The organism is Yersinia sp. Marseille-Q3913, from assembly GCF_963892745.1.
Taxonomy (GTDB): Bacteria; Pseudomonadota; Gammaproteobacteria; order Enterobacterales; family Enterobacteriaceae; genus Yersinia; species Yersinia bercovieri.
The window spans coordinates 1-57,671 of sequence record NZ_CAWQAF010000016.1 but is presented as its reverse complement, the minus strand read 5'-3'; the positions used below and the strand labels follow the sequence as shown (position 1 = coordinate 57,671).

The window sequence follows — 57,671 nt, the reverse complement described above, 5'->3', positions numbered from 1 at the left end:
AAAGAGAGAATGTGCCTATGTACCACTTGCGTGTGCCCATAACAGAACAAGAACTCAAAGATTATTATCAATTCCGTTGGGAGATGTTACGCAAGCCACTGCACCAACCGGTGGGATCAGAAAAAGACGCCTATGATGCTATGGCTCATCACCAGATGGTGGTGGATGAGCAGGGGAGGCCCGTCGCCATTGGTCGGCTGTATATCAATGCTGATAATGAGGCCGCTATTCGCTTTCTGGCCGTTGACCCCTCTGTCCGTGATAAAGGGCTAGGAACACTGGTGGCGATGACCTTAGAGTCGGTGGCGCGTCAGGAGGGGGTGAAGCGGGTCGTCTGTAGCGCCCGTGAAGATGCGGTCGATTTCTTTGCCAAACTGGGCTTTGTCAGCCAGGGGGAGATAACCGCCCCACAAACGACACCGGTACGCCACTTTTTGATGATAAAACCCGTCGCCACCATGGATGACATTTTGCATCGCCCCGATTGGTGTGGTCAGTTGCAGCAAGCATGGTATGACCATATCCCGCTCAGTGAAAAAATGGGCGTGCGCATCAGCCAATATACCGGCCAGCGTTTTGTCACCACTATGCCGGAGGCGGGCAATCAAAACCCGCACCACACCTTATTCGCGGGCAGTCTGTTCTCGCTGGCGACCCTGACGGGCTGGGGGTTGATTTGGTTATTGCTGCGCGAGCGCCATTTAGGCGGCACCATTATTCTCGCCGATGCACACATTCGCTACAGTGCGCCAGTGACCGGCAGGCCAAGAGCGGTTGCTGAACTTAGCTCCCTGAGTGGTGATTTGGACCGGCTGGCCCGTGGCCGCCGCGCCAGAGTGCAGTTAGACGTCAAATTATTTGGCGATGAAGATACAGGCTCCCTGTTTTCAGGCACTTATATGGTGCTGCCTGTTGCCGCCGGAGATGACGCCGTCCGCTAAACATCATCCTTAAGCCGCCCGTTCAATTGATAGCAGATTAACGGGTCGCTTTTTACCTCGCCTCCTTATTCGCCCCCGCTTTCCTGTGACCGCCCGCACTATTTCACCGAATTGTTCGCCGAGACATGTGCAATATTGAATAGATAACTTACAGTTATATATTGATGGATCTGATTTTTTCGCCATAACAGGCAGGGGCAACACCGCCTATTTGATGTGCAGAACACACGCCAATGCATTAAATTTTATTGATATTATTGAATAAAAACCACTAAGACACTCATTTTTCCCCATATTCTAATCACAGCAATCACCTCCAGATGGTTCGATTTTATTTCTCCATCCTTGGTGTCAAGGAGGGAGTCATGCCAGCATCTGAGGGTAATTCATCAATTAATGTTATCGGTTCGTCCCCGGCGTTTAATCAACTTTTACGCTTAGTTGAGCGGGTCGCGCCATCACAACAGAGCTTACTGATTTGCGGCCCCACCGGGTGCGGCAAAGAAGTGATTGCGCAATTGGTCCATCAGCGCAGTAAAAATCCCTCGGCCCCCTTTATTGATCTTAACTGCGGCGCGATCCCAGAGCATTTGGTTGAAGCGGAGCTATTTGGTCATGTCAAAGGCGCATTTACCGGGGCATCAGGTGATCGGCGTGGTCATTTGGAAATGGTTGGCAATGGCACTCTATTTTTAGATGAGATCGGTGAAATGCCCTTATCGGTGCAACCTAAGCTGCTGCGAGCATTAGAAACCCGCACTTTCCGCCCGATTGGCAGCAGTGATGTGCGCCATTTTAAAGGGCGAGTGGTGGCGGCGACCCACCGAAACCTGCTGACCCAAGTCAAAAGCGGTGTTTTCAGGGAGGATCTCTACTACCGCTTAGGGGTCATCACTCTGGATATTCCCGCCCTTAGCCAGCGCAGGGAAGATATCCCCGCCTTAATTGAACATTTCGCCTCACTGCAAACTCACCGATTAGTCTTCAACGCCCACGCGATGTCCCACTTACAGCAGTATCCCTGGCCGGGCAATGTGCGGGAGTTGCGCAATTTAGTCGACAGATTAGCGGCATTATCGGATACCCACTTAATCACTCGCGAGGTGCTGGACACTTTTATGCCAACCGCGCAGCTTGAGGTGAAGGTGTCATCAGATCTGCTGGCTGACGCCATGCTGGCACTACCGGGGGGCGATAAGTTGGTGGTGGTGGAACAGCTGTTGATCGAGCGAGCGCTACAGCGGACGACGGGCAATAAGACGGCAGCGGCTCAATTACTGGGTATCAGCCGCAAATCGGTGGAGCGGCGCATTCAAGGTCGGATGGATAAGCGGCCCATAGCGCTACAGCATTTGCAGGAGGGAATACGGCTGATGCAGTGCTCGGCCTACCACGAAGCTATTGCTGATCTGCAAAAAGGATTGCAACTGCTGGTGGGGATCACTTTAGATGAGGAGGTTCGGCAGCTTCATTACAACCTCTATCGCCAACTCAGTCTCAGCTACCAAATATTGCATGGTTGGTTAAGTCATGATGCCCTGAAATATCATAATGATGCGATCACCCTGGGTAAGAAAACCGGCGATGAGTCAGAGCTGGCAGAGCTCTGTTTCTGGCGCTGGTCAGCACAGCTAATGGTCCTTGATTTGCCGCAAGTCCGCACTCTGGCTCAGGAGTTACTGCAACGTGGCCAGACAGAAAAAACCGCGCAGATATGGCGTGAAGCCCATATCGCCCTAGCCAGTACCCTGTTTTGGCTTGGGGATAATCAGGAGGTTTTAACCTGCTTATTGCGCAGTAAATTGCTGAGTACACCTTGCGAATATAGTGATCAACAGGGTTTGGATTTGGTCGGCATGGCGCTGACATTGGAAGGGCTGGCGCTCTTGCAACTGGGCAAATTCAAACGGGCCAGAGAGATCGCCAAAAAATTGGAATTACGCGCCGCTGATAAAAACATTATTGCTTTTCATCGTGTTATTTCACTACGAGGGGCGGCATGGCTGGCCTGCCTATTCGAGGAGAGTGACAGTTTGGGTCGATTGACCCACGGGTTAGAAACAGTGACGCAGCAATATAGTTTTGCGTTTTATCGGGGGCTGGGAAAGCTGCTGAAAGGCTGCCATCTACTGATGCAGCATGATTATGCTCAGGCAGAGCTACATATGTTTGATGGCGATGAAACTGACCTATTTTGTCAGGGCGGCAAGCTATTTCACTCTTTTCAAGCATGGAAACGTGGCGAGTTATTACTGCTATCTGGGCAACCACAACAGTGCGACACCCTGATTTCATCGGCGCTGGAACTCGCCTTCAAGCACCAAGAGCGCGCCTATCTCAGTGAATTAATGGTCGTCAAAGCCCGCGCCAGAAGCGCACTGAATGATCTTATTGGCGCGGAACAAGGTTTTCGTTGCGCCATTGCGACCGCACAAACATTGGGGGTTATTCCTGCCCAACTGGTTGCGACCCACGAGCTGGCCAACTTGTTAGCCCAAACGCGGCGAAAACCGGAAGCCATTACCCTGCTGTCCAACATGCTGAAAAGCATCGATCCCCATGAGGCTCCCCCTTTTGTTAGCCGAGCGACTCAACTGCTGGCTGAGTGGCTTCAACCGGAATGAGTCGGCACCAGCGCCGATGGTCATTTTCGGCCAATGCTCTTTTTTCTCTGGACGGAATCGTCCATATTTGTGAATTTTCAGCTCACAAAAATTAAATTAATAGTTTTAAATCAAATAGTTAATTGATTGGCACGCAGGTTGCAATTTCTACTGTGGGTAGAGTATCAGATGTACTACCTAATGATGTTTCTCTCTTATCTATTAAGGAACACAATATGAGTACTCTCTATACAATTAACGTAATCAATAACAGCCCAACAGCGCAGGACTTCTTCTTCTTCCAAAAACCGGCGATTTATACCGGTGGCGCTAAAGTCTACTCCAACAGTATCTTTCAGGAAGTGTTGCAGCCCTATGCGAACTCAGGTTCCGTGCTGACCTTTGAGTGCTTAATGCAGTTCTATGCTGGCGCGCAAACTCAGCTACCGAATTTGAGTGTAGGGCAAGACTCAGGATACATCACCTCCAGCCAGGCGGTTGATTTAACCTCTGCGACAGCAGGGGTGCAAACGGCCAACACCACATTACTTTCTGTTGATCCTTCGCTAGGTTTGTCACCTGCCAGCTATACCGAGGGTGTCCAGCCCGGCGCTTATCGCATTATCACACCCGCGTTCAACCCGATTACGGAAGTATTGAATGCGGGGTTAGCGGTACAAAGCGCTAGCGGCGGCACGGTCTTATCGAGCTTTATCAATGCGGAACCGAGTAAAAACATCGATTGCCAGCCGGTGCTGAGCTTCTATGTCCAAACCGGGACTTACCAGCCGGGGACGGTGATTAATTTCTCCACCTCGTCGGTCGGTTCTGCAATATGCGATACCACTCAAGGGGTTACCGCGTTTAACGTGACCTACAACCCGCAAGGCACCTGGACGGTAACGTCGGCTTGATAAAAGCAGATCTGCACGGCCAGCTTGATTAACTCGCCGTGCCTCTTACGACAACTCATTTTTATTATCCAATTTTTATGAGGAGGCACTATGCCTAATCTGACAACTAGCATTCCACTCAATCTATTATTAGGCCAACTCGCTGATCCTGTGGGCCAATTGACTCAGCCACACCTCAGTAACGAGTGTGGTGCCTATGCCCTAACGGCCACATTGGCAGCCTTTGCGGACTGGCCGGAAAGTACCATTATCACCTATCTGGAAAACACGAATGTGATTTACCAAGTTGATGATTTTGTTACGGCTAAGACCAAAATCTATAGCCTGACGGGCATACTCAACCCCAATGGTGGAGCAAATGTTGCTAATGGGGGATATAACTCTCCGGCAGCAATGGCCGCCGTGGCAATGGATTTCACCCGCACGGCATCGGTGAGTATCACTACTGCGGGCTTATTTGCCTTAGGTATGTTGTACCCTCATGAACAGGTCGCTTGTGAGGTAGTTGTCGGCCAGCAAAATGTGCATACTGATGCCGTTTATGCCGACCCCAACGTCGGACAAGTCCAATTGATTTGTGTGGCCTCTGGCCCACAAGCGCTTCATATGCTTGCCCGTGGTTCCGACGGGCTTTATTACGACCCCGCCACTGGCATTCGCGATAATGATTGGGGCAATCCAACATTAGCGGAATTTCAGCAGCAAAGTGGTTATGAGTTTGCCGGTTTATGGTTAACCATCAGTTAGTGATCAAGCATTGTAAAATAGTGAACCGATAAACAGCGCCCGCATGGTTGCTTATCGGTTCACCCGCAACCTACATCTTTTCCTATCGCATCATTACGTCATAAATTTCAATTCGCCTTTCTTAAAAATCGCTATAATTAATATCCCAGCTATAGGATTGCTAAAGAATATATATCATTAAAAAGCGATATTTTTATTATCTGTTATTACAACGCGGTAGTTTTTAGCGTAACTCGAGTATGAATTGCACTGGACAGAAACCGATAATAGATATTTAATGATTTTGAAGTTACTGTTAATTACCATGTAAGACAGGTCAGGAGATTATTATTTATCTGCTTAGTGTTATATATCTGAAATTAATTAAGAGTTATCACATGATAAGTTAATAACAGATTAAGCAAGAGTAATTCATTATATTCCATTAGCATTATTTGGAGTGAATTAAAATGAACAAAGACTGGCATAAACAAGATATTTTAGCTGCAATCCGAAAAGAGAAAGGTTCTCTTGCCGAGTTATCAAGAGAGCATGGGTTATCCCCCTGCACACTCTCTAATGCACTCATGCGTCCTTGGCCAAAAGGTGAAATGATTATTGCCAATGCCATTGGTATATCACCTCAAGAGATATGGCCCAGCCGATTTATCGATTATAGAGGACATAAAATTATCAGAAGGATAAGAAAAAACTAAACATTAGAGGAGTATCTCATGAGGAAAATAGTAGAACAGTCTCTTAATATGTTAATCCGATTTTGGGAAAATAGCGCTGACCCTTGGAGTGTAAAAGATAATCAATCCAGATTTATTTATGCAAATCCCAGATTCAACAAAGTTATTAACTTACCTGTTAAATACAATGTAGAAGGTCGGTTAGATGGTGAGATGCCCTCATCTGTATCAGAATTTCAGGATCAATTTCAACATCAAGATCGTCAGGTAGAGTTATTACAAGACCGTATAACATCAGTTGAGATACATTTACTCGATGGGCTTACTTATTTCACACCTTATTTTTGTGATAAATATCCATTAATAGATGAGCAGGGGGTGTCACAAGGAGTTATCTGCCACGCCAGACCTGTGACGAATATTATGCTAACCTGCTTAAATAAGTTAAATACACCCATGTCATTGATGTTAACTCCGCCATTAGAGATATTTTCAAAAAGAGAGTGGGAGGTGCTATTCTATATTTTACATCCCTTCTCAAGTACAGAGATAGCTAAAAGACTCAGCTTGTCATCACGAGAAATTTGTAATGTCATCCAAAGTATCTATAAAAAAGCAGGTGTTTCCAATAAGCAACAGATTATAGAATATTGTCATGAAAATAAAATTGATAATTATGTCCCGCAAAGTTTCTTTGAAAACTCAGGATCTTTCTTATAAATGTAAATACAGTTAACCATAATGGGATAAATATAATGGAAAAAGAATTATTCGACTCACTTGAAATGTTAATAAGATTTTGGGATCAAAGTGCAGAACCATGGAGTGTAAAAGATAATTGTTCAAGATATGTTTATGCAAATCCTAGGTTTAATCAGTTTTTATACTTACCCGATGAATATTGTGTCGAAGGACGACTTGATAGTGAGCTTCCGACACCAATAGCAGAGTTTTCCGCTGAATTTGAACGACAAGATCGGCAGGCTGAAAAATTACAGGATCGCATTACATCAATTGAAATCCACTTACTTGATGGTTGTTCTTGTTACACGGCATATTTCTGTGATAAATATCCGCTAATTGATGAAAATGATATATCCCAAGGGGTGATCTGCCATATTAGACCTGTAAATAACATTATGCTCACCCGGCTAAATAAAATAAAAATGCCAACATCATTGGTATTAACCTCCCCGTTAGAGATATTTTCAAAAAGAGAGTGGGAAGTGCTATTTTACCTTTTACATAACTTATCAAGCATAGAGATTGCTAGAAAACTCAGCTTATCACCAAGTGAAGTGTGTGATGTTAGTGAAAGCATTTATAAAAAAGCAGGTGTTGCCAATAATAGACAGGTTATTGAGTATTGCTATGAAAATAAAATAAACAATTTTGTTCCTAGAAGTTTTTTCGAATATTCAGGGCCTTTTCCTTTAAAATAAATAGTGACTTAAGATAAGGAGGTTAATTAAATGGAGAAGAAACTATCTCAATTCACTGAATCATTAATTCGTTTTTGGGAACACAGTTCTGAACCTTGGGCAATAAAGGATAATCAATCCAGATATATTTATGCCAATCCCAGAGTCAACAAACTGTGGGCTTTATCGGCTAATTATTGTGTGGAGGGGCGGTTAGATGGCGAAATTCCAACACCGTCAGCAGAGTTTCAAGATGAATTTCAGAAGCAAGACCGTCGGGTCGAGTTATTACAGGAGCGTGCTACATCAGTTGATATACAGTTATATGATGGGCACTCTTATTTTACACCCTATCTCTGTGATAGATATCCATTAATCGATGAGGGCGGTGTATCCATAGGGGTTATTTTTCATTGTCGACCCGCGGCCGATATAATGTTAACTCGCTTAACTAAAATAAAAATCCCTACGTCACTTACATTTACCCCACCTTCTGATTTTTTTACCAAAAGAGAGTGGGAAGTACTGTTCTATCTTTTACATGTTTACTCCAGTCGCGAGATCGCTAAAAAGCTGTTCTTATCACCCAGGACAGTCTGTAATATTACTCAAAGTATCTATAAGAAAGCGGGTGTCACCAGCAAGCAGCAGATCATTGAGTATTGCTATGAGAATAAAATTAATAATTATGTTCCGCAGAGCTTCTTTGAGTATTCAGGCTCTTTCCCATTAACGTAAGGAAAAATTTAACATAAGAGGATAAATCATGGATAGAACACTATTAGCCTCACTTAAAATGTTAATCCCATTTTGGAAGAATAGTTCAGAAGCTTGGGGGGTGAAAGATAATCAATCAATATTTATCTATGCAAATGATAGATTTGGTAAGTTACTAGGTTTACCTAATAAGTTTAATGTTGAAGGGCGGTTAGATGGGGAATTACCTGCACCAACCGCTGCGTTTCAGACTGAGTTTCAGGCACATGATCGCCAGGCAATATTATCGCAAGAACGCGCAACAACCATTGAAATACATGCATTTGAACAACGCACCTATTTTCAGCCTTATTTTTGTGATAAGTATCCATTAATCGACGAGAATGGTGTCGCCCAAGGCCTTATTTTCCACGCAAGACCGGTACAAAATATAATATTAACACACTTAAATAAGATAAAAATTCCGACTTCACTTACATTTACACCACCATCAGAGAATTTCTCAAAAAGAGAGTGGGAGGTGCTGTTCTATCTTTTACATGCCTACTCCAGCCCAGAGATTGCTAAAAGATTATTTTTATCGGCCAGGACAGTCTGTAATATTACTCAAAGTATCTATAAGAAAGCGGGTGTCACCAGCAAGCAGCAGATCATTGAGTATTGCTATGAGAATAAAATTAATAATTATGTTCCGCAGAGCTTCTTTGAATCTTCAGGTTCTTTCCCATTATTGTAAGGATAAATTCAGCTTAGGAGGAGTAACTTAATGGAGAAAAAACTATCTCAATCACTGGAGATGCTAATTCGATTTTGGGAACATAGTTCAGAACCTTGGGGGGTAAAGGATAATCAATCCAGATTCATTTATACAAATCCTAGGTTACATAGGTTATATAATTTGCCTGCTGGCTTTACTATGGAAGGCCGATTAGATGGCGAGCTTCCTTCACCCGTTTCAGAATTTCAGGATGAGTGGCAGGCACATGATCGGCAGGTAGAATTATTACAAGATCGCATTACAACAGTTGAGATACACTTATTCGATGGGCGCTCCTATTTCCAACCTTATTTCTGCGATAAATACCCATTAATTGATGAAAATGGCTTATCGCAGGGGGTTATTTTTCATGGAAAACCGGTAACTGACACCATGTTAACCCGTCTAACTAAAATAAAAATTCCCACATCATTAGCATTCACCCCGCCCTCAGACTTATTTACCAAAAGAGAGTGGGAGGTGTTGTTCTATCTTTTACATGCTTACACCAGCCCCGAGATTGCTAAAAAGCTATTTTTATCACCCAGGACAGTTTGCAATATCACCCAAAGTATCTATAAGAAAGCGGGTGTCACCAGCAAGCGGCAGATCATTGAGTATTGCTATGAGAATAAAATTAATAATTATGTTCCGCAGAGCTTCTTTGAGTACTCAGGTTCTTTCCCATTAATGTAATGAAATTTATCATGTGATGAAGAGGGGGACGTAATGGATAAATCGCTAACTGACTCACTTGAGATGTTAATTCGATTTTGGGAACACAGTTCTGAACCTTGGGCAATAAAAGATAATCAATCCAAGTTTATTTATGCAAACCCCAGGTTCAACAAAGTAGTAAATTTGCCTGATAAATACAATGTAGAAGGACGGTTAGATGGTGAAATGCCCTCATCTGTATCAGAGTTTCAAGATGAATTTCAGAAACATGATCGTCAGGTGGAATTATCACAGGAACGCATCACATCAGTTGAGATACATTGTCATGATGGACTCCCCTATTTTAAGCCTTATTTTTGTGATAAATATCCATTAATCAATGAAGATGGAGTGTCCCAAGGTACTGTTTTTCATGGAAGGCCAGTGACTGACACCATATTAACCCGTTTAACTAAAATAAAAGTCCCCACTTCGCTTATATTTACCCCGCCTTCAGATTTTTTTACCAAAAGAGAGTGGGAGGTGTTGTTCTATCTTTTACATGCTTACACCAGCCCCGAGATTGCTAAAAAGCTATTTTTATCACCCAGGACAGTTTGCAATATCACCCAAAGTATCTATAAGAAAGCGGGTGTCACCAGCAAGCGGCAGATCATTGAGTATTGCTATGAGAATAAAATCAGTAATTATGTTCCGCAGAGCTTCTTTGAGTACTCTGGATCTTTCCCATTAATGTAAGGAAATTTATCATGTGATGAAGAGGAGGATGTAATGGATAAATCGCTAACTGACTCACTTGAGATGTTAATTCGATTTTGGGAACACAGTTCTGATCCTTGGGGTATAAGAGATAATCAGTCAAGATTCATTTATTCAAATGCCAGGCATCATAAATTATTAAGTTTACCTGATAAATATTGTCTTGAAGGGCGGTTAGATGGCGAGCTTCCTTCACCAACAGCAGATTTTCAATTTGAATTCCAGGCACATGACCGTCAAGTGGAGTTATTACACGACCGTATTACAACTGTTGAAATACATGCATGGGATGGACTTTCTTATTTAATGCCTAATTTTTGTGATAAGTACCCATTAATTGATAAAGAGGGTACAGTTCAGGGTACTATCTTTCATGTAAGATCGGTGCAAGATATAGTATTAAGGCATTTAAGTAAAATTAAGGCACCTACATCACTGACATTCACCCCACCTTCTGATTTTTTTACCAAAAGAGAGTGGGAAGTGCTGTTCTATCTTTTACATGCTTACACCAGCCCCGAGATTGCTAAAAAACTATTTTTATCACCTAGGACTGTCTGCAATATCACCCAAAGTATTTATAAGAAAGCGGGTGTCACCAGCAAGCGGCAGATCATTGAGTATTGCTATGAGAATAAAATTAGTAATTATGTTCCGCAGAGCTTCTTTGAGTACTCCGGATCTTTCCCATTAATGTAAGGAAATTTATTATGTGATGAAGAGGGGGATGTAATGGATAAATCGCTAACTGATTCACTTGAGATGTTAATTCGATTTTGGGAGCACAGTTCTGATCCTTGGGGAGTAAAAGATAATCAATCCAGATTTATTTATGCAAATCCTAGATATCATAAATTATTAGACTTACCGGATAAATATAGTATGGAAGGGCGCTTAGATGGCGAAACTCCTTCATCTACCGCAGAATTTCAGGATGAATTTCAGCGACAAGATCGGCAGGTGGAATTATTGCAGGATCGTATTACAATGGTTGATATACACCCATACGATGGGCGCTCCTATCTTCAACCTTATTTCTGCGATAAATATCCATTAATTGATGAAAATGGTCTATCGCAGGGAGTTATTTTTCATGGGAAACCGGTAACTGACACCATATTAACCCGCCTAACTAAAATAAAAATCCCTACATCATTAGCATTCACCCCGCCCTCAGATTTATTTACCAAAAGAGAGTGGGAGGTGCTGTTCTATCTTTTACATGCCTTCTCCAGCCCAGAGATTGCTAAAAAACTATTTTTATCACCCAGGACTGTCTGCAATATCACCCAAAGTATTTATAAGAAAGCGGGTGTCACCAGCAAGCGGCAGATAATTGAGTATTGCTATGAGAATAAAATTAGTAATTATGTTCCGCAGAGTTTCTTTGAGTACTCAGGTTCTTTCCCATTAATGTAAGGAAATTTATCATGTGATGAAGAGGGGGACGTAATGGATAAATCGCTAACTGACTCACTTGAGATGTTAATTCGATTTTGGGAACACAGTTCTGATCCTTGGGGAGTAAAAGATAATCAATCCAGATTTATTTATGCAAATCCTAGATATCATAAATTATTAGACTTACCGGATAAATATAGTATGGAAGGGCGATTAGATGGCGAAATCCCTTCACCCACTGCAGAGTTTCAGGATGAATTTCAGCGGCAAGATCGTCGGGTCGAGTTATTGCAGGATAGAACCACATCAGTAGAAATCCATCTACTTGATGGGTTTTACTATTTTACGCCCTATTTTTTTGATAAATATCCATTAATAGATAAAAATGGAATTTCTCAAGGCGTTATTTTACATGCCAAGCCAGTGACCGAAACTTTATTAACCCACCTAACTAAAATAAAAATCCCTACATCATTAGCATTCACCCCGCCCTCAGATTTATTTACCAAAAGAGAGTGGGAGGTGCTGTTCTATCTTTTACATGCCTTCTCCAGCCCAGAGATCGCTAAAAAGCTATTTTTATCATCCAGGACTGTCTGCAATATCACCCAAAGCATCTATAAGAAGGCGGGTGTCACCAGCAAGCGGCAGATCATTGAGTATTGCTATGAGAATAAAATTAGTAATTATGTTCCACAGAGCTTCTTTGAGTCTTCAGGTTCTTTCCCATTATTGTAATGGTCAGCCCAGCAGTTACCGATTACGTTCCCACTTTGACGTAATCGGAGAGTTTAAGCGAACCGAGCCGGTACTATTTTGCCGCTCGGTAAGCCCGCTTATTGACCCGCTGCGCTATGCACCTCGCCATGCTGCATGATTTGATTAACCTGCTGCCCATGGCTGTCAGTGGCCTGTAGGGAGCCATTAACAGTTGGTTTTAGCGCAGTATCTGCCGCCAAACTACCTTTTATCTGCAACTTCAAATTGCCCAGCCCTTGCAGTGGCAATGCTGGCCAGCCCCAGTTTTGCAGAATATCCAACTCAACAGAGCGGCCAGTTAGCCCCAGTGAAAAAGCTCTGGCAGGTGTTTGATCAATGCTGGCGGTGGCCTCCAGTAACCCCTCTTTGGTAAAGGCGCTTAAATCACTAAAGGTGATTTGTTGTTCATTGGCGCTGAGCGCTAGTGATGGGCGGCGAATGTCGTTTTTATTGAAGGTCGCGTTGCCGGCATTCAATATCAGTGACCCCGACCACAGGCCCCATTGATGATTTTTAGCTAACAGTAAGTCAGTACCAGCGGCATCCAGCGAGGTAATCTGGAATGGGAAGTTAGGGCTGATATCAATCAACAAGTTACGGCTGCCGCTTAGCTTGCCAATGTAGACCTCAGACAACCAGTTTGGCAGCGTTTGTTGCCATTGCTGCTTCCAATCGGCAGGGAGGGTATAGACCAGCGCCACCAGTGTCAGCTCATTCAGCTGCAAACGGCGGGTATCACGCACCCACTGCCCCTGTGTTCTTAGCAGCCCATCCTGCCAGCGGGTGGAGAACTGATTAATTGCCACGCCAGTAGGAGATAAAGCAAATGTGGCGATTGGGTCAATCAGATGAATATTACCTTTAATTATATCCCCCGCATTGAAGGAGAGTTCACCATCATCACTTTGCCAATCGCCCTGCTTAAAGGTGATATTTTTTAGCGTCAGATCTAAATCATTAAATGCCCAGTTATTCCCTTCGACCCGCGCATCAATTAAGTCAAAGCGTTTGAGTGTAATTGGCGGCAGTTTTAGGAAGGTATTCCAAATATCATCAACGGTCGCGGGGGTTTGCAGGCGAATATTACTTAGGCGCAGGCGATCAACCATCCAACTGCCATCGGCGGATTGGCTGGCACTACCGGTTAATTCCCCTTGCGCGATATCGGCACCGAAAGTGGTCAGTGTCAGCGCATTTTTCTGTATCGAGCCCTGCACATAGAGTTTTTGTGCCGCGATGCCATTGACCGCTAAAGAGCCGGCACTGAACTGAAATTGGGCATTTTCGCCCAAACTATTGCCCGCCAAGGGCTGCCAGGGTACTAACCCACCCGTGACTTGCTGGCCAGTCACTTTCCATTGGCCCGCTGAGTTTTTTGGCTCAATAGTGGTATTCAGCGCCATATTGGTTAATTGCAAGGTATCCGTCTGCAAAGGTAATGGCGCTGTGCTGTTGTTGAGGGTCAAACTGCCATTTTGCAAATTCAGACTGAGAAGATGGCGAGGCTCCGTCAGCTGCCGCCAGCTCAGGCCAATGATTCCCTGCTGGGTAATAAGGAAGGGCGGCTGATTGGCGCGTCCTAGCGTGACATCCTTAACACTGATTTGCCCAGGGGTGGACCATGAGTGATCTATTTTCCCCAGAGAGAGGCGATATTCGCTGTTATCACTGACCCAACGGCTCAGCCATCCGGCGGCCCAACTGGTTTGGAGCAATACGTAGCAGAGCACGACGGATAGCACCAAGAGCAGTAATAACGTTAGCAGCACTTTCCCGAGAAATTTCATCTGGTCAATTCACGCCTGTCGGTATACGGAACCCTGTTTATGCCGCAAATCTTCCATTAGCTCAATAGACAATCGGTTATCAAGGCATAAAAAATGGCCGGTATCGTTTACTACCGGCCATTTCAGTGACGTGTTAGTGCGAGGATTATTTTTCTTGTGGGAAGAGTAGGTTAAGGACGATGGCAGTAATACCACCGGCAGCAATCCCAGAAGAGAGCAGGGTTTTGATCCAATCAGGAGCAAATTGCAGGATCAATGGCTGTTGTGCCACACCCATACCAACCGCCAATGACAGCGCCATAATCATAATGGCGCGGCGGTTAAGGGTTTCGCGCGACACGATGCGCACGCCAGAGGCGGCAATGGTGCCGAACATCACCAGGGTCGCTCCCCCCAGCACTGGTTCAGGGATATGCTGCACAAACCCAGCAACGGCGGGGAACAAGCCCAGCACAATCAGCATCAGCGCCACCACAAAACCGACATAGCGGCTGGCAACACCGGTCAACTGAATCACCCCATTGTTCTGACCGAAACAGGAGTTAGGGAAGGTGTTGAACACGGCTGATAGCATGGAGTTCAAGCCATTCGCCAATACGCCGCCCTTTAGGCGCTTCATATACAGTGGGCCATGAACCGGTTGCTCTGAGACATCTGAGGTGGCCGTGATATCGCCGATGGTTTCCAGCGAGGTCACCATAAAGATCAGCATCAGCGGCACCAGCAAGTTCCAGTCAAAAGATAACCCATAATAGAGCGGTGTTGGAATGGTGATAAGCGCGGTGTCTACCACCGGACGGCTTTCCGGCAGCATACCCAGCGACCAGGCCAGCAGGTAGCCCACGGCCATAGCGATCACTAACGAGGCGACGCGCAGATAGGGGTTGCGCTGGCGGTTCAGCAGAATAATCACCACCAGGACGGCTCCCGCCAATAGCAGATTTTTCGGTGCGCCGAATGTATGGTCGCTCATCGCGCCATAACCGCCACCAATAGATGTCAGCCCAACTTGAATCAATGACAGGCCGATAATCATCACCACAATACCGGAGACCAGCGGAGTGATAATACGGCGTGCCAGATGCAGGAAGCGGGAGAGGATAATTTCGGTGCAGGAGGCCACCATCAGAGTGCCGAATAGTGCCGCCATCATGGTTGGGATATCCGCACCCCCATTTTTCAGCGCTAACCCACCCATGATCAGTGGAGAAACAAAGTTAAAACTGGTGCCTTGAATTGATAACAGGCCAGAGCCCACCGGCCCCCAGGTCTTAATTTGCAGCAGCGATGCCAGCCCGGACGCGAACAGGGACATGCTGATAATGCGCTGGGTATCTTCCGCCGGTAATCCGAGCGCCTGACAAATCAGCAGGCCAGGGGTAATTACCGCGACAAACATCGCCAATAAGTGCTGACAGGCGGCAAACAGTGTTTGTGCTAGTGGCGGGCGGTCTTCTAAACGATAAATCAATTCGCTAGGGCGAGTGGTGACTTGCTGTGGCGTATCAAGTTCGGCGGATTGCGTAGACATGGAGTGGGATACCCTGATCGGCAAAGAGGGCATTTTAATGATCCGCCTCACAAAAGCAATCGGTTGCGCTGCATTTTTTTAAATATTTATATCCGGCGTTACCCTGCATTTTTAACGACTAAAACTTGTAATTAGCGGTGTTTTTTTTTCTAATCCCTCCTTAACGGCTTTGGCGTTTATTAAGGAACTGTCTAACGTCATATTTTTATTCGATATTTTAATCGCATGGAGTACCAAGATGTTGCATCTCGATACCTATGGCACGCTAGTCGCGGCCTGTTTGGTTTTATTGTTAGGCCGTAAACTCGTACAAACTGTCCCTTTCCTGAAGAAATACACCATTCCTGAACCGGTCGCCGGTGGTTTGCTTGTGGCATTTATGATGTTGCTGATGCAAAAGACCCTTGGTTGGGAAATCAGTTTTGATATGTCGCTGAAAGATCCCTTGATGCTGGCATTCTTCGCAACTATCGGTCTGAACGCCAATTTGGCGAGCCTACGTGCTGGCGGCAAGGTCCTGAGTGTGTTTGTCTTTGTGGTTGTCGGTTTGCTGCTGGTGCAAAACGCCATTGGTGTTGCCCTCGCTAAGCTGATGGGGCTAGACCCCTTGATGGGGCTATTGGCGGGCTCCATTACCCTATCGGGCGGACATGGTACGGGTGCGGCGTGGAGTAAAGTGTTCGTTGAGCGCTATGGCTTTGAAAATGCAACTGAAGTTGCCATGGCTTGTGCGACTTTCGGCTTGGTGCTCGGTGGGCTGATTGGCGGGCCGGTTGCCCGTTATCTGGTAAAACACTCCTCTACGCCAGATGGCACACCAGAGGATAGCGAGGTGCCTTCCGCCTTCGAAAAACCTTCAGCTGGCCGCATGATTACCTCGCTGGTATTGGTCGAAACTATCGCCATGATTGCCATTTGCCTGATGGCGGGCCGCCTGATCTCTAGCTTGTTAGAGGGCACGATGTTTGAGCTGCCCACTTTCGTCTGCGTGTTATTTGTCGGGGTCATTCTCAGTAACACACTGTCGACGATAGGTTTTTATAAAGTTTTTGATCGCGCAGTATCGGTGCTGGGCAACGTCAGTTTGTCACTGTTTTTGGCGATGGCGTTGATGAGCCTAAAACTTTGGGAGCTGGCCTCATTGGCTCTGCCGATGTTGGTAATTCTGTCGGCGCAGGCATTGGCGATGGCGCTGTACGCTATCTTTGTCACTTATCGGGTGATGGGGAAAAACTATGATGCGGCAGTATTGGCGGCAGGGCATTGTGGTTTTGGTTTAGGCGCGACACCGACCGCGATTGCCAATATGCAGGCAATTACTGACCGCTTTGGCCCATCGCATTTAGCCTTCCTGGTAGTGCCGATGGTTGGCGCGTTCTTTATTGATATCGTTAATGTGATTGTGATTAAGCTCTATCTGTTACTGCCAATCTTCCCGGCGGCAATCGGATAGGGGGCTTGGGGGGCAGCTTTACCTGCCCCTGAGGTTAATGACAATGTGCCCGTGGCGGAGAGAACTGGCAGATCGTAAAGACGCCGTTAATCCATCCCTGGAGGCTCGAGCCGTGCCATCCCTGGCGCGGATGCTTTACTCTTCCGCCTGTCCTCACCATTCCCGATCGAGTCGTCGGGGTTTGTCAGCAGTCTAAAGGGGGGAATTTGTCTGCCCGGAATTATGCATTGGTATAACGCGTCCGCTCCGGCAACCACCGCTCAATCAATGCCCGCGCGTGTTCGGGATACTGCTGATGCAGATGGCGAGCGACCCGCTGTACTTCTGGGATCATCGCCTGATCACGCAGTAAATCAGCCACTTTAAACTCAGCACTCCCCGTCTGCCGTGTACCCAATAACTCGCCGGGGCCACGGATCTCTAAGTCTCGCTGAGCAATAACGAAGCCATCATTACTGTCGCGCAGCACTTGTAAACGCATCTGGGCGGTTTTGCTGAGTGGTGTTTTGTAGAGCAACACGCAGTGGGACGCGACAGCACCACGGCCGACGCGGCCACGTAACTGGTGTAATTGCGCTAACCCCAAACGCTCTGGGTTGTCGATGATCATCAGGCTAGCATTCGGCACATCCACCCCAACTTCAATGACCGTGGTAGCGACCAATAGCTGCAACTCACCCTGCTTAAATGCCAGCATAACCGCCTGTTTTTCTGGGCCTTTCATGCGCCCATGCACCAAGCCGACGTTAATCTCTGGCAGGGCAATTTTCAGCTCTTCACAGGTCACCTCAGCGGCCTGCGCCTCCAGCAACTCAGACTCTTCAATCAGAGTACAGACCCAGTAGGCTTGACGGCCCTCTCCCAGACAGGCATTTTTAACCCGCGAAATTACATCACTGCGGCGGGTATCAGGGATGGCGACAGTCGTGACCGGTGTCCTACCGGGAGGCAACTCATCAATCACTGAAGTATCAAGATCCGCATAGGCGGTCATCGCCAAGGTGCGCGGAATAGGGGTCGCCGTCATAATCAGCTGATGTGGGTGAAAGCCTTGCTCCTCGCCCTTTTCCCAGAGTGCGAGCCGCTGATGAACGCCGAAACGATGCTGTTCATCAATAATAACCAGCGCCAATCCAGAAAATTTCACCTGCTCCTGAAACATCGCGTGAGTGCCGACAACCATCGAAACCTGACCACTGGCGACAGCTGCTTGCTGCGCTAATCGCGCTTTGCCTTTTTGCTTCCCCGCCAGCCAACCCACCTCCAAACCCAATGGCTCCAGCCATTGGCGGAAGGTATTGGCATGTTGCTCTGCCAGTAATTCAGTGGGGGCCATCAATGCAACTTGTTTACCGTAAGCAATGGCGCGCAGCGCTGCCAGCGCGGCAACGACTGTTTTTCCCGAGCCAACATCCCCTTGAATCAGTCGCATCATCGGGAAATTGTGCGTCATATCTTGCTCTATTTCCGCCACCACCCGCTGTTGTGCGCGGGTTGGTGTGAACGGCAGCGCGGCCAGAAAACGTTGCTTAAGCTGCTCTTCCGGCAACAACGACAGTGCCCGATAACTTTGCGCCCCAGCTCTGACCGCCAACATGCTGAGATTATGGGCCAGTAGTTCCTCCATAATTAGCCGCCGCTGCGCGGGGTGTTTTCCCTTCTCTAAATCGGCCAGCTGAATATCCGCTGGTGGGCGATGCAGAGTATGAATGGCCTCCGGCAAGCTAATGAGCGAGCGGCTGAGTTCAATCGGCAATAATTCAGCAATAACACAGGTATCCAGCATCGCCAGCGCCTGATCGATAAGTTTGCGTAGTGTTGCCTGACGAATGCCCTCAGTGGTGGGATAAACTGGGGTCAGCGACTCCTGCAATTCAACGCCAATATTCTCGCCATGCACCCTATATTCAGGGTGAATGATTTCCGGGCCAGTAATCCCCCGTTTAGCTTCGCCATAGGCAATGACATGCTTGCCCGGCGACAGGCTGTTTTTCATCGCGGCATTGAAGTTAAAAAAGCGCAGGGTAAGAACACCGCTGCCGTCGCTGATTTGGCAGGTCATCATGCGGCGGCGGCCAAAAGTGATATCGGAACGCAGAACTTCACCTTCGACGGTCACCGAAAGACCGGGCAGTAGATCGCCAATACGGTACAGCTGAGTGCGATCTTCATAACGTAGCGGGAGGTGAAGCAGCAGGTCTTGGATGGTTTCCAGACCCATTTTAGCCAGTTTTCCAGCCTGACTTGCGCCAACACCGGAAAGTGTACTTAGGGGTACGGCATCCAGTAGGCGGCCTTTCATTTAAGACTCCGTGGATTGCATGGCAGACCACCATTGCGGATCAGCAATAATCTGGCCCTGCTCATCGATATGGGGCTGAGGAAGCCCTTTTCGCTTGGCAACTTGCGCCAACACTGGGTAACCACCCTCAAACAAAAGCCGCTGTTGCTCAGCCGGTGGCAGAACACTCTGCACCCGCTGATACATGCCCGCGTTTTGCCGCTGCCGTTGGGCTTCATATAAAATGAGTGCGGAAGCGACGGAAACGTTGAGAGATTGCACCATGCCAATCATCGGAATAATGATGTCTTGATCTGCTAGCGCCAACGCCTCTTCAGAGATACCGGTTTTCTCCTGTCCCATCAAGATACAGGTTGGGCGGGTATAGTCGATTTCGCGAAAATCTACTGCCTTATCAGATAAATGTGTCGCCAGTATTTGCATACCCTGCGATTTCAAATGGGCAATGGCATCAGTGATATGGGGATGTGTTTTGACCTGTACCCAGCTGTTGCTACCGGCGGCAGAAGAGAGCCGCGTATACATTTCGGTGGTGGGCCAAATGGCATGGACTTGATGGATACCGACAGCATCAGCTGTGCGAATGATAGCGGATACATTATGGGGCTTATGTACTTGCTCCAGACAGACCGTCAGATCCGGCTGTCTGGTCGCAAGCATTTCACAAATCCGCGCATAGCGTTGAGGATTCATCGGCGTTAATTACGGTTTCGGCTGACTTTAACCACATCCGGCATAATACGAATTTTACGCATAATGTTAGCCAGATGGACCCGGTCACGGGTGGTCAGGCGAATAAATGCGCTGTATACCCGACCATCTTTCTCTTCGGTATTTAGACTCTGAATATTTGATTCGGCTGCATTAATTGCCGCCGTGAGATTTGCCAGCGCACCTTGTTGGTTGAACATATCGACTTTAATTTCAGCGATAAACTCTTGCTCAGTCTCTTGATCCCACTCGACCGCCATAAACTTCTCAGGCTCTTTTTGGTAGCCACGGATGTTACGACAAGATTCGTGATGGATGACCAACCCCTTACCCGGACTAATATGGGCAATAATGGGGTCACCTGGAATTGGACGGCAGCACTTGGCGAAAGTGATCAATACGCCATCTGCGCCTTTGATGGCCAGATTGCGGGTGCCGGAGGTCGCCAGTGTGGATGGGTCACCCAACAGGTTTTTAGCCACCACCACACTCATCGCATTGCCAAGACCAATTTCAGCCAGCAAATCATCCAGCGTCGCCAGCTTCATGCGCTCTAGTTCACGTTTGATATTTTCTTCAGAAATATCAGCCAGTTTACGGCCATTGCCTAATGCATGATTCAGTAACCGACGGCCAAGGCTCACCGACTCATCGCGCTTCAGGTTTTTCAGTAACTGACGAATTTTGGCGCGCGCTTTTGAACTGACAACAAAATTCAGCCAGGCGGCATTTGGCCGCGCACCCGGCGCGGTAATGATCTCAACCGTTTGACCACTGCTTAGGGGTTGAGAAAGCGGGTAGGGCTGGCGGTCAACACGGGCACCGACGCAGGCATGACCGATATCGGTATGCACGGCATAGGCAAAGTCGACAGGTGTCGCACCGGCAGGTAGCTCAACAATGCGACCTTCCGGGGTGAAAACATAAATCTCATCAGGGAAGAGATCAGACTTCACGCTTTCAATAAATTCAAATGAGCTGCCCGCACTTTGCTGTAACTCCAGCAAACTCTGCATCCAGCGCTGAGCGCGGATTTGTGCGGTGGTGCCGGATTCGCCCTGCTCTTTATAAGCCCAGTGTGCAGCAACCCCCATTTCGGCCATCTGATCCATATCTTCAGTACGGATTTGCACCTCAACCGGCACTCCATGAGGACCGATTAATGAGGTATGCAGCGATTGATAGCCGTTAGCTTTAGGGATGGCAATATAGTCTTTTACTCGACCAGGGCGCGGTTTGTACAGGCTGTGAGCCTGACCCAGCACGCGGTAGCAAGTATCGACTTCTTTGACGATAACCCGGAACGCATAGATGTCCATGATGGAGTGAAAGCGCTGCTCTTTCAGGTTCATCTTGCAATAGATAGAATAGAGGTGCTTCTCACGGCCACTGACCCGGCAAGGAATTCCCGCCTCAGTCAGACGTCCTTCTATCTCCGCCAGGATTTTCTGAATCATCTCTTTGCGGTTACCGCGCGCGGCTTTCACCACTTCTTTGATGACGCGATAGCGATTCGGGTAGAGCGCTTCAAAACCCAGTTCTTCCAGCTCGGTTTTTAAATGGTGAATACCCAGCCGATGGGCCAGTGGGCTGTATATTTCAAGGGTTTCGCGGGCAATGCGGCGACGTTTATCTGGGCGTAATGAACCCAGCGTTCGCATGTTATGTGTGCGGTCAGCCAGTTTGATCAAAATGACGCGGATATCCTGCACCATCGCCATGATCATTTTGCGGAAGTTTTCCGCCTGGGCTTCTTTCTTATCACGAAAATTCAGCTTATCGAGTTTAGATACACCCTCGACCAGCTCGGCTACGCTTTTCCCAAACAACTGCTCCATATCTTGATATGTGGCAGGGGTGTCTTCAATGACGTCATGTAATAACGCCGCCATTAAGGTTTCGTAATCGAGCCGCATCTCCGCGAGAATACAGGCCACAGCAACCGGGTGAGTGATATAAGGCTCACCGCTGGAGCGTGTCTGACCCTCGTGAGCATCACGTGCAACAAGATATGCCTGTTTGAGGCGCTTAATCTGCTCCTCTGGCAGGTAACGTTGAATCAGCAGATTCAGGCTTTCAAACAGGTACAAGGCAGACTCGCAGTCTAATTAACGACGACCTTCAGCAATCGCGGTAACCGCTTGGATCTCTGCGGCTTCCTGCTCTTGCTGCTCTTGGCGTTCACGAACATCGAGAATCTGATTAGTAATCAGACCTTCTTCAATTTCGCGCAGCGCAATCACAGTAACTTTATCGTTCTCTTCTGGAACCAGTGCGTCTTTGCCGCCGGACTGGATTTGACGTGCCCGACGAGCAGCGACCAACACCAGGTCAAAACGGTTACCAATTTTCTCTACAGCGTCTTGAACAGTTACGCGTGCCATAATTCTGCTACTCCACAGGTGACGAAATGACTGGGCATGATACTGAAACTCTGTTCAGTCTGCCAATAATTTGCTGATTAAAGCGTCATGCCGCTGTTTCTGGCGGCCTAAACGCAGTCGTTCTGCGCGAATAATGGTTTTCAGATCAGATAATGCCAGATTGAAATCATCATTTACGATTAAATAATCATACTCTGCGTAATGGGCCATCTCGGCGACAGCTTGCGCCATACGCTTTGCAATAACCTCTTCGCTATCTTGCCCACGGCCACGTAAGCGGCGATCCAACTCTTCTTTAGAGGGAGGCAAAATAAAAATACTGCGCGCGGTTGGCATTTTTGCGCGAATTTGTTGCGCGCCTTGCCAGTCGATATCTAAAAATACATCAACCCCGGTTGCGAGAACCTGCTCAATCGCCAAACGTGAGGTGCCGTAGTAGTTTTCAAAAACCTTGGCATGCTCAAGAAAAGCGTCGTCATCAATCATCTGGCAAAACTCTTCTTCAGCGACGAAAAAGTAATGCTCACCGTGATTCTCACCCGGACGCTTAGCACGCGTGGTATGGGAAATAGAAACCTGCGTGTCGTACAACGGTTGTGTTTTTAACAAAGCCTGAATCAGGCTTGATTTCCCTGCGCCACTGGGCGCGGAAACAATATATAGCGTGCCTTGGACCATGATGACGTTTCAGTTGATTAGGTTGATATATAGAAAGCAGAAGTGTGAATCTCCGCACAGTATACACGGCTGCTACCCGTGATGCAGCGTTACAACGCATTTCACTCGAATGTTTTGTCTATAAACAGCCCGATTTTCTGATTTTGCGGGAAGGATAGCGTAATTTCGAGCTGTTACAGTAAATATAAAAGTATTGTTCGGCAGCCCGCGCATTTAACAATTTTGGCCTTCGACGAATAAGACATTTCAGGGTTTACTGCCTACCGCCAAGGAAAGGGGGGTTATGAATATGTCGAATATACAAATACTAAGCTTGCTGATGGTTGGCTTTATGAGCTGGGGGGCCTGTGCGGTATCTGGTTGCCCAGAGTGGTCAGTAGAAAGAGTGTCTATTGAGGTCAATTCCCTGCAAAAGCAGTTGGATAAATGGGATGCGGCATATCATCAACAGGGGGTTAGCCTGCTTGAGGATGATATTTACGATCAATTGCAGGTTAAATTACAGGGATGGCAGGCCTGCGGTGGCCAGTCTGACAGCACGGAAAGTAAAGGAGTACCGGGTCACGGGAAGTTTTCTCATCCTGTTGCTCATACCGGATTAAAAAAACTGAAAGGTGAAGCTGAGGTAGCTAACTGGATGTTGCGGCGAGAAAAACTCTGGGTACAACCCAAGGTTGATGGCGTTGCAGTGACGCTGGTTTACCAGAACGGAAAGCTGATACAACTTCTCAGCCGAGGAGATGGATTGAAGGGCCAAAACTGGAGCGACAAAGCCTCTTTTATTGCTGCCATTCCTCACTCTATTGCCTCTGCCCCCCCTTTACTAACGCTGCAAGGGGAGCTGTTTCTACAGATGGAAGGGCATAAACAAGCTCAGTTTGGCGGTGTGAATGCCCGCTCTTCAGTCGCGGGTGCGCTGATGCGCAAATCATCGTCCCCTTTACTGGCTCAACTCGGCATTTTTATTTGGGCGTGGCCTGATGGGCCGAAAAGCATGGTGGAAAAAAACATGCGATTGCAGGAAATGGGCTTCCCTTTGACCGCGGAATACAGCAAGCCTGTCACTTCAGCCAAGGATGTTGCCCAGTGGCGGGAGCGCTGGCATCAAACCCCTCTGCCTTTTGTGACTGATGGTATTGTTATCCGTCAGGAAGAGGAGCCAGCCGGACGCTATTGGCAGGCCGTTCCAGGGCCGTGGTCTGTGGCTTGGAAATACCCACAACAACAGCAAATGACGGAAATAAAAGATATACAATTTACGATTGGTCGCACCGGAAAAATCACCGTGGTTTTGCAGGTTTTGCCGGTAAAAATTGATGATAAATGGATTCGGCGAGTGAATATTGGTTCCATTGCGCGTTGGCGACAATGGGAGATCACTACAGGAGATCAAGTCACCATTACTCTAGCTGGACAGAGTATTCCAAGGTTGGATAGTGTTGTTTGGCGGGTCAGCCAGCGCCATAAATTCACCCCACCAGATGAAGATAAATTTCATCAATTAAGTTGTTTTCGTAATTTGCCGCACGAGTGCGAGCCACAATTCTTATCTCGCTTGATCTGGCTCAGTAGCCCGAAAGGGCTGAATATGCACAACATTAGTGGTGGGCTTTGGCGAGAGCTTATCCACCATGGACTTGTCAAAGATCTGGTCGGGTGGTTATCCCTAACGCCAGACCAACTTACTGATATTCCTGGGATAAGTCGTGAGCGAGCAGAGAGTATTTATCAACAATTTCAACGTACAACTCAGAAGCCATTTTCTCAGTGGTTACAGGCGTTGGGATTCCCACTGATGGCATTCAGTGATGGCCACTGGCACTCTTTACAGCGAAAAAGTATTGCTGAGTGGCGCTTAATGCCGGGTGTCGGGCCGGTGCGGGCGAAACAGATTAATCATTTCTTACACCACCCAGAGGTGCAAGAGATGGCTGATTTCTTATCGAAACAATCTGTTGTAGGGTTCCAGCCCGAAGAGTAAAGCCTTTGCGGCATTGACTCAGTGCTCTGAGTGCTCATATTTGAAGACGGGCAGACCAAGGCGGAATCTTAATGCCAACAATCGGGCACTTAGCCCAGTGATAAGGGTAATGATAATCACCCAGTTATGGGACAGCGGTGTGTATTGCAGGGCAATGTAGATCCAAGCAGCAGCAAAGGAGATACCGGCATAGATCTCTTTTTGAAACACCAATGGGATACAGTTACAAAACATGTCGCGTAGTACACCGCCAAAAACACCGGTAATCACCGCGGCAATGGCTGCAATAATTGTGCTGTGGCCCATATCAAGGGCAATTTGTGCACCAATAATGGAAAAAACAATCAGCCCAATAGCATCAAGCACGAGAAATAAGTGGCGCAAGTGTTTCATTAAAGGCGCCATCCAGGTTGTCACAATGGCGGCAACAGCGACAATCACAATGTATTCAGGGTGCTTAACCCAACCGAGTGGATAATGACCCAACAGCATATCTCTGACCGAACCGCCACCGATTGCCGTGGCAGAAGCAATGATAATGACGCCAAACATATCCATTTGACGACGGCCAGCAGCCAGCGCCCCAGTCATGGCTTCGGCTGTAATACCAATGATATAAAGAACACTAAGTAGCATAATGAGTCAAATTTCTTAAGGGCTGAAAAGGCCGCAGAATACTCACTCAGGTGGGTTGTCGCGACTGAGATTTTCTAAGCCATTTATTTATGATTACTTAATCTAATCATTTTTTTAATTATCTACCTAATATATATAGCTAAAAAATCATGTCGTTAGTTATTTAACATTAATATTTCTAGGGTAAAAGCTAGCTATTTAGGTTCTGCGCGGGAGCTGGTGAGCCGATTTTATAATCGCTAGGTCTGATTGCAGAGTTCTTTATCCGATGCTAGTTTTTATCTTTTATTTCAGTGAGATTTGTTCATGGATAAGCGTGTTAATCGGTTCCACTATCGGGCTGTATTGTTTACCGGCATGATTGCTGCCGGCGTATTACTGAGTGGTTGTGTTGATCGCGCTGTCCACAGCGACACAGTAACAGCGAAAGTTTCATCTCCGGTCTGTATTAAAGGTGAGCCGATGACACAAACGACACTCTATTTCGGTTTGAATCGCCCTCATGGCCCCGCTATTTCTACAGCTGAATGGCACTCTTTTGTGGATAATGATGTGACTAGTCGCTTTAAAGAGGATCTGACCGTCATTGATGCCAAAGGGCAATGGTTAGGAGATGATGGCCGTGTAGCCAACGAGAGTAGCAAGGCGTTGGTGCTTGTCCATAAAAATGATAAAGATGCTGACATTGAAGCTCTGCGCTCCAGCTATAAACAGCAGTTTGCACAAGAGTCTGTGATGCGTGTTGATACCAGTGTGTGCGTCGATTTTTAGTGGTGAATTTCTAACAGTGAAGCTCTGGCAGTGAAGTTCCCGTGCGAATGCTTGGCCTTTTATCTCTGATTTACCCATCCCATTAACTTTGGACAGCAACGTACCCACCACCCGGATGATGAGTGGTAATATGCGAAAATGCTGCAAAATACCAATCAATGCGGAAACGAAAATGATTGGGCAAAGAACATTCAAGAATATAAAGGCTAATCCTTGTTCATTCATGTTACCAAAAACAAAACTGGTGCCGACTGCGGTAAATTTCATCAATACTTCGAATAATCCAGCAAAATACGTGATCGCGCCCAAGCCACTTTCTGAGTGTAAAAAGAAATAAGCGAGTGCGATTTCTATAATCAGTAATTGAAAAATATAACGCAGTTTAATGCTTTTTCGGTCACGGCTAGCCAGTAATGCCAGTAATGCCAGTATTGCAATAGTCATCAATGCCAGAAGAAAATGCAGAATTTGCAACATAAGAAATCCGTTAGGGATAAAATTCAGTCAGCATTTTATCTGCAATAGCAGATTTTTTTCATCTGAAATTCAACCCTCCTGAAAATATATATTCTACGCATTGCATAGCTGTATCCCAAACATTCCGGTATTTGAAAATTTTACTACTTTTCCATCATTTATTCATTGAGTGGCTCACTATTTATCTGCCAGCTTAAATTGTCGCGATTGCGGCATGTTTAGCGCTTCCCCAAGGAGGCTCAGGCTCAAAAAGTACTCTTTGTGTTCAACTAACTCATTGGATGGAATATGAATATGATTAATCTGCCTAGCTGCCGCCCTTTTACCGAAGCCGGCCATTTATCTCAAATATCGGCTTATTATGAAGAAGAGCGCAATATCATGTGGATGTTGTTGCGTGCTCATCCGCGCCCCTGTTTTAACTTAGAGTTAATTGAAAATATTATGACGTTGGCGCAGGCCGCTAAAGAGTCAAAATTACCTTTTGATTTTTGGGTGACCGGCTCAGTTGTGCCCAATATGTTTAATGTGGGAGGTGATTTAAGCTTTTTTGCACAAATGATTCGCAGTCGTAAACGTGAAGCATTAATGGCCTATGCACGCGCTTGTGTAGATTGTGTTCATGCAGCTTCTCGCGGGTTTGATACTGGCGCAATATCTATTGCAATGATTGAGGGCAGTGCGTTAGGGGGGGGATTTGAAGCCGCACTGGCCCATCATTTTGTTCTAGCACAAACAACCGCCAGAATGGGCTTTCCGGAGATTGCCTTTAATCTATTTCCTGGGATGGGGGGCTATTCGCTTGTCGCGAGAAAAGCGGGAATGCGAGTGGCTGAACAGCTGATTTGGACCGGCGAACCCCATGCTGCTGAATGGTATGAGAGCCGTGGATTAGTGGATAAATTATTTCAACCGGGCGATGCGTATCTTGCGACTCGCACCTTTATAGACACGATAAGACCTAAGCTAAATGGTATGAGAGCCATGATTAGAGTCCGACAGCGTGTTTTGCAATTAACACGTTCTGAATTAATGGATATTACTGAGGATTGGGTTGATTCTGCATTCTCTATTGAGCCAAAAGATATTGCCTATATTGAACGTTTGGTTATGCTACAAGATCGCCATACCTCGACAATGCCAAAAGCAATATAGTTTTTGGCACCTAATCCAGTAAAAGGTGAGGGTGCTGTGTTACCAGCCAATGCTCCAGTTCATCTGCGGGCATTGGTTTAGCGTAAAGAAATCCCTGTTTTTCATCAATGCCAATAGAGTCCAAAAACTCCTCTTCTCCTGTCGTCTCTACCCCTTCGGCAATAACCCGCATTTTAAGGGCTTCGGCAACAACGATAATGGCCCGAACCAGAGATTGTGAAATAGGATTATTATCAATACCGCGCACAAAGCTTTGGTCAAGCTTAATGGCATCAATTGGGATACGCGCTAATTGAGAAAGTGAAGAGTAGCCTGTACCGAAATCATCCAAATGAACTTGAGCCCCTAAGTGGCGCAACTGCTTCATGATGTTAATAGCGGCATCTTCGTCATCTATTAAGCAACTTTCGGTGAGTTCCACATCAACTAAGCTAGATTCCAGTTCGCTGGCTTCAAGAGATTCAATAAAACTGGTTACGATCGCCTCGTCAATTAATTGCCGGGCAGAGACATTTACTGCCACCCGCAGATTAATTCCTCGACTCTTCCAATCAACTGCCTGCTGCATTGACGTTTGCAGAACCCATTTACCTAGTGGCCCTATTAGTCCAGACTCTTCTGCATATGAGATAAACTCTAGAGGCGCGATTACGCCGCGCTCAGGCGATAGCCATCGGACTAATGCTTCGACACTATGTACTTTACCGGTTTGCGTGGATATTTTGGGTTGGTAAAACACTTGTAGCTGATGCTGTTCTAAACCTTTACGCAAATTAGTATCTAGCCACACATATTCAGATACTTTTTTATTCATCTCTTGCGAAAATATTGAATAAGTTCGTTTGCCATGTTCTTTCGCGGTGTACATGGCAGTGTCCGCACTGCGGATAATATTTTCCAGCGTATCGCCATGCTCAGGGCATAATGCAATGCCAATAGAGCAGCCGGTATATACCTCGATCAATCCCACTCTAAAAGGTGATTTCATACGGTTAAGAATACGCTGTGTGGTTGCCTCCAGTTCATTCAGGCAGGAGTTCTCGACCAGCACAATAAACTCATCGCCGCCCAACCGGGCCAGCATTTCGTTTTCCTCTAAACAACTCAAAATCGCCAGCGAGACATCTTTGAGTAACCGGTCACCAAACATGTGGCCGTAATGGTCATTCACTTTTTTAAAGTTATCGAGATCGAGGTAAATAATTCCTACCGAGGTATCACCGCGAGTTTGGATCGCGCTATTAATCCGTTCATGAATCGCATGGCGATTAGGTAAGCCAGTAATCATGTCGGTATTAGCTAAAATCCTGAGGCGCTCTTGGGCGCGCCTCTCTTTGGTAATATCAGTACCAGAGCAGATGAGATAACGTTCATTTTTGCCACTGCCGCTGTGAACAAATTTATTGCGGAATAAAAAGAGGCGTTTCCCTTTTACCGTATTAACCCAACGTTCAACTTCATAAGATGCGCCACGTTGGAAGAAGCCTTCAATATTTTTCCGCGATGACGCCCCCTCTTTGGCCGTCATAAACAAGTCATACACATTTTTGCCAATAACATCTTGTTCTTTTTTGCCGGTATATTCTTCGCTGAGGTGATTAAAACGTTGGACGTAGCCATCTTTATCTAGAATAACGATAACTGAATTCGCTTCGGAAACGACCTGCTCTGCAAAGGAGAGTCCCATCACTAAATCGCGAGCGACAGATTCAGTATCAGCATAGGCAGAGGCTGTTCCTCCCCACTCTTTGTCATTAATTTTTCGGCCGACAAGGTGTAAATGGAGTGGGTGGCCATAAATCTCAATTTCTACATCTAAACTGGCAGTAACTCCGGTTAAACTGCGGATTTTCATTGTTTGAACTGAATTAAGGGGAATCGCAATATTGGTCGCCCCTTTAATCGCAGCTAACTCTAAAGCTTGGCTGTCAAAAGCAAGTCGCCAAAAAGGGCTATGAGTACCAAAATAGGTATTGAGGATCGATGTGTCTTGGTCTTCGAACATGCGTGATCCCCCAAAAAGTATCTATGTGTCTTTTAGTTACCTTAGCCAGTGGTTAAAAACAGTCCTATGCCTGGCTTGCTATATCATTGCGGTTTTCTTGGCCTCTATAGCACGACGCTATCGTGACCATTCAACTGATAAAGTATATGTGTAATTTCTTCATAGCAGATATTAGATAGTAGCGATAATCATATTAAATTTTCTTTCTACTCTCAGATTTTGAGATAGAACTAAAGTTAAGCATGAAAAAAATAAAAAAACACTCTATTTTTTATATTGTTATACTCATTTAAGTCAATTCCTAAAATTAATAAAATATAGAAGGTGCCGGTTTGTTTAAGTGAGCATGTCGAGAGAAGTGAAGTTTTAGTGGGTTAGTATCACTAAAGCATGAAAGTGGGGTGTAATCAGCATATTTCCTTTTAAAGGAAGTGGGAACTCAGGGGCAATCGCATTACCTTTACGTTGGTATTATTTTCGTCTATTGCAGGCCAGATTGATTACTGAAGGGTAAATTATTGAAAAATATTAGCAACGGCTTCTATTTATTCAAAATACACTAACACGGAAAAACAGGTCATAGTACTGCTGTTTATTCGGTCCCCCACCGCAGAATAAAAAAAACTCAATGTGGACGCGACTCTAGGCAGATCTACTGAAGGTTATCACGTTAAGGTAATGACTTAGAACACAATTCAAGCTAATAAAAAACGATGATTTTTAAGTAGTACTGATAATAAAACCATGTTCTTAAAAACAGTATTGACATCTCGTCTAGAACAAGTAGATTGGAATTCAACATCGGTGCAATTAGTAGCAAATCTTTTATTTAACCGGTGTCTATGTAGCAAGATTATAAATAATGCGATAAAGGTCACGAAATATTTTTGTATGTGAGATTCACAGTGGTTTTTTATAATTAACCTTTGTGATGAAGCTTTAAGGTTACGCAGTAAATCTTTACAATCGCATTTTGTGGACGATAACGCGATGAGTTAAGGCTTTGTTGTTAATAGTAATGTTCGCGATTTGTGTACACAAGTATGAGATCGAGGATATCGCGACGAAAGTAAAGCCACGTAACAAAGAGTATATATCGCGAGGGGATGTACTAATTTAGCTTGTCTTATCATTAGGATAGCTAAAATGAAATAAGCGGGAATTGTTACCATTCAGTTAATATATTGGAGGGAAGTTAGTAATAAACGAAAATATTCCTGTAGAAACATGTACATCGTTATAAACAGTATGAAGATAAGTATCACGTTATTAAGTTGATTAATGTTTAATTTTAAATTTGTAGTACCTTAAAAGCCCTGACTAACACAGTTGGGGCTTTTATCATTCTGGGAACGACTATTAGAGAAAACCTTTACCCATCGCCGCGCCGACGACCCGCTTTAGATGTATGAATACCACCTGCCATCTATAGATCTATAAATTATCCTACCCCTGTATGCACCCACCTTTATTTATTATTTTGGCACGATTTGTCGTGTGTATCGCTGATCGGATTTTTATCTCTGACTTATTTGCGAGAAATAGATCCATTTTTTGATTCCAACTGAGGGGCGAGATAATGAATCAGGTGATGTCGCGCACTCAAATCAGCTGCGAGGTATCGCGCATGTAGCATGTCGCAATGTAAAATTTGTGTAAATTATATGTGACTCCGTGCGCAAAAATAGACCAATTTTATGCTGATTTTATAGAGAAAAACACGTCAAAAATCCTTTTACTCTACCGTGGTTCAGAATAGAGTTAACGATAACTAATTAATTTTAAAGATTATTAACGTAATTGTTTTTTGTGCCCTTGACGGAATATTGCAGTTTTTCCTGAGCTTGATTGTACTTGTCTATACGAGTATATGTTAATAAATGCTCAAGAGAAGTAATGTCGTTGATACCTGAAAAACTGGTTGAAGGAAATTGCCGTGACTGCCCAAAACAGATTCCGTGATAATGAGATTCGAGCCGCACGTGGTACAAAACTTACTGCCAAAAGTTGGCTGACCGAAGCCCCGCTGCGCATGTTAATGAATAATCTTGATCCTGAAGTGGCTGAGAATCCAAAAGAGTTAGTGGTTTACGGCGGTATTGGCCGCGCAGCTCGTAACTGGGAGTGCTACGACCAAATTGTAGCAAGCCTGACGCAGTTAAATGATGATGAGACCTTACTGATTCAGTCTGGTAAACCTGTCGGCGTCTTCAAAACTCACAGTAATGCACCTAGGGTATTGATTGCCAACTCAAATTTGGTTCCTCACTGGGCTAATTGGGAACATTTTAATGAACTGGATGCCAAAGGGTTGGCCATGTACGGCCAAATGACGGCGGGCAGTTGGATCTATATAGGTAGCCAAGGCATTGTGCAGGGCACCTATGAAACCTTCGTCGAGGCGGGGCGGCAACATTTTGGCGGTAGCTTAAAAGGGCGCTGGGTATTAACCGCGGGGCTAGGTGGTATGGGCGGCGCACAACCACTAGCAGCAACCTTAGCCGGTGCCTGCTCCCTGAATATTGAGTGCCAGCAGAGCCGTATCGATTTTCGTCTGAAAACCCGTTACGTGGATGAGCAAGCTACAGATCTGGATGATGCATTAGCGCGAATCAAAAAATACACCACTGCGGGTGAAGCGGTCTCTATCGCCTTGTGCGGTAATGCGGCTGAGATTTTACCTGAACTGGTGCGCCGTGGTGTTCGCCCGGATATGGTGACCGATCAAACCAGTGCGCATGACCCGTTGAATGGTTATCTGCCGAGAGGCTGGAGCTGGGAAGAGTATCGTCAACGCGCCCAAAGTGAGCCAGTGTTGGTGGTGAATGCAGCTAAGGCTTCGATGGCTGAACATGTTGAAGCGATGCTGGCCTTCCACAATATGGGCATCCCAACATTTGATTACGGTAATAATATTCGCCAGATGGCACAGGATATGGGTGTGACTCACGCCTTTGATTTCCCTGGTTTTGTCCCCGCTTATATTCGGCCGTTATTCTGCCGTGGTATTGGCCCGTTCCGCTGGGTCGCGCTCTCTGGTAACGCCGACGACATTTATAAAACAGATGCGAAGGTTAAAGAACTCATCCCTGATGATGAACATTTGCACCATTGGTTGGATATGGCTCGCGAGCGTATCAGCTTCCAGGGGCTGCCGGCGCGTATTTGCTGGGTCGGCCTGGGTCAGCGCGCTAAATTAGGTTTAGCCTTTAACGAAATGGTACGTAGTGGTGAACTGTCGGCTCCGATTGTCATTGGTCGCGACCATCTTGACTCCGGTTCGGTCTCCAGCCCTAATCGTGAAACCGAAGCTATGCAAGACGGTTCTGATGCGGTCTCTGACTGGCCGCTGCTCAATGCATTGCTGAATACTGCGAGTGGCGCGACTTGGGTGTCGCTGCATCATGGTGGTGGTGTGGGCATGGGCTTCTCTCAGCACTCTGGCATGGTGGTGGTTTGTGATGGTAGCGACGAAGCCGCCGAACGTATCGCCAGGGTACTACATAATGATCCTGCGACTGGTGTGATGCGTCATGCCGATGCGGGCTATGATATCGCCATTCAATGTGCACAAGAGCAGGGGTTGAATCTGCCAATGGTTGCCGCGACTCAGGGGAAACCTTCATGAAAACAAGCATTAAAACAACAATGGAAACAATGACACTGTGCCCAGGGCAGATGACGTTGGCTGATTTGCGGCATATTTATCAACATCCGGTACATATCATGCTGGATGATAGTGCTTACGCCCCCATTCAACAAAGTGTGGATTGTGTGCAAGCCATATTGGCAGAGAAGCGCACCGCTTATGGTATCAATACCGGATTCGGTCTATTGGCATCTACCCGTATTGCCACGGAAGATCTGGAAAATCTACAGCGCTCGATTGTTCTTTCCCACGCTGCGGGTGTTGGCGAACCCAATGATGATGCCATTGTGCGCCTGATTATGGTGTTGAAAATCAACAGTTTGGCTCGTGGTTTTTCGGGCATTCGGCTAGAGGTTATTCAGGCGCTGATAACATTGGTTAATGCCGAAGTTTACCCTCATATTCCACTAAAAGGCTCTGTAGGTGCTTCTGGCGATCTGGCACCCTTGGCCCATATGAGCTTGCTGTTGCTCGGTGAAGGCAAGGCTCGTTATCGAGGGGAGTGGCTGGATGCGCGTACTGCGCTGACCAAAGCTGGTTTGCAACCACTCACGCTGGCAGCAAAAGAGGGGCTGGCGCTGCTTAATGGTACTCAGGTTTCTACCGCTTATGCGCTACGCGGCCTATTTGAGGCAGAAGACCTCTATGCTGCGGCTTCTGTCTTCGGCAGCTTGACGGTTGAAGCGGCATTAGGCTCCCGCAACCCATTTGATGCCCGTATCCATGCGGCACGAGGCCAGCGCGGGCAGATTGATGCTGCCAGCACTTACCGCCATCTGTTAGGTGACCGTAGCGAAGTATCAGAGTCCCACCGTAATTGTGACAAAGTACAAGATCCGTACTCTCTGCGTTGTCAGCCGCAGGTGATGGGGGCTTGTTTAACTCAAATGCGTCAGGCCGCTGAAGTGTTAGCTATCGAATCTAATGCGGTATCGGATAACCCACTGGTCTTTGCTGAGCAAGGCGACGTGTTATCTGGTGGCAACTTCCATGCTGAACCAGTGGCGATGGCGGCAGATAATTTGGCATTGGCACTGGCAGAAATAGGTTCATTATCAGAGCGCCGTATTTCGCTACTCATGGATAAACATATGTCGCCGTTACCGCCATTTTTGGTGGAGAACGGCGGCGTAAACTCTGGCTTTATGATTGCGCAGGTTACTGCTGCGGCTCTCACCAGTGAGAATAAAGGGCTGGCATTCCCTTCCAGCGTCGACAGTATTCCTACCTCGGCGAATCAGGAGGATCATGTTTCTATGGCTCCCCGCGCAGGTAAACGCTTGTGGGAAATGGCTGAAAACGTACGAGGTATTTTGGCCGTGGAGTGGCTGGCCTCGTGTCAGGGGCTGGATTTGCGTAAAGGCTTGAAAACGTCAAATGCGCTGGAGCCAGCTCGTCAGCTATTGCGCCAGCATGTGGCTTACTACGAAAAAGATCGTTTCTTTGCCCCCGATATTGAAGCTGCCAGTCAGCTCATTGCACAGCGTCATATGAATGAACTGATGCCACCGCATCTTCTACCCAGCCTCTAATAAATAAAAAATAGTCATCACTTTTGCCTATAGGTGATCCCAGCTAACGGGATCACTCTCTGAACCCCTGCCTGAAAGGGCACAAATTTTGCGAGAATGTACCATGAAGAATGATTCATCCACGCTGAAACGCGGTCTCAGTGCGCGACATATCCGGTTTATGGCGTTAGGTTCCGCCATTGGTACCGGCTTATTTTATGGTTCTGCCGAGGCGATTCGTCTGGCGGGGCCAGCCGTTTTACTCGCTTACCTGATTGGTGGTGCTGCCGTGTTTATGGTGATGCGCGCACTGGGTGAGATGGCGGTGCATGATCCAGTTGCCGGTTCGTTTGGGCACTATGCCAGCCGTTATCTTGGGCCATTAGCGGGTTTTCTGACCGGTTGGACCTATACCTTTGAGATGATTATCGTGGCGCTGGCTGATGTCACCGCATTCGGCATCTATATGGGGCTGTGGTTCCCTGATGCCCCGCAGTGGGTTTGGGTGCTAAGTATTATTTTCTTTATTGGTGCGCTAAATCTCTGTTCAGTCAAAGTCTTTGGTGAGATGGAGTTCTGGTTATCTCTGCTAAAAGTGACGGCGATTATTGCCATGATTGCCGCAGGTTTGGGCATTATGATGTTTGGTTTTGGCGCGGGTCATGAGAATACTGGCGTCAGTAACTTATGGTCTCACCAAGGGTTTATGCCAAATGGTATCACGGGGGTGATTGCCTCATTTGCGGTAGTGATGTTTGCTTTTGGTGGTATTGAAATTATTGGGGTGACGGCCAGTGAGGCGAAGAACCCGGAAAAAGTATTACCCCGCGCCATTAATACCGTGCCAGTGCGTATTCTGCTGTTCTATGTTTTGACACTATTTGTCCTGATGGCTATCTATCCGTGGAATAGTATTGGGCAGAATGGCAGTCCATTTGTCGAAATTTTCAGCAGATTAGGTATAAGCTCTGCCGCTAATATTCTCAATCTGGTGGTGATCACCGCCGCTATTTCGGCGATTAACAGTGATATCTACGGGGCTGGCCGCATGATGTATGGCATGGCGCAAGAAGGGCTGGCACCTAAGTGCTTTAGCCGCCTGACACGAAATGGCGTGCCTTGGATGACTATTTTGGTGATGGCAATTGCGCTGTTATGTGGTGTGGTGCTGAACTATCTGATTCCGAAAAATATATTCCTGATTATCGCCTCGATCGCGACCTTCGCCACAGTTTGGGTGTGGTTGATGATTCTGATATCGCAAGTGGCAATGCGCCGTTCAATGAGTAAAGAAAATGTCGCCAGATTGGCCTTTCCTGTGCCGTTTTGGCCGCTGGCACCGATTCTGACCATTATCTTTATGGCATTCATTATTGCGGTTCTGGGGTATTTCCCTGATACCCGCATTGCCATGTATGTTGGCTTGGCGTGGGTTGCCTTAATGACTCTTGCCTGGTGGATTTGGTTGCGTAAGTCTCCATCGCGTACCCTTCAGGCGCAGGTAGAAAGCCCCGGAGCATAATGGGATTAGGGTAATGATTGGCTGCTGGTAGAGGATCCAGCGGCCAAACTTAAGTTGTTAAGAGTGAGCCGCTAACCTCGCATAAATTAATTCCCTAGCTGGGCCTAATATCAAAAATGCTAATGGTAACCTAAGTCATTATTTTATGGGGCAGCATGATCAACTCGATATTGCACCGGCACAAGATTAAATCAGATACTTTAAATTTTACGGGCATATTTAATGTCACTTTGAGATTCAAGAGATATCGGATAATTAGCCTGTTTGTCGAGATTCATTTGACAGCAATAACGGCATGCTGATTTATTTATATCGCATTATATACCAAGAGAATATTTTGCGTTTAATGTAGCGGCGTGGCCAGATGGTGATAAACTGACCTCAATTGTGAAAAATTATAGACCTACGGAGTAACGGCCCATGCTTGGCATAGCCATTAAGCGGTGGATTAAACGGATTATACTGGTCTTGGTGGTAATGTCCGTAACCATACTGGCAATACGTATTTACGATACACAACGTGGTCCGAAGCTTGAGCTTTGGCACACTTTCGTTCCCCATGAAATGCACGCGGCTGAGATTGATAAAGCCAGTTGGGCGGATTACATAAAAACTGAAAATAACATTTTCGATGAAGTTCGGATAAATGTTACCGAAAAATTGGAACCAAGAACTCAGGTTCCACTAAACCGCTATTATTCTGGTAGTTCGATCTACCCGCCACATTTTAAAAATGACTGGAATCGTTCTTATATTCTGCAACCTGATGGGCAACCGAAAGGTGCTGTGGTATTGCTGCATGGTTTGACCGATACCCCTTATAGCTTGCGCCATATCGCTGAAAATTATCGTCAGCGTGGTTATGTTGCCATCGGTATCCGTTTGCCAGCCCATGGATCTGTACCCGCAGCCCTGACAGATGTTGAATGGCAGGATTGGTTAGCCGCAACTCGTCTGGCAGTGCGTGAGGCCAAAGCGCTTAGTGGTCCAGATTTACCCTTGCATGTCGTTGGCTTCTCCAATGGCGGTGCGCTAGCAATGAAGTACACACTGGACTCAATGGATGACCACAAACTGGCGAAACCTGCGCGGGTGATATTGATCTCTCCAATGATTGGCGTGACTAGTTTTGCGCGTTTTGCCGGTGTTGCTGGCTGGCCAGCTATCTTCCCCGCCTTTGCCAAAGCGGCTTGGTTGGGGATAGTGCCTGAGTTTAATCCTTTCAAATACAACTCGTTCCCGGTCAATGCCGCGCGTCAGTCCTATTTGCTCACTTCTGTGTTGCAGCAGCAAATTGCGCGTGATGCCAGAAACAATAAGATGGATGAGTTGCCGCCAATTCTGACTTTCCAGTCATTAATGGACTCAACGGTTAGTACCCGTGCTGTGGTAACTGCGCTCTACAATCACCTGCCGAAAAATGGCAGCGAAGTGGTGCTGTTTGATTTGAACCGCGCAGCCAGCTTCGGCCCGCTACTGAGAACATCTTCTTATACCGCGCTGGCTCGCTTATTGCCGCCGCCGCCACGTAATTACAGTGCCACTGTGATCACCAATGTTTCGCCGCAAAGTAATGAAACATTGGCGATAACCACACTGGCAGGTGAAACCAACGAGACTTCAGTGCCAACTGGCTTGGTCTATCCGCCGGATATCTTCTCGTTGTCTCACGTCGCATTGCCATTCCCAATGAGTGATTCATTGTATGGCCGCTACCCTGATCCGCGTGACCAATACGGTATCAGTTTGGGGACCTTTGCCGCGCGTGGTGAACGTGCGGTGCTGGTGGTTGGATTGGATTCATTGATGCGCATTTCGTCCAATCCGTTCTATCCGTATATGTTGCAGCGGATAGACGACAAGATAGATACCCCTGCTCAGTAAGATTGCTTTGAAGCCCCCAAAATTGGGGGCTTTTTCATAATGAGTGCCATACTTTTAAGTTGAACTGATTCTTCATATTTATTGACCCTGAAAGGAGAGCACTATGTCTATCGAAAAAGTCGTATACCGCGCTAAAGCTAAAGCCACCGGTGGTCGTGACGGGCGGGCAACATCCTCTGATGGCGTATTAGATGTGAAATTAGGTGTACCTAAAGAGATGGGTGGTGCGGGTGGCGCGGTGACTAATCCAGAGCAATTGTTTGCTGCGGGTTACTCGGCCTGCTTCCTTGGCGCACTGAAATTCGTTGCATCAAAAGAGAAGGTCAAAATCCCTGACGATGCCAGCATTGAGGGCACTGTCGGTATTGGTGCCATTCCGACCGGCTTTGGCATTGAAGTTCAACTGGATATTAGCTTGCCGGGGATTGAGCGCAGTGCCGCCGAAGATTTAGTGAAAAAGGCGCATGTTGTCTGTCCATACTCCAATGCAACTCGTGGCAATATTGATGTTACTTTGAATATTAAATAAGCCACCTCTCTCCTCAGAAGCCCATGGGAATTCTCTTGTGGGCTGTATCTTCCTACTTTTTCCCCTAAGTCTCTTTTGTGCTGTTTTTGAGCAAATCTACCAATATGGTCTACATAGAGTTTGCGTTAGCTCGCGGACTGGTCCACTAATAGCCGCTAAGATAATTCTCGCAGCAAGATTCAATAGCCTGCTTATTGATATCACACTGAACCTGAAAGGAGGTTCACTGTCTGATTGATTCAAGCCGCAAATAGTGTCTTTGGAGACCTGGCGTTTTATGGACAGAGTGAAATCTTTATCGCAGCAAAGTATTTCTTTGTTGTTGGCTGTTTATATTGGAATTTTCCTGAATATCTCTGTCTTTTATCGTCGTTTTGACTCCTTCAGCCAAGGTATCCAAGGCATAAAAGTATTGACTGCTATCATCGAAGTGATGGCAATCATCCTCTTTACCTTTTTTGTTATGCGGGTGATATCACTCGGTGGCCGATGGTTTTATCGTGTGGTCGCGAGTTTATTGGTGCTAATTTCTGTTGCCGCCAGCTATTACATGACTTTTTTCAATGTCGTGATTGGCTATGGCATCGTGATTTCTGTATTAACCACGGATACCGACCTTTCGAAAGAGGTCATCGGGCTGCATTTTGTGGTCTGGATGGTACTGGTCAGTGCGTTGCCGCTGCTACTTATCTGGAAAAACTCCTTACGATTCACTCTGCTTGAGCAATTTAAGACCCCCGGTCAGCGCATTAGGCCCATTTTATTGATGATGGCTGCGGTAGCGCTGGTTTGGCTGCCACTTCGCTATCTGGATAATGTGCAAACCACTAATGAGCAGTTGAGAACCGTGGATTTACCGAGTTATGGCGGCGTGGTTGCTCACTCCTATTTGCCCTCTAACTGGTTGGCAGCACTGGGTTTATACGCCTATACGCAATACAACGAAAAGTATGATGCAGTCACACTGTATAACCCAACTGAGCATCATACTTATGTCGCACCCGCCGGTATTGATGAAACCTATGTGGTGTTTATTATTGGTGAGACGACCCGCTGGGATCATATGGGGTTGCTAGGCTATGCACGTGATACCACCCCTCGTTTAAGTAAAGAGAAGAATCTGGTCGCTTTCCGTGGCACATCCTGCGATACCTCCACCAAACTCTCGCTGCGCTGTATGTTTGTGCGCGAAGGTGGTGCGGAAGATAATCCGCAGCGCACACTGAAAGAGCAAAATGTATTCGCCGTCATGAAATCATTGGGGTTCACTTCTGAGCTGTTCGCCATGCAGAGCGAGATGTGGTTCTACAATAATGCGAACACTGATAACTATTCGTTCCGAGAATTAATTGCCTCGGAGAAACGTAACGACGATAAACCGGTAGATGACATGCTACTGGTTGATGAGTTGAAAGAGTCACTTGGGCGCTATCCGGAAGGTAAGCATTTGGTGATCCTGCATACCAAAGGTTCACACTATCTATACTCCCAACGCTACCCCCGCAGCTATGCCCGCTATCAGCCAGAATGTATGGGTGTGGATGATTTTTGCAGCAAACAACAACTGGTAAATTCCTTTGATAACAGCGTGTTGTACACCGATTCGTTTATCGCCAATGTAATTGACCAAATGCGCGATAAGAAAGCATTGGTGTTCTATGCTGCTGATCATGGTGAGTCCATTGACGATAACTCTCACTTCCACGGCACCCCACGAGAAATGGCCCCGCCAGAACAATTCCGCGTGCCATTAATGGTTTGGGCTTCAGACAAATTTTTGTCACAACCTGAGCACCTCGCTGCTTTTGAGCAACTGCAAGCAGAGCAGCGGGTGGGCAAAACACACCGCCATGTTGAACTGTTTGATTCAATTTTGGGCTGTTTAGGCTACACCTCACCGGATGGTGGGATTAATGAACAAAATAACTGGTGTCAGGCTCCTGCCAGACATTATCAGCCGATAATATAATCAATTAGCACGGTTATAATTAGTTCTGGCTCGATTTTTGACGCCAATCTCCCTTGGCGCAATAAGCTTGCGGTATACTACAGGCTCAGACCATCACTGGTTGGAGTTCTTGATGACTTACCGTGTTGTTTTTATTGATGATCATGACATTGTGCGCTCAGGGTTTGCTCAGCTACTTTCTCTGGAAGAGGATATTCAGGTGGTGGGGGAGTTTAATTCGGCAAAGCAGGCTCGCGCCGGGCTACCGAGTTTACAGGCCAATATTTGTATTTGTGATATCTCCATGCCCGATGAGAGTGGCTTAGATTTATTGCAGGATCTTCCGTCAGGGCTAGGGGTCATTATGCTGTCGATGCATGACAGCCCGGCGCTGGTCGAGATGGCGTTAGAGCGCGGCGCGCGCGGGTTTCTCTCCAAACGTTGTAAACCGGAAGATCTGGTTTCAGCCGTGCGAACCGTGGGTAGTGGCGGTGTCTATTTGATGCCAGAAATTGCTCAACAACTGGCTCGTATTGCCGTCGACCCCTTGACCCGCCGTGAGCGTGAGGTGGCGGTGTTACTGGCGCAGGGGATGGAAGTACGCGAAATTGCAGAGTCGCTCGGCCTGTCACCTAAAACCGTCCATGTGCATCGCGCTAACCTATTTGCCAAGTTGGGTGTCAGCAATAATGTGGAGCTGGCGAAGCAGGTTCTGAACCTATGATGCAGCGTTTGATCATGTCAGTCGCGTTGTTTTTTATCTATACCACTGCAACTTTCTGCTTATGGTCAATCGGCACTCAACTGGTTGATCGGCCCTTACAGGCACTGCTGTTATTCCCCTTTGGCCTGCGAATGGGCATTTTATTGCAAAGCCCACGTCAGTACTGGCCGGGTATTCTGCTGGGTGACGCACTACTGTGGTGGCTGCTAACCGATCAGTTTGGTTACGTCGATCTATTGTGGTACGCGCTCCCCCTCCTGTTGGCGACTACCCTATTGGCCGTTTTTGCTTCCCCCTGGTTATTGCGCCATCAGAAAAACAGCAGCGAATGGCAATGGCCGTTGATGCAAGGCGCGGTGATCCTGGCTGCCGCCTTGATACAGGCCGTGGGATGGCAAATCGCGAGTCAACAGGGGGCGATGGCATTATTGCTGGGGCTGGTGGGAGGCTTTACTATCGCGCCTACCTGCTTGTTATTGTGGCACTATTTTGCACGCCAGATTTGGTTACCCTTAGAGCCGGGGCTGATTCATAAGCCGATTAATCTGCGTTTGCAGCATATCATGTGGTATCTGCTGCTATTCGCGCTGAGTATCTGGTTGCAGTATCAAGTCACCGAAACGGATTTGCACCTGTTTGCGCCATTCTGCCTGGCTATTCCGATTGTCTTTATGTCTTACCGCTATGGCTGGCAAGGGGGCGCGGTGGCGACACTGCTGAATGGCGTGGTGCTATTGATCAATACGCCGACGCAATTGGACTCCCATCGCGACCTGCTACTGTCACTGCTTGCGCAGAGTTTGACCGGCTTATTGCTGGGGGCGGGCATTCAGCGTCAGCGGGAATTGAATCAACAACTGCAAATCCGCTTGAATGAAAATCGTGAGTTAGCGAAAGCATTAGTGGTGGCGGAAGAGCACGCCCGTCGTGATGTGGCACGAGAGCTGCATGATGAGGTAGGGCAGACAGTGACCGTGATCCGTACTCAAGCCAGTATTATCAGGCGCTTGACCGCCGAGCCGCCAGTGCTGACCAGCGCCGAGATGATAGAGACGCTGGCACTGCGGGTCTATGATGGCGTCCATGATGTGTTAGCTAAATTGTGGCCAGCAGCATTGAATAACTTGCCGTTATCGGCGGCAGTTGCGGCATTGATGCGCGAACTGATCCCGCAAGACCAATCCGTCGTGGGCGTATTGAATTGGCAGTTGGATGATCATCCGATAGACGAGACGCTGAAAATCACGCTATACCGTATCTGTCAGGAGGGCGTGACCAATGCCTATCGCCATGGGGCCGCCAGCCGGATTGAGATTAATGCACGGCAGGATAAACAGAAAATATATCTGACGATCCGTGATAACGGAAAAGGTATAGATTTGGCCACATTAACACCGGGGTATGGGCTGCGTGGTATGCAATCTCGAGTCAGCGCGCTAGGGGGCAGCTTTAGCCTGAGTGTCGATCAGGGCACCTGCTTAAATGTGATCCTTCCCGCAGTTTCATCGCCAGCTAATGAAAACTAAGAAATATTCTCGGATGCGGCGGGAATTTCTCTGATGGGGTTCGCGCGCGCGCGCATCATGATGATGGCACTTGTAAAAATATCCTGAGGTTCAACATGTGGTCTTTCCTCAAAAGCCGCGATAACGTACCGCCAGTAACGAATCAAACACAAATTGATTCCTCTTATAAATATTGGCGCATTCAATTAATGTGGACGATGTATATCGGCTACGCGGCATTCTATTTTACCCGCAAAAGTTTCACCTTCATTATGCCCGCCATGCTTAGTGATTTAGGCCTGACGATGTCAGATGTTGGGATCTTAGGCACACTGTTTTATATCACCTACGGCTGCTCTAAATTTATCTCTGGCATGATCAGTGACCGCTCAAACCCGCGCTACTTTATGGGAATTGGGCTGGTCATGACCGGGATTATCAATATCCTGTTTGGCATGAGCTCGTCACTCTTGGTATTTGGTACGCTGTGGATTCTTAATGCGTTCTTCCAGGGCTGGGGTTGGCCGCCATGCTCCAAAATCTTAACCAGCTGGTATTCACGCTCAGAGCGCGGTGGTTGGTGGGCGGTCTGGAATACCTCCCATAATTTTGGCGGGGCATTAATCCCACTGTTAGTCGGTTTTATCTCTCTACATTTTAGCTGGCGCTACGGCATGATTATTCCCGGTATTATCGGTGTAGTGATTGGTTTGCTGATGTGTTGGCGCTTGCGCGATAAGCCAAGCACCATGGGGTTGCCGAGTGTCGGTAAGTGGCGCAATGATGCCATGGAGCTGGTGCAGGAGTCAGAGGGCCAAGGGTTATCGAATAAAGAGATAGTGAAGCGCTATGTGTTAACCAATAAATATATCTGGTTGCTGGCGGTATCCTATGTACTGGTTTATATCGTTCGTACTGCAATTAATGACTGGGGAAATCTCTATTTAACGCAAGAGAAAGGCTACTCATTGATGACCGCCAACTCAGCAATTTCATTATTTGAAGTGGGCGGGTTTATTGGCTCGCTGGTGGCGGGCTGGGGATCTGATAAGTGGTTTCGCGGTAATCGTGGGCCAATGAACCTGATTTTCGCCATTGGTATTTTCCTCTCTGTCGCGTCGTTGTGGATTATGCCGGGGGTCAGTTATGTCTTGCAGGCGGGCTGCTTCTTCGCCATTGGTTTCTTTATTTTTGGCCCGCAGATGCTGATTGGTATGGCTGCTGCTGAATGCTCACATAAAGACGCAGCAGGTGCTGCCACCGGCTTTGTTGGGTTGTTTGCCTACTTAGGTGCGGCTTTATCTGGCTACCCTATTGCTCGTGTGATGGAGATTTGGCACTGGAATGGTTTCTTTGTGGTGATTTCCGTTGCCGCCTGCTTATCTGCTTTCTTCTTGCTGCCATTCCTGCGGGCGCAGTCGCCGCAGCTAAAACCTGTGGAAGCTTGATTTAAGCTCGAAGTGATGCTGTTTTGACCGCGGGTGATGATATAAGCAACAGTCGCCAGCGGGGTGTTAAAAAGTGATTGACGCTCTAGGATCGTAGCAGTAAGATGCGCCCCAATTCGGCGAGTAGCGCAGCTTGGTAGCGCAACTGGTTTGGGACCAGTGGGTCGGAGGTTCGAATCCTCTCTCGCCGACCAAATTTAAGAACCCTGACAGAAATGTCAGGGTTTTTTTGTTTTTATTGCACGTTATTTTCAACCCATTACTGAATAAAAATTATAATATCGTCACCGTTTTATCGCCTGCATAATAGCAACTTGCCGTTATATATCTTGGGAAGTGATAATTGTTGGTTAGGATTAATCTCTCGCAAAAATCATCTGTTTATAATTTCTTAAAACGAATAGGCTTACTAAAATATCACTTAAATAAGATAATAGCATAGTCTGAAATTCGCTATTTAAGGCCAATGTTGTTACAGGTCTTTATTTCTATAATAAAGGTTGTTTTAATTATGAATGTAATAAGAAACAATGGAGTAATGGAACGTGTAATATTATATTTTGTACCAATAGTCGTGCTGATTTTTTCCATTGAAATTAAGGCCAATTTAGTCAGGCAAGATCAGCCGATAATAGATACTCTATTTCCTATTGAGGAGGAGTGTTTTGCTATTAACTCTGTTGAGTTAACGGGGGTGAATAAATTTTCTAATGAGACGAAGCTAAAAAAAATAGCGCAGGATGCATATGGGCACTGTTTAGGTGAGCAGGGCCTTAGTATTTTAACCAACCAATTAAAGAATCAGCTCATTGCTGATGGCTATATCACCTCAACGTTAGTCATACCGGAACAACGCCTTGATGGCGGAACCTTATATATCACACTGACTCCGGGGCTGATTAATAATATTGTGTATGAAGCAACCAATGACAATTATGCACAGTTAAATACTATTTTTCCCAGTAAATCTGGGGATTTGCTTAATTTACGCCATCTTGAACAAGGATTGGATAATTTACAGCGTTTGCCTACGGTAAACGCCACGATGGATGTAGCGATAAATCGTGATGACTTAAGCAGTGATATTATTATTAAGCGTCAACAATCTCGCTTTTTCCGTATTAATACTTTTCTGGATGATGCAGGGAATGATATTTTTGGCCGTTATCGCGTCGGTGGAACGTTATTTCTTGATAATCCATTCTCATTAAGTGATCTGGCTTATTTCTCTACCAGTCGAGATTTTGATTACCACCATGATAAAGGCCATAATTATTTTTCACTGCATTATTCGTTACCTTACGGTAATTGGTTACTGAGTATGACTGGTAGTCGGGGGAGTCGCTACCAATCTTTGTTATTGGCAGAAACTGCTTTTAAATATCAAACACGCTGGCACTCCTTAGATATGCAAACTCAACGATTAGTGATGCGAGGCTATAATTATAAGGCTGTAGCTAATGCAGGGGTATTGATTCGTAATACCAACCGCTTTTTGGGTGATATTGAGATCGGTGTTCAACGGCTTAATACCATAGACTGGCAACTGGGATTGCAATATTTATATTATTCCCATTGGGGTACGTTCAATGGGGGAGTGACTTACCAGCAAGGTACTAATTGGTTTAGCGCGCGCCCAGCACCAGGGCTTACTGGGGGGGTAGCGGCAAGGTTGATTAACGTCAACGCTTCACTGGATATTCCGTTTCAACTGGGCGAGCAACGTTTTCATTATCAACCGATTTTCAGCCAACAATATACCCGCTCAAATCTCACGATACAGGATAATTTTCTAATTGGTGGCCGAGGTTCAGTGCGTGGGTTTAATGAGGGGAGTGCGTTGGCTGATTCTGGTGGGTGGTTCTTAAGAAATGAAGTGGCCTGGTATAGCCCAGTAGCTGGTCTGCAACTGTATGCCGGTATTGATTACGGCCAAGTCGTTGAAGAAAATAAGCCTCTACTTTCCGGTAATGCTCTCGCAGGTGCTGCAAGTGGTTTTCGTGGGAGATATCACCAGATTGGTTATGATTTTTATTTTGCTATTCCTTTAATTAAACCCGCGAATTTCTCTACCGACTCTTTAGTGTCTGGCTTCGCTATTAGCTGGCAATATTAACTTATTTTATATATAGCCGTTTACTTTTCAACTTGTGATTGTTTTTCTCTTGCCGGCTATTGTGACTTATATCCCAGTTAAATGAGGATTTTTAATGACTAAAGTAAATGTGAGTTTACATGACATATGCTATGGAATTCTTCTTTTGTCTTATGCGCCTCCATTCTTATATGCTGAGGTTGTTGTTGATCGAACAGCGCCCAAGAATAATCAACCTGACTTATATTATCACATCGAAGAAAAGAAAATGTGCAAAATGCAAAATGCTTATTGTCAGGGGGGTAAATATACTGTCATTGATATTCAGACACCAAACTCGGAAGGGATATCTCATAATAAATACGTAAAGTTTAATGCAGAGAAAGGCAAAGGTTATAATAAGATAATATTTAATAATATTGTGGCATCAGAAAAGAACGGGAATTCAAACTTAATCAATGGTGAGGCAGTCGTAATATTAAATGAAGTCACTTCAATGAGTAAAAGTCAGCTTGATAGTCTTTTGATCGTTGCCGGGCAATCTGCCGATATCATTATTGCTAACCCGGCAGGAATAAGTTGTAACGGTTGTCGTTTCAGAAATACAGATTATGTGACGTTAACGACCGGAGTTCCTGCATTCAAAGGTGATAAGCTCGCTGGTTTCAATGTTTATCAAGGTAATATATATATCGGGAAAGAAGGTTTGCAACATAATGAATATATGGATAACTATTTGGACTTGTTTTCTGAATCATTGAAAGTTGATGGCAAAATAGAAACAACCGATCTATTGTCCATCAGTGGAAAAAATGCAATTAGCTTTAAAAGCGACAATAAATTATGGCTAAGGTCATTGGCGGGGTTTTCCTATAATTCTAAGAGTGAAATTGGTACAGATGTCAGTCAACTTGGTGGGATGTATGCCAATAAGATTTTTATTGTATCGAAAAGAAGTGGAAGTAGTAATCAAGGAGAAATTATTGCTGATGACATCGTCAGTATAAATTCTGATTTTTTTATTAGTAATGTATCAGGAAAAATAGAGAGTCATAAGATAAAATTAAAAAGTACCGGGTTAATAGATAATAGTAAAGGTAGAATAAAAAGTGAAAGACAAGGAGCAAATTACAATCAAAAAGAAAAATTTGGCGTCAGAATCAAAGGGGGATTAATTAAAAATCACGAGGGCAGTATTTATGCTAATAGTGGTTATGTTTCTATGGAAGCAAAAAATGCATTTTATAATAATAATGGTGATATTAGAACATTAGGCAGCTCAGGTCCGGCAGATATAAAGATTAAAGCTAAGAGTATGAATAACCTTAATGGTAGTGTCATTAGTTCAGATAATATCAAGGTCAATGCGAATGTTTTTCAAAATAATCATGGTAGAGTCATCAGTGCTTTTGACCAAGTTGATCTGCACTATAAAATATTAAGTAATAAAAAGGGAGTTATAAGAGGTGGTTTAGGGGTAAGTAAAAATATTAAGCCTTAATGGTTGATTTAGTTACACACCCTAATTATTTACCGGGCTATCGGTGTTGAACAGCGATGCTACTGGGTAGCTTAAATCATCTTTTTGATAAGGCACTGGCGCGATTAGGAGTCTGGCACTGATTTGGGGCACTCTTGTGGTGCGCTACTCGTCGAGCTGATATTGATCGTTACCCGCGTAATAGCACTGTGCGGGATTGCTCTTTTTTAACGACACGCAAGATGTGTACGATTATGGCTGTATGTGACAAGGTTCGCGTCACTTATCGGCTGCCATAGCAGCATTTCCTCCTGTTTTCTGTCGAAATAACAAAAAAATCTGAACGGATATGCATCATTTAGCAACAAAGTTTTTCGGTTTGTCTCTGGGTATTACCACTGCTTTATTTTAATTGCCCAGTTAATCCCGCTGGCAAAGTGCTGCTAGCATAAATTTTCATGCTATGAATGTTAACGGGAAGTTTTTTTTATGTTTGCATGCTGTTTCTCATTGTCCTGATAAATCCTTTCAAACCGTATTGACGTTGCCACCAAGTGTTGCCAAATTGGTACCCTCAGGGGGAGTAATCGAGTGCAGTTTGGGTCATTCCACGCGTCCAAAATTGCTGTTGCGATGATATTTATCCAACATCTCAATCCCGCATCCCTGCGGCTAATGGGCCAAAACGGTACAGACCACGGACGAAAAAATTATAGGGTCTGGCCGTACACACAACACACATCACCATAATGGAGCACAAGCGATGACGATTTCCTTGGGAAAAACAGGGATACTGAAATTCGGTATTGGGCTGATTGCACTGACCGTGGCGGCCAGTGTACAAGCGAAAACATTAGTATATTGTTCTGAGGGTTCTCCGGAAGGTTTCAACCCGCAGCTATTTACTTCGGGTACGACGTATGACGCAAGCTCTGTTCCTATCTACAACCGTCTGGTTGAATTCAAACTCGGTACAACCGAAATTGAACCCGGTCTGGCTGAGAAGTGGGAAGTCAGTGAAGATGGTAAGAGCTACACCTTCCACCTGCGCAAAGGCGTGAAATGGCAAGATAACAAAGAGTTCAAACCGACTCGCGATTTCAACGCTGATGATGTGATCTACTCCTTCATGCGTCAGAAAGATGATAAGCATCCGTACCATAAAGTCTCTGGTGGTAGCTATGAGTACTTCCAGGGTATGGGTATGGGTGATTTGATCACCAATATCGTTAAAGTTGATGACAACACTGTTCGCTTCGAACTGGCCCGTCCGGAATCCCCATTCCTGGCTGACCTGGCGATGGATTTTGCGTCAATTCTGTCTGCCGAATATGCGAACAACATGCTGAAAGCCGGCACACCGGAAAAAGTCGATTTGAATCCAATCGGCACCGGTCCGTTCCAGTTGCAGCAGTACCAAAAAGACTCCCGTATCCTGTACAAAGCCTTTGATGGCTACTGGGGTACTAAGCCAAAAATTGATCGTCTGGTCTTCTCTATTACGCCAGATGCGTCAGTTCGCTACGCTAAATTGCAGAAAAATGAGTGTCAGGTTATGCCGTACCCTAACCCGGCAGACATCGCTCGCATGAAAGAAGACAAAACCATCAACCTGATGGAGCAACCGGGCCTGAACGTCGGTTACCTCTCCTTCAACGTTGAGAAAAAACCACTGGATAACGTTAAGGTTCGCCAGGCGTTGACCATGGCGGTTAACAAACAAGCCATTATCGATGCGGTTTATCAGGGTGCAGGCCAGGCGGCCAAGAACCTGATCCCACCAACTATGTGGGGCTACAACGATGAGGTGAAAGATTACGCTTACGATCCTGCTAAAGCGAAAGAGCTACTGAAAGAAGCCGGTCTACCAGATGGTTTCGCCATTGACCTGTGGGCAATGCCAGTTCAACGCCCGTACAACCCGAATGCGCGTCGTATGGCTGAAATGATCCAGTCTGACTGGGCGAAAGTGGGCGTGAAAGCCAAGATTGTGACCTATGAGTGGGGCGAATACCTCAAGCGTGCTAAAGATGGCGAGCATGAAACTGTGATGATGGGTTGGACCGGGGACAATGGGGACCCAGACAACTTCTTCGCCACCCTGTTCAGCTGTGATGCGGCAAAACAAGGTTCCAACTACTCCAAGTGGTGCTATAAGCCGTTTGAAGAGGTGATCCAGCCAGCTCGTGCTGAGTCTGACCATGACAAACGTGTCGCGCTTTACAAACAAGCTCAGGTTGTGATGCATGATCAAGCGCCAGCGCTGATTGTTGCTCACTCAACCGTGTACGAGCCAGTGCGTAAAGAAGTGAAAGGTTATGTTGTCGATCCGTTGGGTAAACACCATTTCGAGAACGTATCCCTGGATTAATTTTAACCTGCTAGACGACCGGTGAATGTGCAAACTGCATGTTCACCGGTTTCTTTGTTTAGGTTAAGACAGATACAGATGTGAGCCATATAACCTTCCCCAATATGTGTCATTGTCGCAGAAATTTTGAGCATGGACAGCGCACAAGCACCGGAGCGTACACGCAGTACGTGACGGTGGTGAGCACTGCCCTAGGTCAAAATGGCAAGTAAAATAGCTTATTGGGAAGGTTTAATAAGCGGGGTTGCCCACGAGCAGCCTGGCATTCTACACAGAGAGTTCGGGATATGTTGCAGTTCATACTCCGACGTTTGGGGTTAGTTATCCCAACGTTTATCGGCATTACTTTGCTGACCTTTGCTTTTGTTCATATGATCCCGGGCGACCCGGTGACCATCATGGCCGGGGAACGCGGTATCTCCACCGAGCGTCATGCTCAAATCATGGCAGAAATGGGGCTGGACAAGCCTCTCTATCAACAATACTTCCACTATGTGAATGGCGTATTACATGGCGACCTCGGCATCTCGCTAAAAAGCCGTATTGCCGTCTGGGAAGAGTTTGTCCCACGCTTTAAAGCCACGCTGGAACTTGGGATCTGCGCGATGCTGTTTGCTATCGCCGTGGGGATACCGGTTGGAGTGCTGGCGGCAGTCAAACGCGGCTCAATATTCGATCATACCGCAGTTGGGATCTCTCTCACCGGCTACTCGATGCCTATCTTTTGGTGGGGCATCATGCTGATCATGCTGGTTTCGGTGCAATGGAACCTCACCCCGGTCTCCGGGCGAGTCAGCGATACGGTGTTCCTGGATGACAGCTTGCCACTCACCGGTTTTATGCTGATTGACACCTTAATCTGGGGTGAACCGGGTGATTTCAAAGATGCGGTGATGCATATGATTTTACCGGCCATCGTCCTGGGTACCATCCCTCTGGCGGTTATCGTGCGCATGACCCGCTCCTCCATGCTGGAAGTGTTGGGCGAGGATTATATCCGCACAGCACGGGCCAAGGGCCTGAGCCGGATGCGCGTAATTGTGGTTCATGCATTGCGCAATGCCTTGCTGCCTGTGGTGACGGTGATCGGTCTGCAGGTCGGCACGATGCTGGCTGGGGCGATTCTGACGGAAACCATCTTCTCCTGGCCGGGATTGGGCCGCTGGTTGATGGATGCACTGCAACGCCGTGACTACCCGGTAGTACAGGGCGGGGTGTTGCTGGTCGCGATCATGATTATTTTAGTTAACTTGCTGGTAGATGTGCTCTATGGCGTAGTTAACCCGCGTATTCGTCACAAGAAATAAGGGGCGCAGAATGTCTCAACTTACTGAGTCGACAGTAAAAAGTGCGCCGAAGCCAATGACTCCCTTGCAGGAGTTTTGGCACTATTTCAAGCGCAACAAAGGGGCCGTGATTGGCCTGTTTTACATCATTATTATGCTGGTGATTGCCGCCGGTGCCACCTGGCTTGCCCCACACGGGCCAGCAGAGCAGTTCCGCGACGCATTACTGAAACCTCCGGTTTGGGAAGAGGGTGGCAGTTGGAAATTCCTGCTGGGCACCGATGATGTGGGCCGCGATGTCCTGTCCCGCCTGATGTATGGCGCACGACTCTCATTGTTAGTCGGCTGTCTGGTAGTTGTGCTGTCACTGGTGATGGGGGTCGTTTTCGGATTACTGGCCGGTTACTTTGGCGGCATCGTCGATGCCATCATCATGCGGGTTGTCGATATCATGCTGGCCCTGCCAAGTCTGTTACTGGCGCTCGTTTTGGTGGCGGTGTTTGGGCCTTCCATTGTGAATGCCTCGTTGGCGCTCACCTTTGTCGCTCTACCGCATTATGTGCGCTTAACGCGCGCAGCGGTGCTGGTTGAGGTCAACCGCGACTACGTGACGGCCTCACGCGTGGCCGGTGCGGGTGCGATACGCCAAATGTTTATCAATATTTTGCCAAACTGCCTCGCGCCATTAATCGTGCAGGCCTCTCTCGGCTTCTCTAACGCCATTCTGGATATGGCGGCTCTCGGCTTCCTCGGCATGGGTGCGCAACCACCAACACCGGAATGGGGCACCATGCTCTCTGACGTGTTGCAGTTCGCCCAAAGCGCCTGGTGGGTCGTGACCTTCCCCGGTGTGGCGATCCTGCTAACGGTTCTGGCGTTTAACCTGATGGGGGACGGCCTGCGTGATGCTCTCGACCCCAAACTCAAGCAGTAACAGAGGTAGAGAGAGATGGCACTTTTAAATGTAGATAAATTGTCGGTGCACTTCGGCGACGAAGGCGCGCCGTTCAAGGCCGTAGACCGTATCAGTTACAGCATTGAGCAAGGGCAGGTGGTCGGGATTGTTGGTGAATCTGGCTCCGGTAAATCAGTCAGCTCACTGGCTATCATGGGGCTGATTGATTACCCCGGCAAAGTGATGGCCGAAAAGCTGGAATTTAACGGCCGCGACCTGACCAAGATTTCTGAAAAAGAGCGGCGTCAGTTGGTGGGGTCGGAAGTTGCGATGATCTTCCAAGACCCAATGACCAGCCTTAACCCATGCTACACCGTCGGTTTCCAGATTATGGAAGCGCTGAAGGTGCATCAGGGCGGTAACCGTAAAACGCGTTTTCAGCGGGCGGTGGATCTGCTCACACTGGTGGGCATTCCTGATCCCGCTTCACGTTTGGATGTCTACCCGCACCAGCTCTCCGGTGGGATGAGCCAGCGCGTGATGATTGCCATGGCGATTGCCTGTCGACCCAAGCTACTGATTGCCGATGAGCCGACAACCGCGCTGGACGTAACCATTCAGGCGCAAATTATTGAGCTGCTACTGGAGTTACAGCAGCGTGAAAATATGGCGCTGTTGCTGATTACCCATGATCTGGCACTGGTGGCCGAGGCGGCACACCACATTATTGTGATGTATGCCGGTCAGGTGGTAGAAACCGGTAAATCATCGGAAATCTTCCGCGCACCGCGCCACCCATACACGCAGGCGTTGTTGCGCGCCTTACCGGAGTTTGCTCAGGATAAAGCGCGTCTGGCTTCTTTGCCGGGTGTGGTGCCGGGTAAGTATGACCGCCCAGAGGGCTGCCTGCTCAACCCACGCTGCCCGTATGCCAATGATCGTTGCCGCCGTGAAGAGCCTGAATTGCTGGGGCCAGCGGGGCGTCAGGTTAAATGCCATACACCGCTCGATGATGCGGGGAGGCCGACCCTATGAGCCAGAATAAAACTGAAATGAAACCAGAATCCCAAGCCGGCAAGCCACTGTTGCAGGCCATTGATCTGAAAAAATACTATCCGGTCAAAAAAGGTTTCTTTGCTCCGGAGCGCCTGGTTAAGGCACTCGATGGGGTGTCATTCACCTTGGAGCGTGGCAAAACCTTGGCGGTGGTCGGGGAGTCGGGCTGTGGTAAATCCACGTTGGGCCGCCTACTGACCATGATTGAGATCCCAACCGGTGGTGAGCTTTACTATCAAGGGCAGGACTTGCTCAAGCCGGATGAAAGTGCGGAAAAACTGCGCCGTCAGAAAATCCAGATTGTATTCCAGAACCCCTATGGTTCACTGAACCCACGCAAGAAAGTGGGGCAGATACTGGAAGAGCCGCTGCAAATCAATACCAAACTCAGCAGCAAAGAGCGCCGTGAGAAAACATTGGCGATGATGGCGAAGGTCGGCCTGAAAACCGAGCACTATGATCGCTATCCTCACATGTTCTCCGGTGGTCAGCGCCAACGTATCGCGATTGCGCGCGGCTTGATGTTAAACCCGGATGTGGTGATTGCTGATGAACCTGTCTCGGCGCTGGATGTATCCGTACGGGCGCAGGTATTGAACCTGATGATGGATTTACAGCAGGAACTGGGGCTGTCTTACGTCTTTATCTCCCATGATCTGTCTGTAGTTGAGCATATCGCCGATGAAGTGATGGTGATGTATCTGGGCCGTTGTGTTGAAAAAGGCAGCAAAGAGGCCATTTTTAACAATCCACGTCACCCATATACGCAAGCATTGCTATCGGCGACACCGCGCCTGAATCCTGATATGCGCCGCGAGCGCATTAAGCTGACGGGCGAGCTACCTAGCCCGATGAGCCCGCCGCCGGGTTGTGCGTTCAATGCGCGCTGCCGTCGAGCTTTTGGTACTTGTACTCAGTTGCAGCCGCAACTAAAACAGTATGGTGACCAAATGGTGGCTTGTTTTGCGGTTGATCAGGATGAGGCGGAGCAAGCCAGCTAATCTGACAACATCGCCATATTGATTTGCATGAAAAAACAACGTCAGAGTGAGAAATGGCACTCTGACGTTGCGATCTTGGTAGGAAAACACTGAAACCCACGGTATTCTTCCCCTCCGGTGTAGCATCACCAGATAAAATCTGAAAGCGATCGAGTATACTCAGACAGAATCGACGGGTAGCCCCATGATGTGGCAACCACTTTTTTTATTCAGTCGGCATTGGCGGAGAGCGAGTTTGCGGGTAAGGCGTTCATTAACGATAAAACAGATGGCGGCAGTTGCAGTGGTTGCACTGGTGACTATCTGCATTTTTATCGTCCTTCAGTTATTCCACTTTGTGCAGCAGCGCAAGGATGACTATGCCAGGCAGTTGGAGAGTATCGCTTATTCGGTTCGCCAACCCCTGTCCGAAGCAATATTAAGCGTTGATGTCCCGCAAGCCAAAAAAATCCTCAATAGCCTATTGCCGATTGGCATTCTCAGCCGCGCTGAAGTCATTTTGCCGAACCAAATTCAGGTGTTGCACGCCAACTTTCCCACGGAGCGGCCTGTTCCCCGCTGGGCTAAGCGAATTTTTTCCCTGCCGGTAGAGATAACGCTACCGCTGTATGCGCTGGAGCGAGTCTCCGCCAATCCGCAACCACTGGCGCATTTAGTGTTGCGGGCCGACTCATATCGGATGTACCAGTTTATTCTCAGCGCGCTGTCAGCCATGCTTTCGACCTATCTGTTATTGGCATTAGTGCTTTCGGTCTCTATCGCCTGGTGTATTAATCGGCTGATTATTCACCCGCTAAGGGCGATAGCGAAAGAGCTGGAAAAAATTGGTCAGCAAGGTGTGCTGCATCACCAACTCACCTTACCCGCCCACCATCAGGATGATGAGCTGGGGGTCTTGGTGCACAACTATAATCGTAACCAACAGTTATTGGCCGAAGCCTATTCGGATATGAGCCGCATCAGTACCCGCTTCCCGGTCACTGAACTGCCCAACCGTGTGCTGTTTAAGCAACTGCTTGAGCAGGAAATTAGCGGTGGAATGCGGAGTGAAAAATTCCATCTGCTGGTGATTGGCATCGAAACCTTGCAAGAGGTTTCCGGCGTGATGAGTGAAGAACAGCACCGCCAGCTGTTGCTGACGATGGCACAGCGCCTTGAGCAATGTATCGATGAAAATAGCTTGTTGGCGCAACTGAGTAAAACCGAATTTGCAGTGCTGGCCCGTGGCATCAGTCGCCCCTTCCCTGCCATGCAACTGGCGCGGCAAATGATGCTACAAATTACCCAACCACTGCTCTTTGGCGATATCCAGCTGCGACCCAGTGCCAGTATCGGGATTGCCGAATACCAATCCCAAGATGAGACCGCCGAATCCCTGATGCGCAATGCCAGTACGGCGATGATGGCCGCCCACCATCAGGGGCGAAACCAGATTTTCGTGTTTGAACCGCATTTGATTGAGAAAACACAAAAGCGCCTGACCCACGAAAATGACATCTTACAGGCGATTGAAAACCGCGATTTCACACTTTTCTTACAGCCGCAATGGAACATGCAAGATCAGCGGGTTATCGGTGCTGAAGCACTGTTACGTTGGTGTCAGCCGAACGGCAGCTATCGCTCACCTTCCGAATTTGTCCTAGGGGCAGAAGAGGGGGGCATGATGATGCCGCTGGGTAACTGGGTGCTGGAGGAGTCGTGCCGCATTCTGGCAGACTGGAAGGCCCAAGGGATTACTTTGTCACTGGCGGTGAATATTTCCGGCTTGCAGGTACAAAGTGACCAATTTCTGTCGCATCTGCAAAACCTAATCAATCAGTATCAGATAGATCCGCGCCAGCTGTTGCTGGAAATAACCGAGACCGCCCGCATTCAGGATCTTGATGAAGCACTGAGGTTGCTGCGCGAATTGCAAGGGCTTGGCTTATCTATCGCCTTGGATGACTTTGGTATGGGGTATTCAAGCCTACAATATCTCAACCACCTGAAAAGCTTACCGATCGACATGATTAAGCTGGATAAGAGCTTTGTGAAGCACTTGCCAGAAGATGATGCCATGGCGCGTATTGTGGGTACTATCTCCGAGGTGCTGAAGCTGCGAGTGATGGCTGAAGGAGTCGAAACGGATGAGCAGCGCCAGTGGTTGTTGAAGCACGGTATTCTGTGTGGGCAGGGCTTTTTATTTTCGCCGCCGTTACCACGTGAGGTGTTTGAGGCACGCTATACCCTTCGCCCTTGACGCAGCAGCGTTGTTAGCTGCGCTCACTCACCCGAATCACTGATTAATGTCAGCTCATCGGGATTCGTTTGTTTGCTGCCTAGCTGTCACGCCAATGTCTTTGGGTATCATCCTTCGTTCTTGAGGCTAACCCGAGTGCTGACAAACCCCGATGGCTCGATCGGGAACGGTGAGGACAGGCGGAAGAGTAAAGCGTCCGCGCCAGGGATGGCGCGGCTCGAGCCTCCAGGGGAGCCTGTACATAGATTTGTGTAATTGCCTAATTTTGATATGTTCAATTAAACAT

The 57,671-nt window shown here is 47.1% G+C and carries 44 protein-coding genes, 1 tRNA gene and 1 pseudogene; 36 read left to right on the top strand and 10 right to left on the bottom strand.

Features of this window, described 5'->3' with window-relative positions:
• The first annotated feature begins 17 nt into the window (after positions 1-17).
• The 14 genes from fabY to AACW11_RS08580 all read left to right on the top strand — a co-directional run bounded on the left by fabY (position 18) and on the right by AACW11_RS08580 (position 12,350).
• Positions 18-941 carry a fatty acid biosynthesis protein FabY gene (fabY, locus tag AACW11_RS08645; protein WP_212586482.1) on the top strand — a complete coding sequence of 308 codons (924 nt, stop codon included), beginning with the start codon at positions 18-20 and terminating at the stop codon, positions 939-941.
• Between the two features lie 365 nt (positions 942-1,306).
• Complete coding sequence (locus AACW11_RS08640; protein WP_212586481.1) at positions 1,307-3,565, top strand: sigma-54 interaction domain-containing protein; 2,259 nt, start codon at positions 1,307-1,309, stop codon at positions 3,563-3,565.
• Positions 3,566-3,780: 215 nt separating this feature from the next.
• Entirely contained in the window at positions 3,781-4,458 is a 678-nt protein-coding gene (locus tag AACW11_RS08635; protein ID WP_212586480.1) for a hypothetical protein, read from the top strand.
• 90 nt (positions 4,459-4,548) lie between these two features.
• Complete coding sequence (locus AACW11_RS08630) at positions 4,549-5,205, top strand: hypothetical protein (RefSeq protein WP_212586479.1); 657 nt, start codon at positions 4,549-4,551, stop codon at positions 5,203-5,205.
• Positions 5,206-5,654: 449 nt separating this feature from the next.
• Positions 5,655-5,900 (top strand): helix-turn-helix domain-containing protein, encoded by a 246-nt coding sequence (locus AACW11_RS08625; RefSeq protein WP_005277707.1) that lies wholly within the window; start codon positions 5,655-5,657, stop codon positions 5,898-5,900.
• A gap of 18 nt (positions 5,901-5,918) precedes the next feature.
• On the top strand, positions 5,919-6,599 hold the full coding sequence (locus tag AACW11_RS08620; RefSeq protein WP_212586478.1) for a helix-turn-helix transcriptional regulator: 681 nt from the start codon (positions 5,919-5,921) through the stop codon (positions 6,597-6,599).
• Positions 6,600-6,634: 35 nt separating this feature from the next.
• Positions 6,635-7,321 (top strand): helix-turn-helix transcriptional regulator, encoded by a 687-nt coding sequence (locus AACW11_RS08615; RefSeq protein WP_212586477.1) that lies wholly within the window; start codon positions 6,635-6,637, stop codon positions 7,319-7,321.
• A 30-nt stretch (positions 7,322-7,351) separates the two neighbouring features.
• A complete protein-coding gene (locus tag AACW11_RS08610) occupies positions 7,352-8,038 on the top strand; it encodes a helix-turn-helix transcriptional regulator (RefSeq protein ID WP_212586476.1) in 687 nt (228 codons plus the stop codon).
• Positions 8,039-8,066: 28 nt separating this feature from the next.
• The gene (locus tag AACW11_RS08605; protein WP_212586475.1) at positions 8,067-8,753 is read left to right on the top strand and encodes a helix-turn-helix transcriptional regulator; all 687 of its coding nucleotides are present in this window, start codon (positions 8,067-8,069) and stop codon (positions 8,751-8,753) included.
• Positions 8,754-8,783: 30 nt separating this feature from the next.
• Complete coding sequence (locus AACW11_RS08600) at positions 8,784-9,470, top strand: helix-turn-helix transcriptional regulator (protein WP_212586474.1); 687 nt, start codon at positions 8,784-8,786, stop codon at positions 9,468-9,470.
• Positions 9,471-9,503: 33 nt separating this feature from the next.
• The gene (locus AACW11_RS08595) at positions 9,504-10,190 is read left to right on the top strand and encodes a helix-turn-helix transcriptional regulator (protein ID WP_212586473.1); all 687 of its coding nucleotides are present in this window, start codon (positions 9,504-9,506) and stop codon (positions 10,188-10,190) included.
• Positions 10,191-10,223: 33 nt separating this feature from the next.
• The gene (locus tag AACW11_RS08590) at positions 10,224-10,910 is read left to right on the top strand and encodes a helix-turn-helix transcriptional regulator (RefSeq protein ID WP_212586472.1); all 687 of its coding nucleotides are present in this window, start codon (positions 10,224-10,226) and stop codon (positions 10,908-10,910) included.
• A 33-nt stretch (positions 10,911-10,943) separates the two neighbouring features.
• Positions 10,944-11,630 carry a helix-turn-helix transcriptional regulator gene (locus AACW11_RS08585; RefSeq protein ID WP_212586471.1) on the top strand — a complete coding sequence of 229 codons (687 nt, stop codon included), beginning with the start codon at positions 10,944-10,946 and terminating at the stop codon, positions 11,628-11,630.
• 33 nt (positions 11,631-11,663) lie between these two features.
• On the top strand, positions 11,664-12,350 hold the full coding sequence (locus tag AACW11_RS08580) for a helix-turn-helix transcriptional regulator (protein ID WP_212586470.1): 687 nt from the start codon (positions 11,664-11,666) through the stop codon (positions 12,348-12,350).
• 98 nt (positions 12,351-12,448) lie between these two features.
• Here AACW11_RS08580 and AACW11_RS08575 read toward each other — a convergent pair whose 3' ends face one another.
• Both AACW11_RS08575 and AACW11_RS08570 read right to left on the bottom strand, forming a co-directional pair.
• Positions 12,449-14,158: an AsmA family protein gene (locus AACW11_RS08575; RefSeq protein WP_212586469.1), complete on the bottom strand. Its 1,710-nt coding sequence runs from the start codon at positions 14,156-14,158 to the stop codon at positions 12,449-12,451.
• Positions 14,159-14,303: 145 nt separating this feature from the next.
• A complete protein-coding gene (locus AACW11_RS08570) occupies positions 14,304-15,689 on the bottom strand; it encodes a uracil-xanthine permease family protein (protein WP_005273766.1) in 1,386 nt (461 codons plus the stop codon).
• A 238-nt stretch (positions 15,690-15,927) separates the two neighbouring features.
• Between AACW11_RS08570 and gltS the strand changes: the two genes are divergently transcribed.
• Positions 15,928-17,142: a sodium/glutamate symporter gene (gene gltS / locus AACW11_RS08565; protein WP_212586468.1), complete on the top strand. Its 1,215-nt coding sequence runs from the start codon at positions 15,928-15,930 to the stop codon at positions 17,140-17,142.
• 220 nt (positions 17,143-17,362) lie between these two features.
• Here the strand turns inward: gltS and recG are convergent, their stop codons facing one another.
• From recG to gmk, 5 genes are read right to left on the bottom strand one after another with little or no spacing between them, the layout of a single operon-like run.
• The gene (recG, locus tag AACW11_RS08560) at positions 17,363-19,444 is read right to left on the bottom strand and encodes an ATP-dependent DNA helicase RecG (protein ID WP_212586467.1); all 2,082 of its coding nucleotides are present in this window, start codon (positions 19,442-19,444) and stop codon (positions 17,363-17,365) included.
• Positions 19,445-20,137 (bottom strand): tRNA (guanosine(18)-2'-O)-methyltransferase TrmH, encoded by a 693-nt coding sequence (gene trmH / locus AACW11_RS08555; protein WP_212586466.1) that lies wholly within the window; start codon positions 20,135-20,137, stop codon positions 19,445-19,447.
• 5 nt (positions 20,138-20,142) lie between these two features.
• The gene (gene spoT, locus AACW11_RS08550; protein WP_049602823.1) at positions 20,143-22,245 is read right to left on the bottom strand and encodes a bifunctional GTP diphosphokinase/guanosine-3',5'-bis pyrophosphate 3'-pyrophosphohydrolase; all 2,103 of its coding nucleotides are present in this window, start codon (positions 22,243-22,245) and stop codon (positions 20,143-20,145) included.
• A gap of 18 nt (positions 22,246-22,263) precedes the next feature.
• Positions 22,264-22,539, bottom strand: coding sequence for a DNA-directed RNA polymerase subunit omega (gene rpoZ / locus AACW11_RS08545; RefSeq protein ID WP_004392061.1), 276 nt, complete (start codon positions 22,537-22,539; stop codon positions 22,264-22,266).
• A gap of 54 nt (positions 22,540-22,593) precedes the next feature.
• Positions 22,594-23,217: a guanylate kinase gene (gmk, locus tag AACW11_RS08540; RefSeq protein WP_057649131.1), complete on the bottom strand. Its 624-nt coding sequence runs from the start codon at positions 23,215-23,217 to the stop codon at positions 22,594-22,596.
• Positions 23,218-23,500: 283 nt separating this feature from the next.
• Between gmk and ligB the strand changes: the two genes are divergently transcribed.
• Positions 23,501-25,198, top strand: coding sequence for an NAD-dependent DNA ligase LigB (gene ligB / locus AACW11_RS08535; protein ID WP_212586465.1), 1,698 nt, complete (start codon positions 23,501-23,503; stop codon positions 25,196-25,198).
• Between the two features lie 18 nt (positions 25,199-25,216).
• On the opposite strand, the gene AACW11_RS08530 is transcribed toward ligB, so the two are convergent.
• A complete protein-coding gene (locus AACW11_RS08530; protein ID WP_004875507.1) occupies positions 25,217-25,834 on the bottom strand; it encodes a trimeric intracellular cation channel family protein in 618 nt (205 codons plus the stop codon).
• A 306-nt stretch (positions 25,835-26,140) separates the two neighbouring features.
• On the opposite strand from AACW11_RS08530, the gene AACW11_RS08525 reads away from it, so the two are divergent.
• The gene (locus AACW11_RS08525) at positions 26,141-26,605 is read left to right on the top strand and encodes a DUF3574 domain-containing protein (RefSeq protein WP_212586464.1); all 465 of its coding nucleotides are present in this window, start codon (positions 26,141-26,143) and stop codon (positions 26,603-26,605) included.
• Positions 26,606-26,668: 63 nt separating this feature from the next.
• On the opposite strand, the pseudogene AACW11_RS08520 reads toward AACW11_RS08525, so the two are convergent.
• Positions 26,669-27,082: pseudogene (locus tag AACW11_RS08520) on the bottom strand (Na+ dependent nucleoside transporter N-terminal domain-containing protein); the annotation flags it as partial.
• Between the two features lie 288 nt (positions 27,083-27,370).
• Between AACW11_RS08520 and AACW11_RS08515 the strand changes: the two are divergent.
• Entirely contained in the window at positions 27,371-28,237 is an 867-nt protein-coding gene (locus tag AACW11_RS08515; protein WP_212586463.1) for a crotonase/enoyl-CoA hydratase family protein, read from the top strand.
• 10 nt (positions 28,238-28,247) lie between these two features.
• Here the strand turns inward: AACW11_RS08515 and pdeR are convergent, their stop codons facing one another.
• Positions 28,248-30,242, bottom strand: coding sequence for a cyclic di-GMP phosphodiesterase (gene pdeR, locus AACW11_RS08510; protein WP_212586462.1), 1,995 nt, complete (start codon positions 30,240-30,242; stop codon positions 28,248-28,250).
• Between the two features lie 1,936 nt (positions 30,243-32,178).
• Here pdeR and hutU point away from each other — a divergent pair.
• The 18 genes from hutU (at position 32,179) to hmsP (ending at position 57,385) form a co-directional block, all read left to right on the top strand.
• Complete coding sequence (gene hutU, locus AACW11_RS08505; protein WP_212586461.1) at positions 32,179-33,870, top strand: urocanate hydratase; 1,692 nt, start codon at positions 32,179-32,181, stop codon at positions 33,868-33,870.
• A 20-nt stretch (positions 33,871-33,890) separates the two neighbouring features.
• Positions 33,891-35,423 (top strand): histidine ammonia-lyase, encoded by a 1,533-nt coding sequence (gene hutH, locus AACW11_RS08500; protein ID WP_212586495.1) that lies wholly within the window; start codon positions 33,891-33,893, stop codon positions 35,421-35,423.
• 103 nt (positions 35,424-35,526) lie between these two features.
• Entirely contained in the window at positions 35,527-36,924 is a 1,398-nt protein-coding gene (locus AACW11_RS08495) for an amino acid permease (protein WP_212586460.1), read from the top strand.
• Between the two features lie 420 nt (positions 36,925-37,344).
• Complete coding sequence (locus AACW11_RS08490) at positions 37,345-38,808, top strand: alpha/beta hydrolase (RefSeq protein ID WP_212586459.1); 1,464 nt, start codon at positions 37,345-37,347, stop codon at positions 38,806-38,808.
• A 103-nt stretch (positions 38,809-38,911) separates the two neighbouring features.
• Positions 38,912-39,337: an organic hydroperoxide resistance protein gene (locus tag AACW11_RS08485; protein WP_212586458.1), complete on the top strand. Its 426-nt coding sequence runs from the start codon at positions 38,912-38,914 to the stop codon at positions 39,335-39,337.
• A gap of 277 nt (positions 39,338-39,614) precedes the next feature.
• Entirely contained in the window at positions 39,615-41,306 is a 1,692-nt protein-coding gene (gene eptB, locus AACW11_RS08480) for a kdo(2)-lipid A phosphoethanolamine 7''-transferase (protein WP_212586457.1), read from the top strand.
• A 112-nt stretch (positions 41,307-41,418) separates the two neighbouring features.
• Complete coding sequence (gene uhpA, locus AACW11_RS08475) at positions 41,419-42,009, top strand: transcriptional regulator UhpA (protein WP_212586456.1); 591 nt, start codon at positions 41,419-41,421, stop codon at positions 42,007-42,009.
• Positions 42,006-43,535 carry a signal transduction histidine-protein kinase/phosphatase UhpB gene (uhpB, locus tag AACW11_RS08470; protein WP_212586455.1) on the top strand — a complete coding sequence of 510 codons (1,530 nt, stop codon included), beginning with the start codon at positions 42,006-42,008 and terminating at the stop codon, positions 43,533-43,535. Before uhpA ends, uhpB begins: the two co-directional genes overlap by 4 nt.
• Before the next feature lie 95 nt (positions 43,536-43,630).
• Positions 43,631-44,962, top strand: coding sequence for an MFS transporter (locus tag AACW11_RS08465; protein ID WP_145518373.1), 1,332 nt, complete (start codon positions 43,631-43,633; stop codon positions 44,960-44,962).
• 117 nt (positions 44,963-45,079) lie between these two features.
• A tRNA-Pro gene (locus AACW11_RS08460) sits at positions 45,080-45,156 on the top strand.
• A 344-nt stretch (positions 45,157-45,500) separates the two neighbouring features.
• Positions 45,501-47,078 (top strand): ShlB/FhaC/HecB family hemolysin secretion/activation protein, encoded by a 1,578-nt coding sequence (locus AACW11_RS08455; protein ID WP_339379050.1) that lies wholly within the window; start codon positions 45,501-45,503, stop codon positions 47,076-47,078.
• Positions 47,079-47,172: 94 nt separating this feature from the next.
• Complete coding sequence (locus tag AACW11_RS08450) at positions 47,173-48,558, top strand: two-partner secretion domain-containing protein (RefSeq protein WP_212586453.1); 1,386 nt, start codon at positions 47,173-47,175, stop codon at positions 48,556-48,558.
• Between the two features lie 742 nt (positions 48,559-49,300).
• A complete protein-coding gene (gene dppA / locus AACW11_RS08445) occupies positions 49,301-50,908 on the top strand; it encodes a dipeptide ABC transporter periplasmic-binding protein DppA (protein ID WP_032897640.1) in 1,608 nt (535 codons plus the stop codon).
• A 287-nt stretch (positions 50,909-51,195) separates the two neighbouring features.
• A complete protein-coding gene (dppB, locus tag AACW11_RS08440; RefSeq protein ID WP_032819080.1) occupies positions 51,196-52,215 on the top strand; it encodes a dipeptide ABC transporter permease DppB in 1,020 nt (339 codons plus the stop codon).
• A gap of 10 nt (positions 52,216-52,225) precedes the next feature.
• Positions 52,226-53,128 carry a dipeptide ABC transporter permease DppC gene (gene dppC / locus AACW11_RS08435; protein ID WP_212586452.1) on the top strand — a complete coding sequence of 301 codons (903 nt, stop codon included), beginning with the start codon at positions 52,226-52,228 and terminating at the stop codon, positions 53,126-53,128.
• 15 nt (positions 53,129-53,143) lie between these two features.
• Positions 53,144-54,124 (top strand): dipeptide ABC transporter ATP-binding protein, encoded by a 981-nt coding sequence (gene dppD, locus AACW11_RS08430; protein ID WP_212586451.1) that lies wholly within the window; start codon positions 53,144-53,146, stop codon positions 54,122-54,124.
• Positions 54,125-54,141: 17 nt separating this feature from the next.
• Positions 54,142-55,146 (top strand): dipeptide ABC transporter ATP-binding subunit DppF, encoded by a 1,005-nt coding sequence (dppF, locus tag AACW11_RS08425; protein WP_212586494.1) that lies wholly within the window; start codon positions 54,142-54,144, stop codon positions 55,144-55,146.
• A 235-nt stretch (positions 55,147-55,381) separates the two neighbouring features.
• Positions 55,382-57,385 carry a biofilm formation regulator HmsP gene (gene hmsP / locus AACW11_RS08420; protein WP_212586450.1) on the top strand — a complete coding sequence of 668 codons (2,004 nt, stop codon included), beginning with the start codon at positions 55,382-55,384 and terminating at the stop codon, positions 57,383-57,385.
• Positions 57,386-57,671: the final 286 nt, after the last annotated feature.

Coding starts and splice junctions, on each gene's coding strand:
- fabY (WP_212586482.1), top strand. CDS start 18: ATGTACCACTTGCGTGTGCCCATAACAGAACAAGAACTCAAAGATTAT.
- AACW11_RS08640 (WP_212586481.1), top strand. CDS start 1,307: ATGCCAGCATCTGAGGGTAATTCATCAATTAATGTTATCGGTTCGTCC.
- AACW11_RS08635 (WP_212586480.1), top strand. CDS start 3,781: ATGAGTACTCTCTATACAATTAACGTAATCAATAACAGCCCAACAGCG.
- AACW11_RS08630 (WP_212586479.1), top strand. CDS start 4,549: ATGCCTAATCTGACAACTAGCATTCCACTCAATCTATTATTAGGCCAA.
- AACW11_RS08625 (WP_005277707.1), top strand. CDS start 5,655: ATGAACAAAGACTGGCATAAACAAGATATTTTAGCTGCAATCCGAAAA.
- AACW11_RS08620 (WP_212586478.1), top strand. CDS start 5,919: ATGAGGAAAATAGTAGAACAGTCTCTTAATATGTTAATCCGATTTTGG.
- AACW11_RS08615 (WP_212586477.1), top strand. CDS start 6,635: ATGGAAAAAGAATTATTCGACTCACTTGAAATGTTAATAAGATTTTGG.
- AACW11_RS08610 (WP_212586476.1), top strand. CDS start 7,352: ATGGAGAAGAAACTATCTCAATTCACTGAATCATTAATTCGTTTTTGG.
- AACW11_RS08605 (WP_212586475.1), top strand. CDS start 8,067: ATGGATAGAACACTATTAGCCTCACTTAAAATGTTAATCCCATTTTGG.
- AACW11_RS08600 (WP_212586474.1), top strand. CDS start 8,784: ATGGAGAAAAAACTATCTCAATCACTGGAGATGCTAATTCGATTTTGG.
- AACW11_RS08595 (WP_212586473.1), top strand. CDS start 9,504: ATGGATAAATCGCTAACTGACTCACTTGAGATGTTAATTCGATTTTGG.
- AACW11_RS08590 (WP_212586472.1), top strand. CDS start 10,224: ATGGATAAATCGCTAACTGACTCACTTGAGATGTTAATTCGATTTTGG.
- AACW11_RS08585 (WP_212586471.1), top strand. CDS start 10,944: ATGGATAAATCGCTAACTGATTCACTTGAGATGTTAATTCGATTTTGG.
- AACW11_RS08580 (WP_212586470.1), top strand. CDS start 11,664: ATGGATAAATCGCTAACTGACTCACTTGAGATGTTAATTCGATTTTGG.
- AACW11_RS08575 (WP_212586469.1), bottom strand. CDS start 14,158: ATGAAATTTCTCGGGAAAGTGCTGCTAACGTTATTACTGCTCTTGGTG.
- AACW11_RS08570 (WP_005273766.1), bottom strand. CDS start 15,689: ATGTCTACGCAATCCGCCGAACTTGATACGCCACAGCAAGTCACCACT.
- gltS (WP_212586468.1), top strand. CDS start 15,928: ATGTTGCATCTCGATACCTATGGCACGCTAGTCGCGGCCTGTTTGGTT.
- recG (WP_212586467.1), bottom strand. CDS start 19,444: ATGAAAGGCCGCCTACTGGATGCCGTACCCCTAAGTACACTTTCCGGT.
- trmH (WP_212586466.1), bottom strand. CDS start 20,137: ATGAATCCTCAACGCTATGCGCGGATTTGTGAAATGCTTGCGACCAGA.
- rpoZ (WP_004392061.1), bottom strand. CDS start 22,539: ATGGCACGCGTAACTGTTCAAGACGCTGTAGAGAAAATTGGTAACCGT.
- gmk (WP_057649131.1), bottom strand. CDS start 23,217: ATGGTCCAAGGCACGCTATATATTGTTTCCGCGCCCAGTGGCGCAGGG.
- ligB (WP_212586465.1), top strand. CDS start 23,501: ATGAATATGTCGAATATACAAATACTAAGCTTGCTGATGGTTGGCTTT.
- AACW11_RS08530 (WP_004875507.1), bottom strand. CDS start 25,834: ATGCTACTTAGTGTTCTTTATATCATTGGTATTACAGCCGAAGCCATG.
- AACW11_RS08525 (WP_212586464.1), top strand. CDS start 26,141: ATGGATAAGCGTGTTAATCGGTTCCACTATCGGGCTGTATTGTTTACC.
- AACW11_RS08515 (WP_212586463.1), top strand. CDS start 27,371: ATGAATATGATTAATCTGCCTAGCTGCCGCCCTTTTACCGAAGCCGGC.
- pdeR (WP_212586462.1), bottom strand. CDS start 30,242: ATGTTCGAAGACCAAGACACATCGATCCTCAATACCTATTTTGGTACT.
- hutH (WP_212586495.1), top strand. CDS start 33,891: ATGGAAACAATGACACTGTGCCCAGGGCAGATGACGTTGGCTGATTTG.
- AACW11_RS08495 (WP_212586460.1), top strand. CDS start 35,527: ATGAAGAATGATTCATCCACGCTGAAACGCGGTCTCAGTGCGCGACAT.
- AACW11_RS08490 (WP_212586459.1), top strand. CDS start 37,345: ATGCTTGGCATAGCCATTAAGCGGTGGATTAAACGGATTATACTGGTC.
- AACW11_RS08485 (WP_212586458.1), top strand. CDS start 38,912: ATGTCTATCGAAAAAGTCGTATACCGCGCTAAAGCTAAAGCCACCGGT.
- eptB (WP_212586457.1), top strand. CDS start 39,615: ATGGACAGAGTGAAATCTTTATCGCAGCAAAGTATTTCTTTGTTGTTG.
- uhpA (WP_212586456.1), top strand. CDS start 41,419: ATGACTTACCGTGTTGTTTTTATTGATGATCATGACATTGTGCGCTCA.
- uhpB (WP_212586455.1), top strand. CDS start 42,006: ATGATGCAGCGTTTGATCATGTCAGTCGCGTTGTTTTTTATCTATACC.
- AACW11_RS08465 (WP_145518373.1), top strand. CDS start 43,631: ATGTGGTCTTTCCTCAAAAGCCGCGATAACGTACCGCCAGTAACGAAT.
- AACW11_RS08455 (WP_339379050.1), top strand. CDS start 45,501: ATGGAACGTGTAATATTATATTTTGTACCAATAGTCGTGCTGATTTTT.
- AACW11_RS08450 (WP_212586453.1), top strand. CDS start 47,173: ATGACTAAAGTAAATGTGAGTTTACATGACATATGCTATGGAATTCTT.
- dppA (WP_032897640.1), top strand. CDS start 49,301: ATGACGATTTCCTTGGGAAAAACAGGGATACTGAAATTCGGTATTGGG.
- dppB (WP_032819080.1), top strand. CDS start 51,196: ATGTTGCAGTTCATACTCCGACGTTTGGGGTTAGTTATCCCAACGTTT.
- dppC (WP_212586452.1), top strand. CDS start 52,226: ATGTCTCAACTTACTGAGTCGACAGTAAAAAGTGCGCCGAAGCCAATG.
- dppD (WP_212586451.1), top strand. CDS start 53,144: ATGGCACTTTTAAATGTAGATAAATTGTCGGTGCACTTCGGCGACGAA.
- dppF (WP_212586494.1), top strand. CDS start 54,142: ATGAAACCAGAATCCCAAGCCGGCAAGCCACTGTTGCAGGCCATTGAT.